The 57,671-nt window shown below is 62.6% G+C and carries 50 protein-coding genes and 1 tRNA gene (2 of these 51 cut by a window edge); 32 read left to right on the plus strand and 19 right to left on the minus strand.

The window, feature by feature from the left end; all coding sequences use genetic code 11:
- On the minus strand, positions 1–378 hold the 5' portion of the coding sequence (locus P3C39_RS24460) for a GNAT family protein (protein ID WP_063173791.1). The gene continues 309 nt to the left of window position 1, outside the view; 378 of the gene's 687 nt are visible here — the first part of the coding sequence; its start codon is at positions 376–378; its stop codon lies beyond the left edge, outside the window.
- Between the two features lie 83 nt (positions 379–461).
- Between P3C39_RS24460 and P3C39_RS24465 the strand changes: the two genes are divergently transcribed.
- Together P3C39_RS24465 and P3C39_RS24470 are read left to right on the plus strand one after the other, a co-directional pair.
- A complete protein-coding gene (locus P3C39_RS24465; RefSeq protein WP_024502719.1) occupies positions 462–1,646 on the plus strand; it encodes a pyridoxal phosphate-dependent aminotransferase in 1,185 nt (394 codons plus the stop codon).
- A gap of 152 nt (positions 1,647–1,798) precedes the next feature.
- Positions 1,799–2,173: a YciI family protein gene (locus P3C39_RS24470; RefSeq protein WP_013529744.1), complete on the plus strand. Its 375-nt coding sequence runs from the start codon at positions 1,799–1,801 to the stop codon at positions 2,171–2,173.
- Between the two features lie 101 nt (positions 2,174–2,274).
- Here P3C39_RS24470 and P3C39_RS24475 read toward each other — a convergent pair whose 3' ends face one another.
- The 3 genes from P3C39_RS24475 to P3C39_RS24485 form a co-directional block, all read right to left on the minus strand.
- Positions 2,275–3,030 (minus strand): SDR family oxidoreductase, encoded by a 756-nt coding sequence (locus P3C39_RS24475; protein ID WP_013529743.1) that lies wholly within the window; start codon positions 3,028–3,030, stop codon positions 2,275–2,277.
- 258 nt (positions 3,031–3,288) lie between these two features.
- Positions 3,289–4,026, minus strand: a complete 738-nt coding sequence (locus tag P3C39_RS24480; protein ID WP_275954463.1) for a tellurite resistance TerB family protein — start codon at positions 4,024–4,026, stop codon at positions 3,289–3,291.
- Between the two features lie 116 nt (positions 4,027–4,142).
- A complete protein-coding gene (locus tag P3C39_RS24485; RefSeq protein WP_013529741.1) occupies positions 4,143–5,063 on the minus strand; it encodes a rhodanese-related sulfurtransferase in 921 nt (306 codons plus the stop codon).
- Between the two features lie 246 nt (positions 5,064–5,309).
- On the opposite strand from P3C39_RS24485, the gene P3C39_RS24490 reads away from it, so the two are divergent.
- The gene (locus P3C39_RS24490; RefSeq protein ID WP_275954464.1) at positions 5,310–5,786 is read left to right on the plus strand and encodes a hypothetical protein; all 477 of its coding nucleotides are present in this window, start codon (positions 5,310–5,312) and stop codon (positions 5,784–5,786) included.
- Positions 5,783–6,553 (plus strand): DUF1828 domain-containing protein, encoded by a 771-nt coding sequence (locus P3C39_RS24495; RefSeq protein WP_275954465.1) that lies wholly within the window; start codon positions 5,783–5,785, stop codon positions 6,551–6,553. Before P3C39_RS24490 ends, P3C39_RS24495 begins: the two co-directional genes overlap by 4 nt.
- Before the next feature lie 171 nt (positions 6,554–6,724).
- Here P3C39_RS24495 and P3C39_RS24500 read toward each other — a convergent pair whose 3' ends face one another.
- Entirely contained in the window at positions 6,725–7,708 is a 984-nt protein-coding gene (locus tag P3C39_RS24500; protein WP_275954466.1) for an IS1595 family transposase, read from the minus strand.
- A gap of 248 nt (positions 7,709–7,956) precedes the next feature.
- On the opposite strand from P3C39_RS24500, the gene P3C39_RS24505 reads away from it, so the two are divergent.
- Positions 7,957–8,595 (plus strand): 2-dehydro-3-deoxy-phosphogluconate aldolase, encoded by a 639-nt coding sequence (locus P3C39_RS24505; protein WP_063173036.1) that lies wholly within the window; start codon positions 7,957–7,959, stop codon positions 8,593–8,595.
- Between the two features lie 86 nt (positions 8,596–8,681).
- Here the strand turns inward: P3C39_RS24505 and P3C39_RS24510 are convergent, their stop codons facing one another.
- From P3C39_RS24510 to P3C39_RS24520, 3 genes are all read right to left on the minus strand, one after another.
- Positions 8,682–8,873: a hypothetical protein gene (locus P3C39_RS24510; RefSeq protein WP_013529739.1), complete on the minus strand. Its 192-nt coding sequence runs from the start codon at positions 8,871–8,873 to the stop codon at positions 8,682–8,684.
- A gap of 175 nt (positions 8,874–9,048) precedes the next feature.
- Entirely contained in the window at positions 9,049–10,875 is a 1,827-nt protein-coding gene (locus tag P3C39_RS24515; RefSeq protein WP_024502725.1) for a DUF882 domain-containing protein, read from the minus strand.
- A gap of 409 nt (positions 10,876–11,284) precedes the next feature.
- The gene (locus P3C39_RS24520; RefSeq protein WP_013529737.1) at positions 11,285–12,820 is read right to left on the minus strand and encodes a sigma-54 dependent transcriptional regulator; all 1,536 of its coding nucleotides are present in this window, start codon (positions 12,818–12,820) and stop codon (positions 11,285–11,287) included.
- A 175-nt stretch (positions 12,821–12,995) separates the two neighbouring features.
- Between P3C39_RS24520 and P3C39_RS24525 the strand changes: the two genes are divergently transcribed.
- The 12 genes from P3C39_RS24525 to P3C39_RS24580 all read left to right on the plus strand — a co-directional run bounded on the left by P3C39_RS24525 (position 12,996) and on the right by P3C39_RS24580 (position 27,377).
- Positions 12,996–14,828: a M3 family oligoendopeptidase gene (locus tag P3C39_RS24525; RefSeq protein WP_064995625.1), complete on the plus strand. Its 1,833-nt coding sequence runs from the start codon at positions 12,996–12,998 to the stop codon at positions 14,826–14,828.
- 359 nt (positions 14,829–15,187) lie between these two features.
- The gene (locus tag P3C39_RS24530; RefSeq protein WP_275954467.1) at positions 15,188–15,913 is read left to right on the plus strand and encodes a proton-conducting membrane transporter; all 726 of its coding nucleotides are present in this window, start codon (positions 15,188–15,190) and stop codon (positions 15,911–15,913) included.
- Between the two features lie 182 nt (positions 15,914–16,095).
- Positions 16,096–17,241, plus strand: a complete 1,146-nt coding sequence (locus P3C39_RS24535) for an aminodeoxychorismate synthase component I (protein ID WP_275954468.1) — start codon at positions 16,096–16,098, stop codon at positions 17,239–17,241.
- A complete protein-coding gene (locus P3C39_RS24540) occupies positions 17,190–17,852 on the plus strand; it encodes an aminotransferase class IV family protein (protein WP_275954469.1) in 663 nt (220 codons plus the stop codon). The genes P3C39_RS24535 and P3C39_RS24540 overlap by 52 nt, the downstream gene beginning before the upstream one ends.
- Positions 17,853–17,855: 3 nt before the next feature.
- On the plus strand, positions 17,856–18,809 hold the full coding sequence (locus P3C39_RS24545) for a DUF3445 domain-containing protein (protein ID WP_275954470.1): 954 nt from the start codon (positions 17,856–17,858) through the stop codon (positions 18,807–18,809).
- Between the two features lie 130 nt (positions 18,810–18,939).
- Positions 18,940–20,385 (plus strand): homospermidine synthase, encoded by a 1,446-nt coding sequence (locus P3C39_RS24550; RefSeq protein ID WP_275954471.1) that lies wholly within the window; start codon positions 18,940–18,942, stop codon positions 20,383–20,385.
- A gap of 184 nt (positions 20,386–20,569) precedes the next feature.
- Positions 20,570–20,947 carry a hypothetical protein gene (locus P3C39_RS24555; RefSeq protein WP_013529730.1) on the plus strand — a complete coding sequence of 126 codons (378 nt, stop codon included), beginning with the start codon at positions 20,570–20,572 and terminating at the stop codon, positions 20,945–20,947.
- Positions 20,948–21,134: 187 nt separating this feature from the next.
- Complete coding sequence (locus P3C39_RS24560) at positions 21,135–23,165, plus strand: bifunctional UDP-sugar hydrolase/5'-nucleotidase (protein WP_224675583.1); 2,031 nt, start codon at positions 21,135–21,137, stop codon at positions 23,163–23,165.
- 234 nt (positions 23,166–23,399) lie between these two features.
- Positions 23,400–24,464 carry a ferrochelatase gene (gene hemH, locus P3C39_RS24565; protein ID WP_013529728.1) on the plus strand — a complete coding sequence of 355 codons (1,065 nt, stop codon included), beginning with the start codon at positions 23,400–23,402 and terminating at the stop codon, positions 24,462–24,464.
- A gap of 155 nt (positions 24,465–24,619) precedes the next feature.
- Positions 24,620–25,831 (plus strand): FAD-binding oxidoreductase, encoded by a 1,212-nt coding sequence (locus tag P3C39_RS24570; RefSeq protein ID WP_275954472.1) that lies wholly within the window; start codon positions 24,620–24,622, stop codon positions 25,829–25,831.
- A 119-nt stretch (positions 25,832–25,950) separates the two neighbouring features.
- A complete protein-coding gene (locus P3C39_RS24575) occupies positions 25,951–26,901 on the plus strand; it encodes an SPFH domain-containing protein (protein ID WP_013529726.1) in 951 nt (316 codons plus the stop codon).
- 11 nt (positions 26,902–26,912) lie between these two features.
- The gene (locus P3C39_RS24580; RefSeq protein WP_013529725.1) at positions 26,913–27,377 is read left to right on the plus strand and encodes an NfeD family protein; all 465 of its coding nucleotides are present in this window, start codon (positions 26,913–26,915) and stop codon (positions 27,375–27,377) included.
- A gap of 4 nt (positions 27,378–27,381) precedes the next feature.
- On the opposite strand, the gene P3C39_RS24585 is transcribed toward P3C39_RS24580, so the two are convergent.
- Positions 27,382–28,383 carry a KpsF/GutQ family sugar-phosphate isomerase gene (locus P3C39_RS24585; RefSeq protein ID WP_024502733.1) on the minus strand — a complete coding sequence of 334 codons (1,002 nt, stop codon included), beginning with the start codon at positions 28,381–28,383 and terminating at the stop codon, positions 27,382–27,384.
- 236 nt (positions 28,384–28,619) lie between these two features.
- Here P3C39_RS24585 and P3C39_RS24590 point away from each other — a divergent pair, with 236 nt between their 5' ends.
- Positions 28,620–30,410: an outer membrane beta-barrel protein gene (locus P3C39_RS24590; RefSeq protein ID WP_275954473.1), complete on the plus strand. Its 1,791-nt coding sequence runs from the start codon at positions 28,620–28,622 to the stop codon at positions 30,408–30,410.
- Between the two features lie 40 nt (positions 30,411–30,450).
- On the opposite strand, the gene galU is transcribed toward P3C39_RS24590, so the two are convergent.
- Positions 30,451–31,356, minus strand: a complete 906-nt coding sequence (gene galU, locus P3C39_RS24595; protein ID WP_013529722.1) for a UTP--glucose-1-phosphate uridylyltransferase GalU — start codon at positions 31,354–31,356, stop codon at positions 30,451–30,453.
- Positions 31,357–31,565: 209 nt separating this feature from the next.
- Here galU and P3C39_RS24600 point away from each other — a divergent pair, with 209 nt between their 5' ends.
- Both P3C39_RS24600 and P3C39_RS24605 read left to right on the plus strand, forming a co-directional pair.
- On the plus strand, positions 31,566–32,786 hold the full coding sequence (locus P3C39_RS24600) for a lytic murein transglycosylase (protein ID WP_013529721.1): 1,221 nt from the start codon (positions 31,566–31,568) through the stop codon (positions 32,784–32,786).
- Positions 32,787–32,914: 128 nt separating this feature from the next.
- Positions 32,915–34,129 carry a DUF459 domain-containing protein gene (locus tag P3C39_RS24605; RefSeq protein WP_013529720.1) on the plus strand — a complete coding sequence of 405 codons (1,215 nt, stop codon included), beginning with the start codon at positions 32,915–32,917 and terminating at the stop codon, positions 34,127–34,129.
- Positions 34,130–34,156: 27 nt separating this feature from the next.
- Here the strand turns inward: P3C39_RS24605 and P3C39_RS24610 are convergent, their stop codons facing one another.
- Both P3C39_RS24610 and gltB read right to left on the minus strand, forming a co-directional pair.
- Positions 34,157–35,611, minus strand: a complete 1,455-nt coding sequence (locus tag P3C39_RS24610) for a glutamate synthase subunit beta (protein ID WP_275954474.1) — start codon at positions 35,609–35,611, stop codon at positions 34,157–34,159.
- A gap of 141 nt (positions 35,612–35,752) precedes the next feature.
- Positions 35,753–40,489 carry a glutamate synthase large subunit gene (gene gltB / locus P3C39_RS24615; RefSeq protein ID WP_275954475.1) on the minus strand — a complete coding sequence of 1,579 codons (4,737 nt, stop codon included), beginning with the start codon at positions 40,487–40,489 and terminating at the stop codon, positions 35,753–35,755.
- A 491-nt stretch (positions 40,490–40,980) separates the two neighbouring features.
- Here gltB and P3C39_RS24620 point away from each other — a divergent pair, with 491 nt between their 5' ends.
- Positions 40,981–42,030, plus strand: coding sequence for a low specificity L-threonine aldolase (locus tag P3C39_RS24620; RefSeq protein WP_013529717.1), 1,050 nt, complete (start codon positions 40,981–40,983; stop codon positions 42,028–42,030).
- Between the two features lie 71 nt (positions 42,031–42,101).
- Here P3C39_RS24620 and P3C39_RS24625 read toward each other — a convergent pair whose 3' ends face one another.
- On the minus strand, positions 42,102–42,569 hold the full coding sequence (locus tag P3C39_RS24625; RefSeq protein WP_013529716.1) for an Hsp20 family protein: 468 nt from the start codon (positions 42,567–42,569) through the stop codon (positions 42,102–42,104).
- A 481-nt stretch (positions 42,570–43,050) separates the two neighbouring features.
- Here P3C39_RS24625 and P3C39_RS24630 point away from each other — a divergent pair, with 481 nt between their 5' ends.
- Positions 43,051–44,028 carry an alpha/beta hydrolase gene (locus P3C39_RS24630; protein WP_275954476.1) on the plus strand — a complete coding sequence of 326 codons (978 nt, stop codon included), beginning with the start codon at positions 43,051–43,053 and terminating at the stop codon, positions 44,026–44,028.
- 17 nt (positions 44,029–44,045) lie between these two features.
- On the opposite strand, the gene hisN is transcribed toward P3C39_RS24630, so the two are convergent.
- Both hisN and P3C39_RS24640 read right to left on the minus strand, forming a co-directional pair.
- Positions 44,046–44,819 (minus strand): histidinol-phosphatase, encoded by a 774-nt coding sequence (hisN, locus tag P3C39_RS24635; protein WP_024502739.1) that lies wholly within the window; start codon positions 44,817–44,819, stop codon positions 44,046–44,048.
- A gap of 301 nt (positions 44,820–45,120) precedes the next feature.
- Positions 45,121–46,062: an N-formylglutamate amidohydrolase gene (locus tag P3C39_RS24640; protein WP_275954477.1), complete on the minus strand. Its 942-nt coding sequence runs from the start codon at positions 46,060–46,062 to the stop codon at positions 45,121–45,123.
- Between the two features lie 163 nt (positions 46,063–46,225).
- Between P3C39_RS24640 and P3C39_RS24645 the strand changes: the two genes are divergently transcribed.
- Together P3C39_RS24645 and P3C39_RS24650 are read left to right on the plus strand one after the other, a co-directional pair.
- Positions 46,226–46,588, plus strand: a complete 363-nt coding sequence (locus tag P3C39_RS24645; protein ID WP_006199474.1) for a response regulator — start codon at positions 46,226–46,228, stop codon at positions 46,586–46,588.
- A gap of 116 nt (positions 46,589–46,704) precedes the next feature.
- A tRNA-Val gene (locus P3C39_RS24650) sits at positions 46,705–46,779 on the plus strand.
- Between the two features lie 274 nt (positions 46,780–47,053).
- On the opposite strand, the gene P3C39_RS24655 is transcribed toward P3C39_RS24650, so the two are convergent.
- Positions 47,054–47,260 carry a hypothetical protein gene (locus P3C39_RS24655; protein WP_013529712.1) on the minus strand — a complete coding sequence of 69 codons (207 nt, stop codon included), beginning with the start codon at positions 47,258–47,260 and terminating at the stop codon, positions 47,054–47,056.
- A 403-nt stretch (positions 47,261–47,663) separates the two neighbouring features.
- Between P3C39_RS24655 and P3C39_RS24660 the strand changes: the two genes are divergently transcribed.
- On the plus strand, positions 47,664–48,431 hold the full coding sequence (locus P3C39_RS24660) for a Stf0 family sulfotransferase (protein WP_224675313.1): 768 nt from the start codon (positions 47,664–47,666) through the stop codon (positions 48,429–48,431).
- Between the two features lie 451 nt (positions 48,432–48,882).
- Here the strand turns inward: P3C39_RS24660 and P3C39_RS24665 are convergent, their stop codons facing one another.
- The gene (locus P3C39_RS24665; RefSeq protein ID WP_013529710.1) at positions 48,883–49,278 is read right to left on the minus strand and encodes a hypothetical protein; all 396 of its coding nucleotides are present in this window, start codon (positions 49,276–49,278) and stop codon (positions 48,883–48,885) included.
- 14 nt (positions 49,279–49,292) lie between these two features.
- Entirely contained in the window at positions 49,293–49,652 is a 360-nt protein-coding gene (locus tag P3C39_RS24670) for a lysozyme inhibitor LprI family protein (RefSeq protein ID WP_224675312.1), read from the minus strand.
- Between the two features lie 175 nt (positions 49,653–49,827).
- On the opposite strand from P3C39_RS24670, the gene P3C39_RS24675 reads away from it, so the two are divergent.
- Both P3C39_RS24675 and P3C39_RS24680 read left to right on the plus strand, forming a co-directional pair.
- A complete protein-coding gene (locus tag P3C39_RS24675; RefSeq protein ID WP_145923782.1) occupies positions 49,828–50,118 on the plus strand; it encodes a hypothetical protein in 291 nt (96 codons plus the stop codon).
- Between the two features lie 228 nt (positions 50,119–50,346).
- Positions 50,347–52,515, plus strand: a complete 2,169-nt coding sequence (locus tag P3C39_RS24680) for an alginate lyase family protein (protein WP_224675311.1) — start codon at positions 50,347–50,349, stop codon at positions 52,513–52,515.
- A gap of 55 nt (positions 52,516–52,570) precedes the next feature.
- Here P3C39_RS24680 and P3C39_RS24685 read toward each other — a convergent pair whose 3' ends face one another.
- Positions 52,571–53,725 carry a dihydrodipicolinate synthase family protein gene (locus P3C39_RS24685; protein WP_275954479.1) on the minus strand — a complete coding sequence of 385 codons (1,155 nt, stop codon included), beginning with the start codon at positions 53,723–53,725 and terminating at the stop codon, positions 52,571–52,573.
- Positions 53,726–53,963: 238 nt separating this feature from the next.
- On the opposite strand from P3C39_RS24685, the gene P3C39_RS24690 reads away from it, so the two are divergent.
- The 5 genes in view from P3C39_RS24690 to P3C39_RS24710 are tightly spaced (at most 47 nt apart) and all read left to right on the plus strand, a layout consistent with a single transcriptional unit that may run on beyond the window.
- Positions 53,964–55,022, plus strand: coding sequence for a LacI family DNA-binding transcriptional regulator (locus P3C39_RS24690; RefSeq protein ID WP_224675309.1), 1,059 nt, complete (start codon positions 53,964–53,966; stop codon positions 55,020–55,022).
- A complete protein-coding gene (locus P3C39_RS24695) occupies positions 55,019–55,198 on the plus strand; it encodes a hypothetical protein (protein ID WP_224675308.1) in 180 nt (59 codons plus the stop codon). Before P3C39_RS24690 ends, P3C39_RS24695 begins: the two co-directional genes overlap by 4 nt.
- 47 nt (positions 55,199–55,245) lie before the next feature.
- On the plus strand, positions 55,246–56,796 hold the full coding sequence (locus tag P3C39_RS24700; RefSeq protein ID WP_275954586.1) for an acyl CoA:acetate/3-ketoacid CoA transferase: 1,551 nt from the start codon (positions 55,246–55,248) through the stop codon (positions 56,794–56,796).
- Positions 56,789–57,565 (plus strand): enoyl-CoA hydratase/isomerase family protein, encoded by a 777-nt coding sequence (locus P3C39_RS24705; RefSeq protein WP_275954480.1) that lies wholly within the window; start codon positions 56,789–56,791, stop codon positions 57,563–57,565. The genes P3C39_RS24700 and P3C39_RS24705 overlap by 8 nt, the downstream gene beginning before the upstream one ends.
- Positions 57,566–57,574: 9 nt before the next feature.
- Positions 57,575–57,671 carry the start of an aldehyde dehydrogenase family protein gene (locus P3C39_RS24710; protein WP_224675305.1) on the plus strand. 1,415 nt of this gene lie beyond the right edge of the window, so only the first 97 of its 1,512 coding nucleotides appear in the window; it begins with the start codon at positions 57,575–57,577; its stop codon lies beyond the right edge, outside the window.

Genomic DNA, 57,671 nt, shown 5'->3' on the forward strand with positions numbered 1-57,671 from the left:
TTCGGTTGCTCCCGGCTTGCGCGAGATGAGCGGTCCCCAATAGATGTTGCCGATCTCGATGACGCCGTAGGCCGGATCGATGCGCATCAGCGTCTGGCGTCCGGCGACCTTGCCGCTGGCCTTGTCGATGACGGTGAAGAACAGCGGATCCTCGCTGGCCTCGACCTTGTCCAGCCATGGCTGGAAGGCGGCGCGGGTCTCCGGCGGATAGTCGGGCAACCAGGCGAAGCGGTCGTCGATATCGGACACGGAGGACGCTTCATAGAGGCCGTCGCCGTGTTTTGCAGCGCTTAGCGGTTCAAGCCGGACGTATCGACCGTCGATGGTCTTGCGTTCGGGCCGCGGACGCGGTTGCCAACCCTTCAGATTTTCCGACACCGAATGCTCCAATCCGTTTGACTTTTGCGGGCTGAGGCTCACAAAAACGCGACCCAACAGCAAGAACCACACGGACGGGAAAAATGCTCCACACGATTTCGGCCTTCGACCGCCTTGGCGAGGAAAACGCCTTCGCCGTGCTTGCGAGGGCCACAGCACTTGCCCAACAAGGCCGCGACATCGTCAATCTCGGCATCGGCCAGCCCGACTTCAAGACGCCGCAGCACATCGTCGAGGCGGCGATCAAGGCGCTGCGTGACGGCCATCACGGCTACACGCCGGCCAATGGCCTGCTGGCGACGCGCGAGGCGGTGGTGCGCCGCACGCTGACCACCACCGGTGTCGAGATATCGCCCGAAACGGTGATGATCCTGCCCGGCGGCAAGCCGACCATGTTCGCCGCGATCCTGATGTTCGGCGAGCCCGGCGCCGAGATCCTCTACCCGGACCCCGGCTTTCCCATCTACCGCTCGATGATCGAGTTCACGGGTGCGGCACCCATTCCCGTGCCGATGCGCGAAGAAAACGGCTTTGCCTTCTCGGCCGAGGAGACGCTGGCGCTGATCACCTCGAAGACCAGGCTGCTGATCCTCAACTCGCCCGCCAATCCGACCGGCGGCGTCACGCCTCGCGCCGAGATCGAGAAACTGGTCAAGGGGCTGGAGGCGCATCCGCAGGTCGCCATCCTCTCCGACGAAATCTACGACGTCATGACCTATGATGGCGAGACGCATTGCTCGCTGCTCGGCTTTCCCGAAATCCGCGACCGGCTGATCGTGCTCAACGGCTGGTCGAAGACCTGGGCGATGACCGGCTGGCGCATGGGCTGGTCGATCTGGCCGAATGGCGACAAGGGCGCCCATCTCTACGACAAGGTGCGCAAGCTGGCGGTCAATTGCTGGTCCTGCGTCAACGCGCCGAGCCAGTTTGCCGGCATCGCCGCCATCGACGGCCCGCAGGATGACGTCGACGAGATGATGCGCGCCTTCGACCGCCGCCGGAAGATCGTCGTCGAGGGACTGAACGCCCTGCCCAACATATCCTGCATCACGCCCAAGGGCGCGTTCTACGCCTTCCCCAACGTCTCGAAGACCGGCTGGAAGGCCAAGAAGCTCGCCTCGGCACTGCTCGACGAGGCCGGCGTGGCGCTGATCGGCGGCCCCGATTTCGGCATTCTCGGCGAAGGCTATATCAGGCTCTCCTATGCCAATTCCGAGGAGAACATCCTGCGCGCGCTGGAGCGGATCGGAGCGTTTCTGGCGAAGTGAGGTTTGAAAGCGGGCCGGTGGCCTCTTTCCGGGTGGTTGCGGCTGGCGACAATGATGGTGTCATGATTGTCCGGACACGCACGGCCAAGGCTGGGCGGGCGTGTCGGGAACCGCTACGCTCCCTGGATCAGGATCGAAGCAGGTGACATAAAATGTTCTACGCAATCCTTGCCTATCACGTGGAAGATGCGATCAAGGCGCTGACGCCGCAGGAAGATGCAGCACTTATGGCCGACCTGCTGAAGATCAACACCCGGCTTCATGAGGAAGGCACGCTGGGGCCGTCCGCGCGTCTGGGCGCAACACAGGATGCCATCACCCTGCGCGGCCCGGGCGACGGTGTGATCATCGACGGTCCTTTCGCCGAAACCAAGGAACAGTTGCTCGGGCTCTATGTCGTCGACTGCGCCACGCGAGACGAGGCCATCGCGATCGCCCGCGACCTTCGCCGCGTCAATCCCACCGCCGTTTACGAGATCAGGCCCATTCTGCTGTTCAAGCCCGGCGTGCCGCTGGCCGGGAAATAAAACCATCCGGCTGGGTCCCCGCTGCTTCGCAGCGTCCCAGCGTTCGCCGGCCTTTCATCGTGCCACTGGCACGATGAATTCGCTTACGCGAACCGGGCTGCTCACCCACGCCCGACAAACGGCATCTTGGTTGCCATCACGGTCATGAACAGCACGTTGGCGTCGAGCGGCAGGCTGGCCATGTGGACGACGGCGTCGGCGACGCGCTGAACATCCATCACCGCTTCGGCTGCGATCGAGCCATTGGCCTGCGGCACACCGACCGTCATCGGCTGCGCCATGTCGGTCAGCGCATTGCCGATGTCGATCTGGCCGCAGGCGATGTCATAGGGCCGACCGTCGAGCGCCAGCGTCTTGGTCAGTCCGGTGATGGCATGCTTGGTCGCCGTGTAGGGCACCGAGCCTGGGCGCGGCGCATAGGCCGACACCGAACCGTTGTTGATGATGCGGCCACCCATCGGCTTCTGCTTGCGCATGGCGCCAAAGGCGGCACGGGCGCACAGGAACGAACCGGTGAGGTTGACGCCGACGATATCGTTCCACACTTCGACCGGTATCTCGTCGATCGGCGTCGATTTGTAGCCCATGCCGGCATTGTTGAAGAGCAGGTCGACACGGCCGAAGGCCGCCGCCACGGTCTCGAACAGATCGTCGACCTCGCCTGCCTTGCTGATATCGCAGGCAACCGCCAGGGCCTTGGCGCCGGTGGACCCGGCCTCAGCCACGGCTGCATCCAGCACGGATTTGCGGCGTCCGCAGAACACCGTGTTCCAGCCGGCCTTGAGCAGCGCCGTGGCGACGCTCTTGCCGATGCCCGTGCCGGCCCCGGTGACGATGGCGGTTCTTTGCTCGGTCATGGCTATTGTCCTCCGGCAGCGCTGCGCTTGCTCGACTGATTTTGGGGGGTTGGCTCGAAAAGGAAGGCATCGCAAATGACGGCGGCGATGGCAAGCGTGTCCATCCGGCCGGACCGACAAAAAGGGCGGCCATTGGCGACCGCCCCTGATCTGAACCGGGCTTGGGAGGAGGAAAAACCGATCCGACTGTGTTGAATGATGCGCTTGCTGGGTTAATGAGCGGTTAACCCGGAAAGAGCCCCCCTGTGCCGTTTTGGCCTACCAGCGCGGATTGGGTGACGTCCCGGCCTTGGCCGGCACCTTGGCCGCCGAAACTGTCGCCTCGACATGGTCGACCAGCGCGTCCGGCAGGCCGAGCCGACCGGCGAGCAGATCGAGATAACCGCGCTCGGCGCGTGTGTCGGGATCGATGGTCAGGCGCGACGCCGTGTAGAGTTCGAGCTTCTGCGCATCGGTCTTGGCGCCGGCCACCAGCGTGTCGAGGTCGAGCGGGCTTGCCAACTCCGCCATCAGGAACTTTTCGGCGTCGGAGCCTATGCCGGCCAGGCTGAGCTTGCCGGCGATCTTCTGGCGCTCTTCATCGTCGATATGGCCATCGGCCTTCGCCGCCGAGATCATCGCCCGCACCAGGGTCAGTGTGAATTCGTCCTCGCCTTGCGGCGCCTGCGACGGGTGGAAGGGGGTATCCTTGGGCGGCGGCAGCAATTCCGGTTCCCTGGCCGCCGGTGCTTCCGCGGGCGCGTTGCCGGCCTTGTAATTCTGGTAGGCCTTGTAGGCGAGGCCGCCGATTGCGGCCAATCCGCCAAGCTTCACCGCGGCGCCCGTCACGTTGCGGCCAGTACCGGTTCCGAGCAGCACCGCGGCCAGCGCACCGGCGGCCAGCGGATTGTCCTTGGCCATCTGCACGGCCTGCCCCGCCTTGTCGCGAACGGTGCCGCTGGTGCCGGGGATTTGCGAGCCGAGCAGATCGTCGAGAAGCTTCTTGGGATCGAACATTCAGTGCCTCCAGGATTTGCCCGGCCAACGGGCGGGTTTCGAACGTCGAAGACGTAGGTCCCGAAACTTGACATTGCAATGACAGGCAGCCGCTTTGCAGCAGCACGATGCCTGGATCAGGAGCCGATATGCGGACCCCTGCCCCGCGCCTGCGCAAGCTCGACCTGGCGCTGGCGCTCGGCATAACGCTGGCGGTCCTCGTCCGAACGCGCATCGAAGCAATGCGGGCACGAAATACCGGCAGCGAATTTGGGCGACGTCAGCTCGCCCGGCGTCAGCGGGTGGCGGCAGGCGCGGCACAGTTCCGCGTCACCCTCGGCAAGACCGTGCGACACCGAAACCCGCTCGTCGAAGACGAAGCACTCGCCTTGCCAGAGGCTCTGTTCGGCCGGAACCTCTTCGAGGTATTTGAGGATACCGCCCTTGAGATGGAAGACATCCTCGAAGCCGAGCGATTTGACATAGGCGGTCGCCTTTTCGCAGCGTATGCCGCCGGTGCAGAACATCGCAACCTTGCGGCCTTCGAGCTCCGCCCGGTGCGTTTCCACCCAGGCCGGGAACTCGCGAAAGCTTGCGGTGGCCGGGTCGATCGCACCCTTGAACGTGCCGATCGACACCTCATAGGCGTTGCGCGTGTCGATGATGACAGTGCCGGGCTGCGAAATCAGAGCGTTCCAGTCGGCCGGCGCAACATAGGTGCCGGCACTTTTCGAAGGATCGATGTCATCGACACCCATGGTGACGATCTCGCGCTTCAGCCGCACCTTCATGCGATGGAACGGCATGTCCGCGGCCGCGCTGTACTTGACCTCGAGTCCGGCAAGCCCTTCGATGGCTTCGAGATACGCGATCAGTTCGGCAATTGCCGTCTCGCTGCCGGCGACGGTGCCGTTGATGCCTTCATGCGCCAGCAGCAGCGTGCCCTTTATGCCGCGCCCGCAGCAGAATGCGGCGAGCGGCGCGCGCAGTTCTTCGAAAGCGTCGAGCCGGGCAAACCGGTAGAGCGCGGCGACGCGAAGGAGTGGAAGTGATGTCATCGCCGAAGCCACTAGACGCTCGAGCAAGCCGATTCAAGGCAAAGCAGGCATCCTGTTCGGCGGGTCACTGGCGCAAATCTGCACCATGGTGAATTTGTACCATAGCTGAGATCAGGGAGTCAAGAAAAAATTCCTAATTATATACTTGACGTACTAAGGACTAATTTCCTATACTGATTCGCGCGTGACAGGCCGGTTATTGGTCCGTTACATCGTCCTCACCAAAAAGCTGGGGGATGAGTGCGGATGCGTTTGGTTGATGTAATCAAAGCAAAAAAGTCGAACGTCTCAGTAGGAGCGTGGCAAGAAGGAAAAATCACACCATCTGCGTGGCCCCTTACAACTGGGAGCCTGCATCTTGGCCGAGGTTTTTCGTGGCGAGTGGTGAAATTCGACGCGTTAGGCAACAAGTTTCGGGTTCTTGTCGCGATCAGCCCTGAAAAGGAAACCTATCGAGCAGTATTGGCATTGGAGGAGTCCAAGCATCTCAAGGTGGTGTGCCACCACGAGCTTCATACCAGCCATTGGAACTGGCATTGCCATTTTTCCAATGGCCCTATTGACGAAATCTTTGCCGGCGTTTGGCGCGACAATGACACGTTTAAGCCGTGGCCCCGATTTAGAATTAAGGAATGTTCGGTAGCGTTTAACGTAACGAAGGAGAGTGCACTCTCGGTGGCCGCGAGACGCTACCGCTTCGAGGCGCAAGGAGAACTGGTATGAGCCTCGCCAAGGAAATCTGCGAGGTCGTTTGCGAAGGATTTAAGGTTCGCAAAGTCCCTGTAGGGTATTCGGTCCTTACGCCTTGGACATGGTTCTCGGGCGAGCCGTTGACGTTCTTTATCCGCGAGGAAAAAGGACAGGCTAGGCTTGAAGATAGCGGATTGCTCGTGGCGGACTTGCAGGGGATGGGCTTAGACCTAACCTCAGAGAACAGGCGCGAACTGTTGGCAGCTCTGCTTTCCGAACATCGCGCCTTCCTTGATGACGATGACTCCCAGTTCGCTACTGAATGGACGACGATGGATCAGGTAGCTTCTCGCATACCTGAGTTTTTGTCGTTCCTTCTCAGAGTACAGGATCTCTTGTTCCTCAACCGAGATAGGGTTCGCAGCACGTTCAAGGAAGACCTTGCGTCTGCCATGCAAGACCGCTTCGATGGAGAGGCACAAATCTTCCTCAGCCAAGCTCCCATTCCTCGCATGCCGCAATACATCGTGGACGTCCTGGTGGAACATAAAAGCGGTGCAAACATCGCTATTTTTGCTGGCGTGAGCGATGTGTCGGTCCTTCAGGCGGTCCTTTTCCAGAAGGAACTTCAGATAAAGGGCATTGATGGGTACACCGTGTTCCTTATCTTTGAGGACATGAGCGGCGCGAGAGTTTCGCAACGAAATAGGTCAATCGCAGTCAACTCTGATTTAGAAATCGGGGACTGGGGCGGCGGTCGATTCGAGGTCGTAGAAAAGGTGTACCGACATGTCCACTGAGGACGGGCCTATCGAGAGGAAAGGCGACGAGGTATTGCGCCGCCTACTGAATACGCCACCCAAACCCCATGAGACTGGGAAGGCTGACAAGAACAAGACTGACAAGAAGAAGCCAGTTAAGGCTTCTTCTGGCCGCGCTTCCTCAAAGTGATAAGCCTTCGCGCCTTCTGCTTAGGCGTGATCGGCTTCACCAATCCGCCGATAGGTCAGGCGTTTGTCGCGGGCCATGCGCAGCAAGTCTTCTGCGCGTTCTGCATCCGAGACTTTCAACGCCGTGCGGCGATTGTAGCGGAAATCGAACTCGGCAAGGTAGCGGTGCAAGTGTGCTTCGCCGCAATGCTGATAGACGCCAACCATGCCGCGCTTGAAGACAGAGAACACGTTCTCAATCGTGTTTGAATGAACCACATAGTCGCCTTCGCGACGGGCATATTCGTTTGCCGAATGCTTGACGGTGCGATGCGAAGCGAACTCCTCGCCAGTGCGCGTGTAGAGATTGCTTTCGTCGGTGTTAAGGTGCGAAGCGCGATCAACGTTGCGGACAAGCACATCGCGGACAGTGGCCCTAGTGGCGTCGTTAAGATGGAACATGCGAGCCTTGCCGCCACGCTCCACCAGACCGACGACAATGCGCTTCTCGCGACCGCCGCCCTTGCCCTTCTTGGTGAAGGGGCGGCCTTTGCGCTGCGCTGAAATTCGGGGTGTCTCGCGCTTGCCGATGTAGGTTTCGTCAGCTTCTACGGTCTTGCCTTCACCACCAAGAGGACCGGCAGACTTAACGTCTTCCTTCATGGCTTCGCGAATACGGTGCGCCATAAACCAAGCGGTCTTGTAGGTGACGCCAAGCATGCGGTGCAGCTGGTGCGCGGACATGCCTTTCTTGGATGATGCGTAGAGATGCGAAGCCAGCACCCACTTGTGCAGGCCGATCTTGGAACGCTCAAAGACCGTGCCGACCGTGACAGAGAACGGCAGGCGGCATTCGTTGCACTTGTAGACGCCGGGGCGAGTGGACTTGCCCGCCAGCTTGGTAATGCGCTCCGGGTTTGCATTGCCGCAATGCGGGCAGAACGGGCCATGGGGCCAATGGATAGCCTCCAAATGCTCGCGGGCCTTGTCGGCGTCGTGGTAAATGGCGTTGGTCAGATCGAACATTGCGGTAACTCCTTGGATTGGTTATCGCAAATTGGGTCTGGTACGTCAAGTATATAATTAGGAAAAAATTCCTATCCTGAAAAGCCACCCGGACAAAAGCTGTCGGCACCATCGAGCCGGCAGCCACCCTTGTCAACTTGGGCTTGGCGAGTATGGGCGACGCGTGACATCGCGACACGGCCGGTTTCGTGGACAGGAAAACGGCCTTCTGCTAATCGGTTGAATTGTCCCACGCCACGGAGAGACACATGCCCAGCAAGACCGAAAAACTTCTGTCGCTCCTCAACGGCCAGCCCGTCATCCCGGTGCTGAAGATCTCCGATGTCGCCAATGCCGTGCCGCTGGCCCGCGCTCTGGCGCGCGGCGGCCTGCCTGCGATCGAGATCACGCTGAGGACCGCCGACGCGCTGGAAGCGATCCGGCGGGTCGCTGGTGAAGTCGAGGAAGCCATCGTCGGCGCCGGCACCATTCTCGATGCCAGGCAGTTCGAAGAGGCTGCCGCCGCGGGCTCGCGCTTCATCGTCAGCCCCGGCATCACCCGCGAGCTTCTGTCGGCAGCCGCCGCCAGCGATGTTCCGCTGCTGCCCGGTGCGATCACCCCCGGCGAGATCATGGCCGCGCGCGAAGCCGGCTTGCGCTTCCTGAAATTCTTCCCGGCCGAGCAGTCGGGCGGCATCGCTTCGCTGAAGGCCTTCGCCTCGCCGCTCGCCGATGTGAAATTCTGCCCGACCGGCGGCATCTCGGCCAAGAACGCAGCTGACTATCTCAGCCTGCCCAACGTGGTCTGCGTCGGCGGCTCCTGGGTGGCGCCCGACGACCTCGTCAAGGCCGGCAAATGGGACGAGATCGAAGCCTTGGCGCGCGCGGCGAGCAAGCTCACAAAATAAGGCTTTCATGGCGGCATGGAAAAACCCGGCCGACTTGCGTCGACCGGGTTTCCGCCGGATGTTTTTCCAGGCCTGCCTTGGCTGGATCAGTTGCAGACCCTGACTTCCCTGACCACCCTATGATGATGCTTCCAGGTCGTGACAACCTTGGTCCGGCAGTGCTTCTTCATGTGCATGTGATCGTGGGTCTTGACGACAATGGTTTCGGCCTGCGTAGGGGCGATGGCCGCCGAAGCGGTTGCCAACGCGATGACCGATGCCAGTAGAATCTTCTTCATGGGTATCCCCGGGTTTGAACGAACGAGGGAGAAACCGTTGACGGCCCGAGGCGTTCCACGATCACGGCAATGTCAGGCCGGTGTGATCGGAAGCCGGCGGGCCGCGCGACCGGATCCGGCCACGCAGCAAAAAGCCGCGCTGGTTGCCCGGCGCGGCTTTGTCGATTGGTTGCCGTCATTTGGTCTGGAAGCGGGCTACCGACATGAACTTGACGGCGTTGCCGGTGAAGCGATTGGCATCGGCCACCTGGCTGCTCGGCTGGAAGCCAGCGGTGTAGACCTCGCTCGGCGGCGTGTGCACGATGCTGTAGGCGTAACCCGGCGCCGTCGTCGCGCTTGAAACGGTGGCGACCTGCTCGCCGCTGGTCAAGGCCCAACGGGCGGCCTGCGGTGCGGCTGCAACCACCATGGCCTTGGGGCCTGGCTTCAGGTCGCGGGCGGTGGCTCTCGATTCCTTGCGCGTCGTCTTGACGCCGGCGCCGATCGCGGCGGCCGGATCGGAACCGACTGGGCGGGCCACGACAGCATCGCGCGGCGATGCGGTGTTAGTGCCCGGATCGTTGAACGCCGAACGCGGCTCGGACCCGGACAAGGAAGCAAGCTGGTAATCGGCCGCACCGACCTGGGCATTGGCCTCGTCGAGCACGGCCTTGACCGCGTCCGGCCTGGCCATCTCGGGCCGCGCCGTCGGCAGCACCGAGAACGCATCGGTCGCGGTCTTGCCTTGGTCGGCCGTCTCGGCCAGCGCCATCAGCACATCCTTGCTGGGCGGCGCAGCCAGAGCGGCCGGCAGCGAATTGTCGGGACGCCATGTCGGCAACGGTATGTTGTTGACCGCGACCTGGGTCGCATCAGCCGAAGCCGTTGCATCGGCCATGCCGAAAGGAACGCTCGCCGGCGCATGCGCGGTCGCCACGGCCTGCTCGGTGGTGGCTGTCGCCTCCGCCATCGCGAAGGGAACATTCTCAGGCTGCTGCGCGCCGACATCGGCTTTCGGCCGCGGTGCGAAATCCGGCAGCGGAATGCTTCGGGCCGGCAATGCCGCGATGATCGTCTCCGGCGTGTCCTGTTCAGGCTCCGGAGCCTGCTGTTCGGTCACCTGCGGAATCTCGGCGCGCCGCGCATTCTCCGGCGCCACGATGGCGATGCCCGGGAGGTTGCTGGTCTTGGCCGCCGCTGCCGGCTTCAGGTTTCTCGCCTTGGGCGGGGGGGCGGCCGAAGCGGTCTCGACATCGGCGCTGTCGTCGGCCTCGTCGTCGCCGCCGCCACCGAAGAAAGCCGACAGGAATCCACCTGATTTCTTGCTGCTGCCGCCGGCACTGGCCATCTCGATGGCCGGCGAGCCCGATCCCTTGCGGGCCTTGTAGGAGGCGAGCGCCTGCTCAAAACCGGGCAGCGGCCTGCCGTCGCTCGGCACATGCAGCGTCTTGCCATTGGGGAACAGGGAGACCAGTTCCTGGCGGCTGATACCGGGCCAATGGCGCACATTGCCGACATCCATGTGGACAAACGGCGAACCCGATGACGGATAGTAGCCGACGCCACCGCCCTGCATCTTGAGGCCGATGTTGCGCAGCTTCTTCAGCGGCACGCCGGGAATATAGAAATCCATCGCCTTGCCGAGCATGTGCTGGCTCTTCTCGGCCACGCCCCTGCTGCGGCTGCGCAGCATCGAGTTCGTCGACGGCGAGCGATAGCCGCAGACGACCTGGATGTAGTCCGTGGCACCTGCTTCCCGATACGCCTCCCAGACGAGATCCAGCAGGCGCGGATCCATCTTGGTCGGCTCGTTGCGACGCCAGTCGCGCAAAATGATGTTGATCTTGCGGAGACCTTCGGGGACGTAGCGGCCGTTGCGCTTGTAGACGATCTCGGCCTTCTCATGGGTGTGGAGATGATACAGCTTCAGCGACCGTGTTTCGGCGCTGGCTCCGCTCGCAGCCGCGGCAACAAAACCAAAAGCGACAACCAACACTGCCAGCCACTTCGGCCAGACGCTCAAATGATGGTGCCGCCTGTTTGTGTGTCGTTCGATTCTGTTCAAATCAAAAGGCCTTGCAGGCTGCCGTTTGTCCCCGGATTTGTCCAAACGGATGTGGCATTAGCACACCCGAATATCGATCCTAATGGTTAATCATCGCTTATTGAAGCCGAAATGCGGTAACACCGTGGCGATATCCCGTCAAAAATTGTTCACAAGGTTTCTTGGTAAACCGCTGGTTTAGATCGGATTTTCGCCTTCGCCCCGAACACGATCTGTTACCGCTAGCCTTAATGCGTGAACAGAGCTGTCCACGGGACAGCCACAATGCCGCTGAAACGGCGATACAAGGCCCGTTGTGGCATTGCAAGCTGGCGCCGGCCTTGTGGCAAAGCCGGAAGCCGGGCCAAAGCTCAGCCCGGCATCGCCCTTAGGAGGCTAGTCGATCGACGCGGCCTGTCTCCGGATCGATGCCGTGTTCCTTGAGCTTGCGATAGAGCGTCGAGCGGCCGATGCCGAGTCGGCGGGCGACTTCGCTCATCTGTCCGTTGTAGTGATCGATGGCAAGCTTGATCATCTCGAGTTCGACATCGGCAAGTGCCCGCACATTGCCGCGCTCGTCGAGCGCCCGCAACGTGCCGAAGCGAGGCTGCAGCCTTGCCGGCGGATCGAACGCGATTGCCGGGCCGCCCTCGCCGGGCAAGGCTTCGTCATCGCGCGCCTGCAAAGGCAAGGACGGCGACGGCGCGTCGCCATCCATATCGAGGTTGACGGTGCCTTCCACTTGCGCCCGGATCTGCGGGAAGTCCTCCGCGGTTAACATATCGCCTTCGCAAAGCACCGAGGCGCGAAAGACGGCGTTTTCGAGCTGCCGGATGTTTCCGGGCCAGTCATAGGCCTGCAGCACGGCGAGCGCTGCCGCCGAAATACCTTGCAGGCGACGGTGCGGGTCGGCCGGCGCGACCTTCTCCATGAAATGGGTGACCAGATATGGGATGTCGTCGCGGCGGTCGCGCAGCGGCGGCACGAAGATCGGATAGACGTTCAGCCGGTAGAACAGATCCTCGCGGAACTTGCCGTCCTTGACCTGCTGCAGGAGGTTGCGGTGCGTCGCCGAAATCAGCCTGATGTCGACCCTGACGGTCGAGCGCCCACCGACCGGGTCGACCTCGCCGTCCTGGACCGCACGCAACAGCTTGACCTGCACGTCGAGCGGCAGGTCGCCGATCTCGTCGAGAAACAGCGTGCCCGAATGCGCTTCGACGAACTTGCCGGTGTGCTTGTCGGTGGCCCCGGTGAACGAGCCCTTCTCGTGACCGAACAGGATCGATTCGACCAGATTGTCTGGAATGGCGCCGCAATTGACGGTGACGAAGGGCTTCGTGCGGCGGTCGCCACTGCCCTGGATGGCGCGCGCCACCAGTTCCTTGCCGACGCCGGACTCGCCCTCGATCAGGATCGGAATGTTGGATGCCGCCGCTTTCTGGCCAAGACGGATCACCCTGTCCATGGCCGGGCTGTGCGTGATCATGTCCTTGAAGGTCAGGAGGCCGCCCCGCCGGCGCGATGTGCGCTTGACCTCGCCCTCGACGGCCTCGACCTTGAGCGCATTGCCGATCGACGCCTGCAGCCTGTCGGGAGACGCCGGCTTGACGACGAAATCGAAGGCGCCATGACGCATCGCCGAAACCACGGTCTCGATTCCGCCCTGCGCGGTTTGCACGATCGCCGGCACGTTGATGTCGCGCTCGCGCATCGCCTTCAGCACGCCGATACCGTCGAGACCGGGCATGACCAGATCGAGGATGACCACCGACACCTCGCGGGCGCCGGGTCCATCGAGGATGTCGAGAGCGGCCGCGCCGCCGTCGACCACGATTGCGCTGTAGCCGAACCGCGTCACCGCCGCTTCGAGCAGCCGGCGTTGCACCGGATCGTCATCGACTATGAGTATGGAACCTGTCATGACTGGTGTGACTGCCCGCCCGAGGAATTCTGCCCTGTGGACCATCTTGGCACAGGGTTCTAAATAAGGTTTCAAAAAACCCGGTGAATGAATTCCTTAGGATTTGACCGGCTTCTCGTTTCTCCTTGAACCTTGGCCACGGAAGGTGTCGGCAATGCATAGGGATTCTGGGCACATGGTTTCCGCACGGCGGCTGGCGGCGCCGGCGTCGGGTCAAGGCGCGGCCGAGCTGGGCGACTTGCCGGAATGGAACCTTGCCGACCTCTATGCCGGCATGGACGCGCCGGAGCTGAAGCGCGACATTGCCAAGGCCGCCACCGATGCGACCAGTTTCGAGAGCCGCTGGAAGGGTACGCTGGCCGCCGAAGCCGAGCGCGGCGGCGCCGGCAGGCTGGGCGAGGCGCTTGTCGCCTACGAGGCGCTGGAGGAACTGATCGGCCGCATCGTCTCCTATGCGGGACTGGTTTATGCCGGAAACACCGCCGATCCCCAGCGCGCCAAGCTCTATGGCGACATCCAGGAGAAGATGACCGACGCCAGCGCGCACCTTCTGTTCTTCGCGCTCGAACTCAACCTGATCGACGATGCGTCGATCGAAGGCGCGCTCGCCGGCGATCCCGCCTTCGGCCACTATCGGCCATGGGTGCTCGATCTGCGCAAGGACAAGCCTTACCAGCTCGAGGACCGCGTCGAGCAGCTCTTCCACGAAAAGTCGATCACCGGACGCGGCGCCTGGAACCGCCTGTTCGACGAAACGATGACCGACCTTCGCTTCCACATCGACGGCGAGGAACTGACGTTGGAGCCGGCGCTGAATCGTCTGCAGGACGCCGACGGCGAGGTGCGCCGCCGGGCGTCCGAGGCGCTGGCCACGACCTTCCGCAAGAACTTGCGCACCTTCACGCTGATCACCAACACGCTGGCCAAGGACAAGGAGATATCCGACCGCTGGCGTGGCTTCGAGGACATCGCCGATTCACGCCATCTGGCCAACCGCGTCGAGCGCAGTGTGGTGGACGCCTTGGCTTCCGCCGTTCGCGATGCCTATCCGCGCCTCTCGCACCGCTACTACGCGATGAAGGCACGCTGGCTGGGCATGGAGGTGATGAACCATTGGGACCGCAACGCGCCGTTGCCGGATACGCCCCAGGCGATCATCGGCTGGGACGAGGCCAGGAACACCGTGCTGTCCGCCTATCAGCGCTTTTCGCCCGACATGGCCGAGATCGCGCGAACCTTCTTCGACCGCAACTGGATCGACGCGCCGGTGCGGCCCGGCAAGTCGCCTGGCGCCTTCGCGCATCCGACCGTACCGTCGGCGCATCCCTATGTCCTGCTCAACTACATGGGCAAGCCGCGCGATGTGATGACGTTGGCGCACGAGCTTGGCCATGGCGTGCATCAGGTGCTGGCCGGCGGCCAGGGTGCGCTGATGGCCTCGACGCCGCTGACGCTGGCCGAGACGGCATCGGTCTTCGGCGAGATGCTGACCTTCCGCTCGCTGCTCGACCAGACCACCGACCGGCGCGAGCGCAAGGCCATGCTCGCCCAGAAGGTCGAGGACATGATCAACACGGTCGTGCGCCAGATCGCCTTCTATGAATTCGAGCGCAAGGTGCATGCCGAACGCAAGAACGGCGAACTGACCTCCGACAGGCTGGGTCAGTTCTGGCTCGAAGTGCAGGCCGAAAGTCTGGGTCCCGCCATCAAGCTGCGCGAAGGCTATGAGGTGTTCTGGACCTACATCCCGCACTTCATCCATTCGCCCTTTTATGTCTATGCCTATGCTTTCGGCGACTGCCTGGTGAACTCGCTCTACGCGGTCTACCAGAACGCCGAGCGCGGCTTTCAGGACAAGTATTTCGAAATGCTGCGCGCCGGCGGCACCAAACATCATTCCGAGCTTCTGGCGCCCTTCGGGCTCGACGCCACCGATCCCGCCTTCTGGCAGATCGGACTTGGCGTCATCAGTGGCCTGATCGACGAGCTGGAAGCGCTCGACACTTGAAATGCGCCCCCAGGCGTCGCTCTAACAGTTTAGCCGGAATGCATGTTGGGACAGCTCTACTATCGCCCTAAATATCTGTTCTTGAAGTACTCTCCACCGAAGTTTTCCGATAGCTTTCCACAAGCTCTATGATAGCCTTCGCTCCAAGCTCAGCCGGAGCGCATGCGGATCGGCGAGGAGAAATCTCAGCCGGCCGTGGCGCTCAGGCGAACGCGACAACGGCCGTTGGCATGGGCAACAAAGCCGATCGCCGACAGCTCGAACCGAAGCCGGCTGTTCTGCTTACCGCGGAACCACCAAGAGTAGTCCTTCGCCGAAGATCATGACCCACGGCAGACGGATCTGACTGGAGAGAGACAATGGGCACTTTTTTCTACGTGGTCCTGGCGTTCCTGATAGGCGTATTGGTCGGCTGGTTCCTTTGGGGGCGCCTGCGCGGTGAACTCGACAGCTTGCGCGGCGATCTCGACCGTACACGCAGCGAACGCGACAGGCTGCGCACCGACAGCGACCGCCTGACCGGCGAACTCGATGCATGCGGCAAGACCCGCGCCGACCTTGAGCGCCGGCTGCGCGAAGCGTCGGCCGCACCTGCCGCCGGAAGCAGCGCGGCAAAACCGGCAAGCCAGGCGCCGGCGGCCCTGATGTCGACCCCCGCGACGGCCAAATCCGCCACCACAAAGCCCGCGACGGCCAAACCGGCCGCTGCGAAAGCGGTCCCTGCCAAGCCGGCGGCGAAACCCGCCGCCACCAAAACCTCGGCTCCAGCCAAATCCGCAACGAGCAAGCCTGCAACAGTCAAGCCTGCAACAGCCAAGCCAGCATCCGGAAAGCCCGACAATCTGCGTCGGCTGATCGGTATCGGTCCGGTCAATGAGAAACTGCTCAAGGCACAAGGCGTCACCAGCTTCGCCCAGATCGCGTCCTGGACAGCGGCCGATATCAAACGGATCGAGGACGTCATGAATTTCGATGGCCGCATCGCGCGCGAACGCTGGATCGAGCAGGCCAAGCTGCTCGCCGCCGGCAACGAGAAGGAATTCGCCAAGCAGTTTCCAACAGCCGGAACCTCCAGCAACAGCTGATCGCCAGGCACGACCTGAAGATTGCAAGCGGCGGCGCCATATCGGCGTCGCCGTTTGCTCTTGGTTCCTGAGTTGGCCCAAAGGTCGGCTTTAAGAGGCAGCGTGCCGTTCCCTCGATTGCGCGCGGGCGGCACCCCATATAGAGCGGTTGATGGCTTCATTGACCGCAGCATTCGGTGCCCATGTCCCTGCCCGCCGCAATTTTTCGCAATGACAAAAGCGCGCGCCAGCTCGTTTTCGACCGGCCGGCCGATATCATCGTGGCGCACGACGCAGGCGATTTCGGGCCGGCTCTGGAAGCAGCACAAGCCGCGCATGATGCAGGCAAATGGCTTGCCGGCTATTTCTCGTATGATGCGGGCTACTTGCTCGAACCCAAGCTCGTTCCCCTGCTGCCGAATGGACGCCGCGCCCCACTCGTGTGCCTTGGGGTTTTCGATGCCCCGGTCGAAGAGGCGGTGCCGCCGCGCAATACGGCGGCGACCAATGGCCCGATCTTCGACGCCCGTGCGACGTGGTCGCCCGAGGATTATGAAAAACGCTTCTCGCGGCTGCACCAGCACATCCGGCAAGGTGATTGCTACCAGGGCAATCTGACCTTTCCCGTGCACGCGCAATGGTCAGGCGAGCCGCTGGCCGCGTTCGATGCGTTGACTGAACGTCAGCCGGTGAAATATGGCGCGCTGATCGCGCTCGGTGAACCCATCGTGCTGTCGCGCTCGCCTGAACTGTTCTTCGAGATCGACGCCGAGGGCATGATCGAGACGCATCCGATGAAGGGAACGGCGCCGCGCGGCGCCACCAAAGCCGAAGACGAACGGCAGAAGATCTTCCTGCGCAATGACGAGAAAAACCAGGCCGAAAACCGGATGATCGTCGATCTCCTGCGCAACGATATCTCGCTGATCAGCGAGGTGGGCACGCTGGACGTGCCGGCGCTGTTCCGCATCGAGACTTACCCGACCGTGCATCAGATGGTGAGCGACGTCAGGGCCAAATTGCTGCCGGGTCTCTCTATCCGCCAGATCTTTGCGGCGCTGTTTCCTTGCGGTTCGATCACCGGCGCGCCTAAGATCCGTGCCATGGAGATCCTGCGCGACCTGGAAGGCACGCCCCGCGATGCCTATTGCGGCGCCATAGGCTGGATCGCGCCCGGCGGCCCGATGCGCTTTTCCGTGGCGATCCGCACCATCTCGCTCTTTTCGGGCGGCGAGGCCGTCTACAATGTCGGAGGCGGCGTCGTCTTCGATTCGACGGCGCAGGAGGAGTATCAGGAGTGTCTGCTGAAAGCGCGCTTCGCGACGGGAACACCGCCGACTTTCAGTTGATCGAGACCATGCGCTGGGAACCCGGCCCGGGCTTCCTGCGCTTCGATCGTCATCTTGCGCGCCTCTATGGCTCGGCGGCGGAACTCGGCTTCCGCTGCGATCCAGGCACGGTCGGCGAGGCGCTGAGCAGCGCGGTCGGCGGTTCCGGCGTTGCCATGCGCACGCGCCTCGTCCTGTCGCACGATGGCGAGGTGACGGCCTCGGCGCAGCCTTATGAACCGCTCGCCGCCGACAAGGTCTGGATGCTGCGGCTGGCGCGGACGAGGCTCGATTCGAACGACACGCTGCTGCGCCACAAGACCAGCCGGCGACAGCTTTACACGCGTGCCCGTGCCGGACACCTCATCACGCAGGCCGACGAGGTGCTTATGGCCAACGAGCGTGGCGAGATCTGTGAAGGCACGATCACCAATGTCTTTGCCGATCTCGGCGACGGCGTGCTGGCGACGCCCCGGCTCGATTGCGGCCTGCTGCCTGGCGTATTGCGCGCGCAGCTTCTGGATGAAGGCCGCGCCCGCGAAGCGATCTACAGCTTGGACGATCTGAAATCCGCCAAGTCCCTGTTCGTCGGCAATTCGCTGCGCGGACTGATCCCCGCAAGACTGACCTGAGACATGACGTCCGTGCCCACTCACACACCCCCAAAACATACGCTGCCCACCCACACGCCCTATGACGGCTCGTCGAAACTGTTCAGCATCGGGCTGAAGCCGCTCGACCCGGCGGCCTGGATCGAGGTCGACGGCCATCTGCTGCCGTATCTCGCCGAAAAGCACCGGCTCTATGCCGAAATCCCAGAGCGCATTTTCGTCGAGGAGGACGGCACGCGCGACGCCCAGCAGGAAGTGCTCGACTTGCTCGCTGCGCATCTCCTGGAGAGGTTCCCCGAAACCCATCGGCTCGGCGGATCAGGCGTCGAGGTGGCGGGCGCGGCGAGCCGTCTGCCTGCTTCCCTCGCCGATGCGCCGCTGGCCAAAGCCTCACTGCTCGTCCAGGAAGACCTGATCCTGATGCGCAGCAGTGACAGCGGCTGGCGGCTGGTCGCCGGCTCGCTCTGCTTTCCCTCCTCCTGGTCGCTCCTGGAAAAGTTCGGCAAGCCGCTGCAGGACATCCACGCGCCGGTGCCGGGTTTCGGCCCTGGCACGCGTCCGGCGGAACTCATCAACCGGATGTTCGATGGCCTCCAGGGGCAGGCCGTCGAACGCTACAACTGGTCGATCCAGTCCGACAACGCGCTCTACCATCCGCTCTCCGACCTGCAGCGCATCGACCGCGCCACCAACCGGCCGTCGCGCTTTCCCGATGGCGACATCGACGCCCATGCCTTCATTCGCGTCGAGCGGCAAACCCTGCGCAAACTGCCTGTTTCACGCGATATCCTGTTCACCATCCGCATCCATCTCGATCCGCTCGCCGTGCTGGCCAGGCACCCTGATCGGGCGAAGCTCGCGGTGTCTTTCGCCGCCCAGCTCGAAGCACTCGATCTCGCCCAGCTCGACTACAAGGGCCTGACATCGGACCGTGATCGGCTGATGACGGTCCTTAACCACATGGCCAATGACGACTGATCGCTGGTTGGCGCTTTTCGCTGGTTTGTGACAATGATCTGTGATGTAGCGCATGGCCGCCGGGCAAAGATGCCCGGTTTTGTGTGTGCGTTTTCCCAGTTTCCTGGGCTTTGAAGGAGTGCTCGATAAAATGGCGAATGAAAACTGGCCCGTTTACGGTGAGATCAGCGGCCCTGTCGTGGTGATCGGCTTCGGCTCGATCGGCCGGGGAACGCTGCCGCTGATCGAACGCCATTTCAAGTTCGACAAGTCGCGCATGACGGTTATCGATCCGCGCGACACCGACCGCAAGCTGCTCGACGAGCGCGGCATCACCTTCGTCCAGGAAGCGGTGACCGAGAAGAACTACAAGAAGCTCCTGACCCCGCTTCTGACCAATGGCGGCGGCCAGGGCTTTTGCATCAACCTGTCGGTCGATACCGGCTCGGTGGACCTGATGCGGCTCTGCCGCAAGCTCGGCGTGCTCTACATCGACACCGTCGTCGAGCCGTGGCTCGGCTTCTATTTCGACGCCAAGGCCGATAACGCCAGCCGCACCAATTACGCGCTGCGCGAGTCGCTGCTCAAGGAAAAGCACGACAAGCCCGGCGGCGCCACGGCGGTCTCCACCTGCGGCGCCAATCCAGGCATGGTCTCGTGGTTCGTCAAGCAGGCGTTGGTCAATCTCGCCACCGATCTTGGCCTGGAGTTCTCGGAGCCCGCGCAGGACGACCGCGAGGGCTGGGCCAAGCTGATGAAGAAGGCCGGCGTCAAGGGCATCCACATCGCCGAACGCGACACCCAGCGCACCAAGAAGCCGAAACCGATGGATGTGTTCTGGAACACATGGTCGGTCGAAGGCTTCATCTCCGAGGGCCTGCAGCCCGCGGAACTTGGCTGGGGCACACACGAGACATGGATGCCGAAGAACGCCAAGAAGCACAAGCACGGCTCGAAGGCAGCCATCTACCTGGAGCAGCCGGGCGCCAACACGCGCGTGCGCTCGTGGTGCCCGACGCCCGGCGCGCAATACGGCCTGCTGGTGACGCATAACGAGGCGATCTCTATCGCCGATTTCTTCACCGTGCGTTCGAAGAAGGGCAAGGTGCATTACCGCCCGACCTGCCACTATGCCTATCATCCCTGCAACGACGCGATGCTGTCGCTTGACGAGATGTTCGGCGCCGCCGGCAAGCCTCAGCCGGTGCATCATGTGCTCGACGAGAACGAGTTGATCGACGGCGTCGACGAACTCGGCGTGCTGCTCTACGGCCACGACAAGAATGCCTACTGGTACGGCTCGCAGCTGTCGCTCGCCGAGGCGCGCAAGCTGGCCCCCTACCAGAATGCCACCGGCATGCAGGTCACCTCGGCGGTGCTCTCGGGTATGGTCTGGGCGCTGGAGAATCCCGAGGCCGGCATCGTCGAAGCCGACGAGATGGACTACAGGCGGTGCCTGGAAGTGCAGTCCCAGTATCTCGGACCGGTCAAGGGCTACTACACCGACTGGACGCCGCTCGATAACCGTCCCGGCCTGTTCCCGGAAGACCTCGACCGGAACGACCCGTGGCAGTTCCGCAACATCCTTGTGCGATAGCAGCACCGCCCACCTGCCTCACTGCCTTGCAATCGCCCGGAAATCGGGCGATTGAAGGGATGCGGACCATAGCGATACGTATTCATCTGGACGCACGTCGCTCTGGAAACTTGGATGCACGCCTCGTGCTTGTCGAAAATCGATTTCCGATTTTTGGGCCGATGCGAGAGGAGAGGATTTTCACATGATCATTGCGCGCAAAATTCTTTCGATGAGCGTGGCGGGTGCCATTGCGGCGATGCTCGCCGCCTGTGCGACCAGCGGCCCCGATCAACCGCCGATGGCAGCGGCGCCGAAAGGCGTCGAGGGCTCGTGGATCGACGCCAAGGGCACCGGCCTGTCGACCTTCACCGGCGGCACCTTCACGACGGTAGCCACCGACACCGGCCAGAAGCTTGCCGACGGCAGCTACACGATGACCGGCGCCACATCGGTGCAGATCAACGGCACCTCGCTGATCCGCCAGACCGCGGTCAGCTTCAACTGCCTGATGGTGTCGACAAGCCAGCTCAACTGCACGAGCTCCAGCGGTCAGAATTTCGTGCTGACAAGGCGCGTCTGAACCCACGACCATTCGTTTTCCAAGGACGGCGGCCGGTTGGCCGCCGTCCTTTTTTGTGCCGGCAAAGGGTCCCGGATTCCGCTTGCGTCATCCGGAACGCGATGGGAACATGGCCAAAGCGCCGGCTGTTATGTTCCAGTCAAGCAAGAGCGCTAATGGCCTCTGATCAGCTTTCCGGGAGACGAAGATGAAGAAGCTTGCCGCCATTGCAGCCCTGTCAGCCTCAACCCTCGGCCTGTCGGCCGGCGCGTCCTTTGCCGACTACACGCTGAACATCCTGCATATCAACGACTGGCACAGCCGCATCGAAGGCAACAACAAATATGAATCGACCTGCTCGGCGGACGAGGAGACCAAGGGCGAGTGCATCGGCGGCGCGGGCCGGCTGATCACCGCGATCGCCCAGGAACGCAAGAAGCTGGAAGGCCAGAACGTGCTGCTGCTCAGCGCCGGCGACAATTTCCAGGGCTCGCTGTTCTACACAACCTATAAGGGCAAGGTCGAAGGCGAATTCCTCAACGACATGAAGTTCGATGCCATGGCCCTCGGCAACCATGAATTCGACGACGGCGAGGCCGCCTTGGCGCCGTTCCTCGACATGATCAAGTTCCCCGTGCTCGGCGCCAATGTGAAGGCCAACGCGCAATCCAAGCTCGGCGACCGCGTCAAGCCATCTGTTGTCGTCGAGGTCGGCAGCCAGAAGATCGGCATCATCGGCGCGATCACCAACGACACGCCGGACCTCGCTTCGCCGGGTCCCAACGTCGCCATCGAGGACGACGTCAAGTCGATCACTGCCGAAGTCGAGAAGCTCAAAGGCGAAGGCGTCAACAAGATCATCGCCGTGACCCATATCGGCTACAAGCGCGAACGCGACGTCATCGCCAAGATCCCGGGCGTCGATGTCGTCGTCGGCGGCCACAGCCATTCCCTGCTGTCGAACACCGACCCGAAGGCGGAAGGCCCCTACCCGACGATGGTCGACAATCCGGACGGCTACAAGGTGCCGGTGGTGCAGGCGGCCTCCTATTCGAAATATCTCGGCGAGTTCAAGGTGGTGTTCGACGACAATGGCGTCGTCAAATCGGCCAGCGGCGACCCGATCTATCTCGACAAGTCGATCACCCCCGACCCGGCCGTGCTCGCCCGCATCAAGGAGCTTGGGGCGCCGATCGAGGCGTTGAAGAACAAGGAAGTGGCCGAAACCACCGACGTCATCGACGGCAGTCGCGAGAGCTGCCGCACCCGCGAATGCGCGATGGGCAATCTCGTCTCCGACGCCATCCTCGACCGCGTCAAGGGACAGGGCGTCGAGATCGTCATCTCCAATGGCGGCGGCCTGCGCGCCTCGATCGACAAGGGCACCGTCACCATGGGCGAGGTGCTGACCGTGCTGCCCTTCCAGAACACGCTGGCGACCTTCCAGATTTCGGGCAAGGATCTGGTGGCCGGCCTCGAGGGCGGTCTCAGTCAGGTCGAGGACGGCGCCGGGCGCTTCCCCCAGGTCGCCGGCCTGAAATATTCCTTCGACAAATCCGTTGCGCCCAATGCCGGCCGGGTCAAATCGGTGGAGGTCATGGAAGGCGGTGCCTGGACGCCGATCAAGCCGGAGAAGGACTATCTGGTCGCCACCAACAACTATGTTCGCCAGGGCGGCGACGGCTACAAGGTCTTTGCCGACAAGGCCAGGAATGCCTACGACTACGGCCCCGGCCTCGAACAGGTGGTTGCCGACTATCTCGGCGCCCACCGGCCCTACACGCCGAAGCTCGACGGCCGCATCACCGAAATAGCCGCGACCGTCGCCGCGGCGCCTGCGGCCCCGGCAACCGATCCGGCCAAGCCAGCCGAAGCGGCACCGGCCACCCCGGCGCCCGCACCGGCTGAAGCCGCCAAGCCTGCCGAAGCGGCACCGGCAATGCCTGAATTGCCGGCCAACTCGGGCGATATCGCCAACACACCACCGGCCATATCGACGGAAGGAGCACCTCCCCCGCCAGCGCCACCAGCCGCGCTGGCACCGGCCGAGCCGGCAAAACCTGCTGAGGCCGCGCCAGCGGAAGCCAGCCATGTCATCGTTGCCGGCGACACCTATTGGGATCTGGCCAAGAAGGCCTATGGCGACGGCGCCATGTGGAAGGTCATATCGGGCGCCAACAAGGGCTACGAACCCCGCCGGCTTCCTGTCGGCGCAACGCTGACCATCCCGCCGAAATAGCTCGCTTATATGCCTGAATGACACCGCCCGTCCGAAAACCGGACGGGCGTCCTGTTTTCGGGCTAATGCATGTCGCCCAAAAGTGACCTCGGTTTTGGGAGAACGACATGCATAAAACAGAGACTTAAAGCGGGTCGTCTGAATCCATTCGGACAATCCGCTGTAAGGTGCGGCCAGACGCTGCATTGAATGCGCGCGCAAGATGGTTAGGTTCGCGTCTCCCGGAGAACCCTTATGACGCTTCCCACCCCCGCCGATCCCAAGGTTGCAAAAGCGCTCGGCCCGTTGCCCGCTGGGCATCCGCCGGTCAAGGCGGGCAAGATCGGCGTCATGCTGGTCAATCTGGGCACGCCCGATGGCACCGATTTCAAGCCGATGTGGCGGTATCTGCGTGAATTCCTGTCCGATCCGCGCGTCATCGAGCTCAACAGGGCGATCTGGTATCCGATCCTCTATGGACTTGTGCTCACCACGCGCCCCAAGAAGTCGGGCGCCAATTACGCCCGGATCTGGAACCGGGAAAAGAACGAGTCGCCGCTGCGCACCTACACCCGTGCCCAGGCCGAAAAGCTGGCCGAAGCGCTGCGCGACCTGCCTGATGTCGTCGTCGACTGGGCGATGCGCTATGGCAATCCTTCGACCGCCAGCATTGCCCAGCGTCTGGCCGACCAGGGCTGCGACCGCATTCTTTCGTTTCCGCTCTATCCGCAATATTCGGCGACGACCACGGCAACAGCCAACGACCAGCTGTTTCGCGCGCTGATGAAGATGCGCCGCGCGCCGGCCGTCCGCAGCGTGCCGCCCTACTATGACGAGCCGGTCTATATCGAGGCGCTGGCGCGTTCGATCGAACGGCATCTGGCGACGCTGGATTTCGAGCCGGAGGTGGTCATCACCTCCTATCACGGCATTCCAAAACCCTATTTCGAGAAGGGCGATCCCTATCATTGCCACTGCCAGAAGACGACGCGGCTGTTGCGCGAACGGCTCGGCTGGGATGACAGGAAACTGATCATCACCTTCCAGTCGCGCTTCGGCGCGCAGGAATGGCTGCAACCCTATACCGACAAGACGGTGGAGAAACTCGCACAGGACGGCGTCAAGTCGATCGCCGTCGTCAATCCCGGCTTTTCCGTCGACTGCATCGAGACGCTGGATGAGATCGGCCGCGAGGCGGCCGAAACCTTCCACCATGCCGGCGGCAAGAATTTCGCCCATATCCCTTGCCTCAACGACAGCGCGGAGGGGATGGCGGTGATCGAGGCGATGGTGCGGCGCGAACTGTCTGGCTGGGTCTAGGAGAAATTCCAGGAAAAGTGTGAAACGGTTTTCCCGGGAAAAGCGAATAGCGCTTTCCCTTGGGAATTTCGTCAACCGGAGTTAGAGCGGCTCGCCGCTCTAACTCCGGAACAACACAAGCTCCGGGGCGTTAAGGCGCGCCGCCGGAGAATGCGATGTCCCGCAAACTCGACCTCAGAACTGGCCAGCCCGTCTGGTCAGCCTATCGCGCGCCTGCGGTGCCGACGGACGGCTTGATCCGGGACGTCAAGGCAGATGTGCTGGTCGTCGGCATGGGCATCAGCGGCGCCATGATGGCCGAGGCGCTGACGGCCGATGGCCATCGGGTGATCTGTATCGACCGGCGCGGTCCGCTGAAGGGCTCGACGGCCGCAACCACCGCACTGGTGGCATTCGAAATAGACCAGCCTCTCTCCACGCTTTCGAAGATGATCGGCAGAGCCTCGGCGCAGCAGGCCTGGCGGCGCTCGCGGCTCGCCGTCTCCAATCTCGCCGGACGCATCGCCGAACTCGGCATCAACTGTGGCCTGAGCCGGGCGCCGTCGCTCTATCTGTCTGGCACGATACTTGGTCCGTCGGAACTGCGCGACGAGGCCAAGGCACGGCGGCTAGCCGGCATCGCCGCGACCTATCTGACGCCGGCGCCGCTGGCGGAGACATTCGGCATCGACCGCGAAGGCGCCATTCTCAGCCACGGCAACATCGCGCTCGACCCGCGTAAGCTGACGGCTGGGCTGCTGCTGAAATCCCTTCAGCGCAAGGCTCGCTTCTACGCCCCCGTCGAAGCGACAGTGATTGAGGATAGCGCCGAAGCTGTTGTCGTCGCGACCAGGGATGGCCCGACCATAACCGCGCGACATGTTGTTCTGGCCACCGGCTACGAACTTGTGGAGATCGTGCCGGCCGCGGCCCACCGGATCATCTCGACATGGGCGATCGCAACATGCCCGCAACCGCGAAAGCTCTGGCCGGACGCAGCGTTCATCTGGGAAGCGTCGGAGCCATATCTGTATATGCGCACGACGATCGACGGCCGGGTCATTTGCGGGGGCGAGGACGAGGATTTTGTCGACGAAGCGCGGCGCGACGAGCTGATCGCCGACAAGAGCACACGCATCGCCGAGAAGCTCGGCCTGGTATTTCCGCATCTCGACACCAGGCCCGATTTTGCCTGGACCGGTTCGTTCGGCACCACAACCACCGGCCTGCCCTATATCGGCGCCATTCCCCGCCACCCGCGCATCCATGCAGTGATGGGCTACGGCGGCAACGGCATCACCTTCTCGCAGATCGCTTCCGAGATTGTCCCGGCTTCGATCAACGGGCTGGAGGACACGGATGCAAGTTTGTTTGCCTTCAACCGCTGATCGCACCCGCAAACAATCCGTCATCACCTGATTGTAACGCATCTGAAACACACTTAAGTCTTTGGTGAAGTCGGCCGCGCGAGAATGGCTTGTGCGGCCTTCGTCTGAGGGAGAGCCAAATGGATTTCAGTGGTTTCGATATTGCGGTTGGTGCACTTGCCCTTCTGGTATTGGTGCTGCTGATCAAAGGCATCAGGACAATCCCGCAAGGCTACAACTATACGGTGGAGCGCTTTGGCCGTTACACCAAGACACTGAGCCCGGGTCTCAATTTCATTTACCCGTTCATCGACCGCATCGGCGCCAAGATGAACATGATGGAGCAGGTGCTCGACGTTCCAAGCCAGGAAATCATCACCCGCGACAACGCCATCGTCGGTGTCGACGGCATCGCCTTTTTCCAGATCCTCAACGCCGCTCAGGCCGCCTACCAGGTTTCCGGCCTGCAGAACGCCATCCTCAATTTGACGATGACCAACATCCGTACCGTCATGGGTTCGATGGATCTCGATGAACTCCTGTCGAACCGCGACGCCATCAACGAGCGCCTGCTGCGCGTCGTCGATGAAGCGGCCCACCCGTGGGGCATCAAGATCACCCGCGTCGAGATCAAGGACATCAACCCGCCGGCTAACCTCATCGAATCGATGGGCCGGCAGATGACCGCGGAACGCAACAAGCGCGCCCAGATCCTTGCCGCCGAAGGCCTCAAGCAGTCGCAGATCCTCGAGGCCGAAGGCCGCAAGGAAGCCGCCTTCCGCGATGCCGAGGCGCGCGAACGTTCGGCCGAGGCGGAGGCCCGCGCCACCCAGGTGGTGTCGGAAGCGATCTCCAAAGGCGATGTGCAGGCGCTGAACTACTTCGTCGCCCAGAAATACACCGAAGCGTTGGGCAAGATCGGCACCGCGACCAACAGCAAGATCGTGCTGATGCCCTTCGAGGCATCGTCGCTGATCGGTTCGCTCGGCGGCATTGGCGAGATCGCCAAGGAAGTCTTCCGCAGCGAAGGCACGACCGGCTCGCAGAGGCAGGCCGCGCGCCCGCCGGTCGTTCGCCCAACCGACAACTGAGGTCGAAACCAATGATCGACCGCATCGTTTCCGAACTCGGCCCGTGGAACTGGATGGTTCTCGGTTTCGTCCTGCTGGTGATGGAAATCATCGCGCCGGGTATCTTCATGCTGTGGATCGGCATCGCCGCGCTGATCATCGGCGCTGTGTCGCTGCTGATCTGGGACACCGGCTTCTGGACATGGCAGGTCCAGGTCCTCGCCTTCCTGGCGCTGTCGCTGGTCTCGGCCTATGTCGGCAAGAAGCTGGTCGGCAGCCGCAACGACCCGACCGATCAGCCGCTGCTCAACCGGCGCGGCGCGCAAATGGTCGGCAGGATGGCGACACTTGCCGAACCGATCCGTGACGGGCGCGGCCGCATCAAGCTGGGCGACACACTGTGGCGTGTCTCCGGCCCTGACCTGCCGGCCGGCACGCAAGTGCGCGTGACGGGTGCGGCCGATACGGATCTGGAACTGACCGTCGAAGCGGTCTGAACGTTCAGGCCGCGCCGATACGCAGCAGATCGTGCAGGTGGATGAGGCCGACTGGTTTCCGGCCCTCCACCACCATCAGGCTGGTGATGGCTGAATTGTTGATCGTCTGCAGCGCCGTTGCCACCAGCGTGTCCGGCGTCGCGGTCTTCGGACCTCTTGTCATCACCTGATCCACCGTCATCGCCAGCAGATTGCTGCCGATGTGACGGCGGATGTCCCCATCGGTGATGATGCCGACCAGCGCACCGTCGACATCGGTGATCGCGACGCAGCCAAACCCTTTGCGCGACAGTTCCAGGATCGCGTCCTGCATGCCGGTGCCCGCAACCACCAGCGGCAGCCTGTCGCCGACATGCATGATCTCGCGGATCTGCGTCAGGTTGGCGCCGAGCTGGCCGCCCGGGTGAAAGGTGCGGAAATGGTCCGGCGTGAAGCCGCGTGCTTCGAGCAGCGCGATCGCCAGCGCGTCGCCCATCACCAGTTGCAGCAGCGTCGATGTCGTTGGCGCCAGGCCATGCGGACAGGCCTCCGGAGCGCGCGGCAAAAGCAGCACCACGTCCGCCGCCCGCGCCAGCGCCGATGTCTCTCCGGCGGTGATGGCGATCAGCGGAATGGAAAAGCGCCTGGAATAGGCGACGATGCCCATCAGTTCCTTGCTTTCGCCCGACCACGACATGGCGATGATGGCGTCGTCCCTGGCGATCATGCCGAGATCGCCGTGGTTGGCTTCGGCGGGATGGACAAAGAAAGCCGGCGTGCCGGTCGAGGCCAGCGTCGCGGCGATCTTCGAACCGATATGGCCGCTTTTGCCGACGCCGGTGACGATGAGCCGGCCTTCAATCCCCGAGATCATCTCGACCGCCTGGGCGAAAGGCGCGGCCAGCCCATTCTCCAGCGCCTCGGCGAGGGCTGCGACACCAGCCTGTTCTGTCGCCACCGTCCTCAGCGCCGAAGCGATCGAGGCTTGCCTGTCCAAAGGCTTCTTATCCAGGGATCCCGCATGCATGGCTGATGCGATTAGCGCTTTGCCGGCGCGCTGTCCAACGGAAATGGCCCAGGCATATCGCCCGAACGTGTGCGGTGGTTTAGACGACGGCAGGCGAGAAAACGCACGCAGTATGAATCCCTTTGGAAATCAGCGCTTCAGGCAGCTGACGGGCCGCTGCCTCAACCCTCCGTTAACCATCCCCATTTACGGTTCGGTAAGTATGGCGCGCGTGCGCCGCGCAAGCAGTGGTGGCGATGTCCGGGGTCCAGCCAGAAAATTCGACGCGACGTGGGGGCAAGGCGGTCTGCGCCTTGCTGCTGGCAACCAGCATGTTTGCCTTGCTGCGCCCAACGGCGCTCCATGCCCAGGAAACCGAACTGCGCGGCGAAGTTTCGGAATCGGCGATCCTGTCCGACCAGCAGCGCAAGGCGAGACAGCTGGCCTTGGCAGCGCAGGGTCAACAGCCGGCCAACGCCGCGCAGGACAATGCGCCGGCCCGCACCTATCGGCCGGCCAGCGCCGGTGCCGTGCCTGACGACGCCGACACTGGCGACGCCACCGCGACCGGCAGCCTCTTTGACCCGCCGGCAGCCACTGACGACACGTCCGCCGACACGGCGGCGCCGCCCAAGCCTCGCCGCCGCTCATCGAGCGCCAGGCAGAATGCGGCTGACCAGGCCAAGGACAGGGCTGCCGACAAGTCGAAAAAGAAGAAGAAATCGACGGCCGACACCTCCGACATCACCGCTTCCACGACCGCCTCCACGCCGGACGCCACCGATGCTGCAGAGACCGATGCGGACACGGCCAACCGCCGCGCACTCACCATCGACAGCGCCGACAGGCAGAAGCTCGACCCAGGAGCGGAGCGTACGGACGCCATCGAAGGCCAGAAGAAGAAGCTGGAGGATGATCCGTTTGCCGCCACCGGCGTCAAATGGGGCTCCTTCGTCATCCGGCCGACGATCGAACAGGGCCTGACCGCCACCTCGAACGGCGATTCGAGCAGTGCAGGCAAGTCGGCGCTGCTGTCCGAGACCGCGCTGCGCTTTTCCGCCGCCTCCGACTGGCGCGAGAACTCCGCTACGATCGACGGCTATGGCCTTTTTCGTGAGACCGTCTCGGGTTACCCGGTTCACGACGAGCAAGGCCGCATCGAAGGCCAGCTCAATGTCGATCTCGACAATGAACTGCGCGCCATCGCCAAGCTCGGCTACGAGGCCGTGCCGGAATCGGCATCATCGCCTGATGCCATTGCCGGCGTCAGCAAGCAGCCGCTGCGGCAGACCATCGATGGCAGCCTGGCCGTCGAAAAGCATCTCGGCAAGATGCAGTACACGTTGACCGGCGCGGTCTCGCACGACTTCTACGGCGACGCCAAGCTCTCGGACGGCACCTCGCTATCGCAGAAGGATCAGGACTCGACGCTCTACACGGCGACGTTGCGCACCGGCTACGAGATCTCCCCTGCCCTGACCCCCTTCACCGAAATCGAGGTCGGCCGCCGGACCTATGATCAACGCATCGACAATGAAGGCTTCGAGCGCTCGTCGACGCGACTCGGCGCCCGCGCCGGCCTTGCACTCGACATGGGTGAGAAGCTGTCGGGCGAATTCTCGGCCGGCTGGCTCAGGGAAGCGATCGACGACAAAAACCTTGATGCGATCTCGGGTGCCACCGTCAACGCCGACCTCAAATGGTCACCCGAGCGCGGCACCATAATCGGCCTGACCGGGCGGACCACCGTCGAGCCCACGACCACATCGGGCGAGAGCGGCGACATCCTCTATTCCGGTCGCCTGACAGGCGAACGCCAGATTCGCGCCAACCTCACCGCCAACGCGGCTCTGGGTCTCGACTGGCGTGATTACATCGGCATCGACGGCCATGACAGGGTGTTGAGCGCCGAGGCCGGCCTGACCTGGTGGCTGAACCGCTACGCCGGCCTGACCACAAGAGTGAGGAGCGAGAAACTGACCAGCAACCTGCCGGGCCGGGACTACACCGCCAACAGCATCTTCCTCGGCGTCAAGGTGCAGCGCTGAACGGCCGCACCAACGACATCCGGCCGCTCGCTAGGATGTTTTAAAACGCAGCGCCACGGCGCTCTGACGGCTTCAGCTCGTCGAGAAGCGTGCGGATGACGCCCGCCATGTTCTCGTTCATGTCGCTGCGCCACAGCGCGAAGGCGACATTGGCCTCGACAAAACCCTCCGGCGATCCGCAGTCGAACGTGCGGCCTCGATAGTGGTAGCCGTAGAAAGGCTGCTGCTTTTCCAGCTTCAGCATGGCGTCGGTGAGCTGGATCTCGTTGCCGGCGCCTTTTTCCTGACCTTCTAGGATCTTGAAGATCTCCGGCTGCAGGATGTAGCGGCCGTTGATGTAGAGGTTGGACGGCGCGGTGCCGGCCTTCGGCTTTTCCACCATCTCGGTGATACGGAAGCCGTGATGCGTGTCCTCGCCGCGGCCGACGATGCCGTATTTGTGGGTTTCGGCGGGATCGCATTCCTGCACCGCGATGATGTTGTTGCCCGTCTCCTCGTAGAGCTCGACCATTGCCTTCGTGCAGCTCTTCTCCGACTGCATGATCATGTCGGGCAACAAAAGCGCGAAGGGCTCGTCGCCGACGAGCTCGCGGGCGCACCAGACGGCGTGGCCAAGTCCCATCGGCACCTGCTGGCGTGTGAAACTGGTCTGCCCCGGCGCCGGCTGCAGCCGCTGCAGGCGGGCGAGCTGGTCGTCCTTGCCGCGCTGGGCCAGCGTGTCATAGAGTTCGAACTGGATGTCGAAATGGTCCTCGATGACGGCCTTGTTGCGACCGGTGACGAAGATGAAATGCTCGATGCCGGCCTCGCGCGCCTCATCCACCACATACTGGATCACCGGCCGGTCGACGACGGTCAGCATTTCCTTGGGGACAGCCTTGGTGGCCGGAAGAAACCGTGTGCCGAGACCGGCGACCGGGAAGACTGCCTTGCGAACTCTCTTCATGCTTTCAATTATCCGTTTGAGGGCCAGCTCCGCAATCCCCGTTTCAAGACATTTTCACGCCGGAATTGGGGATTACTGGGAAACTGAGGGGAACGTCCACCGGTAAAGCTTCGAAGCGTCTTTTCGTTCCCGGTGGCACCTATGGTAAACTAATTCCTAACCTGGTTCGGCGATGAATGGTCTTTCCTGAGACAGAGAAGGAGGAAAAGATGTCCGTTCGCAATGCCGCAAAAATTTTTACCAGCGTCATGGCGGCAGCCAGCCTATCGCTCGCTCTGCTGATGCCTGGCCCCGCTTTCGCCGATGCCGGTTTCCGGCAATGGGTCGCCGGCTTCCGCGCCACCGCCGTGCAGAGCGGCGTTTCCGGCGCCCTCTACGACCAGGCCTTCAGGAACATCAGGGATATCGATCCCGTGGTGCTGGAAAAGGCGCGCACGCAGCCTGAATTCACGGCCCCTGCCTGGGACTATTTCGACAACCGCGTCCATGATCAGTCCGTCGCCGTCGGCCAGCAGATGGCCAGGAAATGGAAGCCGTGGCTGGATCGGATCGAGGCCAGGTTCGGCGTCGACCGTTACATCCTGCTGGCCATCTGGTCGATGGAATCGAATTATGGCGAGATCCTCAAGCGCGACGACATCATGCGCAACGTCGTGCGCTCGCTGGCGACCTTGGCCTACGCCGATCCGAAGCGGGCGAAATTCGCCCGCACACAGCTGATCGCCGCGCTGAAGATCCTGCAGACCGGCGACATCGACGAAAGCCATCTGAGCGGATCCTGGGCCGGCGCCATGGGCCACACCCAGTTCATCCCGACCAGCTATCTGCATTATGCCGTGGACATGGACGGCAATGGCAAGCGAGACATCTGGAATTCGATCCCCGATGCGCTGGCGACATCAGCCAATTTGTTGAAGAAGAATGGCTGGCAGGCCGGCAAGACCTGGGGCTATGAGGTCGCCTTGCCAGCCGGAAAACTTCCCGGCGGTTCCAAGACGCTGTCGCAGTGGCAGGCGCTCGGCGTCGCCAGGGCCAACGGCAAGCCGTTCAAGAACGGCTCCGACAAGGCGACGCTGAAGGTGCCGGACGGCCGCAGCGGGCCGGCCTTCCTGATGATCAAGAATTTCACGGTCATCAAGGCCTACAACAACGCCGACAAATATGCGCTGGCCGTCGGCCTTCTTGCCGACGAAATCGCCGGCTCGAGCGGTCTGGTGCAGGACTGGAAGCGGCCTTTCACCAAGCTTACTTTCGAGGAAAGACAGGAGCTGCAGAAGCGGCTTTCCCAGCATGGCCTTTACGACGGCAAGTTCGACGGCAAGATCGGCGACGGCTCGAAGACTGCCATCATGGCCTTCCAGGCCAAGGCCGGCTTGACCCAGGACGGCTATCCGAGCATGGAAGTGCTGAAGTGGCTCCGGCAGAAATAGAGCCGCCTGCGGTGCCGCGCGGCCTTCCAGGCGCGCAAAGGACACTGTAGCAATCTGGTTGGCGCGGCATTTGCCGAGAAACCGATGCGGTTTTTCGGCAGGACTGCGCCAAGGGACGGAGGAAACGATTGGCTTCGGCTGCGCGCATCGCAGGGCTTGTTCGTCGCATGCCGGTGCTCGTCCTGGCCGTGGTCGTGCTTGCCGTCGGCGTGGCTGGCGCCTTTCATGCGCCGGCCATGGCGCAGGAGCAGCAAAACCGCGGCTGGTCGTTGCGCGACCTTTTGTTTCCGCGCCGCAGCGAGCGCATTGAGCCGCCCCTGGATATCCAGAAGCCGAGGCCCAGGCCCAAGGCGAAAAAACCCCGCGCCCCGCGCCCGCCCGCGGAACCGGAAATCCCGGTGGTCGACAAGGCGCCGGACGCCCGCACCGTCCTGGTGGTCGGCGACTTCATGGCGGCCGGCCTCGCCGAAGGCCTCGACACCGCTTTCGCAGAGAATGCCGGCGTCAGGATCGTCGTTCGCAGCAATGGCTCGTCCGGCTTCGTGCGCGATGATTTCTACAACTGGCCCGAACAGATCAAATCGCTGATCGAGACCGAAAAACCCGCCGCCGTGATCGTCATGCTGGGCTCCAACGACCGCCAGTCGATGAAGGTGGGCGACGTGCGCGAACAGCCACGCTCCGAGAACTGGACCAAGGAATATGAACGCAGAACCGACGCGCTGGGCAAAGCCATCGCCGCGGCCAAGGTCCCCTTCCTTTGGGTCGGCATGCCGGCGTTCCGGGTGCCGAAGATGACCTCGGATATGCTTGCCTTCAACGACATCTACCATCAGGCCGCAGAAAGCCATGGCGGCGAATTCGTCGATATCTGGGACGGCTTTGTCGACGAGAACGGCGCCTTCGTCACCAGCGGCCCCGACATCAACGGCCAGCCGGTGCGGCTGCGCGCCGATGACGGCATCAATATCTCGAAGGCGGGCAAGCGCAAGCTCGCCTTCTACACCGAAAAACCGCTGCTGAAGATCCTCGGCCTGACCGCGCCGGGAAGCATGATTACACCGTCCGCTCCGGCGGGCGCCCCTGTCGAGACGCCGGCGCCGGCCGCGCCCCCCATCGTCATCGACCGCACCGCGCCGATGCTGCTCAGCGATCCGGCACTCGACGGCGGCTCGGAGCTGCTTGGCGCGGCACCGCCGGCAAAGGCCAATCCGGACCTGCCCGGTGAAAAGCTTGTGGTCGAGGGCAAGGCACCGATTGCATCGCCCGGCCGCGCCGACGATTTCTCCTGGCCGCCGAAGGCCGCAGCCGCGACCGACACCACGACCGCGATCAATCGTTAGTGTCGCAGCGCGGCTCCGAGGCCGGGCTCAGCGCGGGAGAACGCTCGACCCCATCAACGCCTCGTCGATCGAACGCGCCGCCTGGCGGCCTTCGCGGATCGCCCAGACGACCAGCGACTGGCCACGACGCACGTCGCCGGCCGCATAGAGCCTGTCGACGCTGGTCTTGTAGTCGCGGTCATTGGCCTCGACATTGCGCGAGCGGCGGCTGTCGGTGGAGATCTTCATCTCACCCTCCAATTCCTTCGCCACACCGGCCGCGGCCGGCCCGGCAAAGCCGATGGCGATGAAAGCGAGATCGGCACGAATGACGAATTCGGTACCGGCGATCGGCTTGCGCTTGTCGTCGACCTCGCAGCACTTGACGCCGGTCAGCTGGCCTTCCTCGCCGATGAATTCGAGCGTCGCCACCTGGAATTCGCGCTCGGCGCCTTCGGCCTGCGAGGACGAGGTGCGCATCTTCGTCGCCCAGTAGGGCCAGACCGAAAGCTTGTCTTCCTTCTCCGGCGGCTGTGGGCGGATGTCGAGCTGTGTGACGCGCACCGCGCCCTGGCGGAAGGCCGTGCCGACGCAGTCGGACGCGGTATCGCCGCCGCCGACGACGACGACATGCTGGCCGCCGGCGATGATGGGATGCGACGGCCACGCCACCGACTGGATCGGTTCGCCGCCGACCCGCCTGTTCTGCTGCACCAGATAGGGCATCGCGTCATGCACGCCGCCGAGATCGTCGCCGGGAATACCGGCCGCGCGCGGCGTTTCGGAACCGCCGCAATAGAGCACGGCATCATGTTCGGCGAGCAGTTCGGCGACCGGCTTGTCGACCCCGACATTGACGCCGCAATGGAAGGTCACGCCCTCGCCCTGCATCTGCTCGATGCGCCGGTCGATATAGTGCTTCTCGATCTTGAAGTCGGGAATACCGTAGCGCATCAGCCCGCCGGGCCGGCTTTCGCGCTCGTAGACATGGACGTCGTGACCGGCGCGGCCAAGCTGCTGGGCAGCCGCCATGCCGGCCGGGCCGGAGCCGATGACGGCGACCCGCTTGCCGGTCTTCTTCTCCGGCGGATAGGGCCTGATATGGCCGGTTTCATAGGCCTTGTCGGCGATCGCCTGCTCGACCGTCTTGATGGCGACGGGAATGTCCTCGAGGTTCAGCGTGCAGGCTTCCTCGCAAGGCGCCGGGCAGATGCGGCCGGTGAACTCCGGGAAATTGTTGGTCGAATGCAGGTTGCGGATCGCGTTGTCCCAGTCGCCATTGTAGACGAGGTCGTTCCAGTCTGGAATCTGGTTGTGGATCGGGCAGCCGGTCGGCCCGTGGCAGAACGGAATGCCGCAATCCATGCAGCGCGCGGCCTGTTTCTCGACCTCCTTGTCAGACATCGGCAGCGTGAACTCGCGGAAATGCCGGATGCGGTCGGAGGCCGGCTGGTACTTGTGCACCTGCCGGTCGATTTCGAGAAAGCCTGTTACCTTGCCCATAGTCCAGTTCCTGCTGTCCAGATGGTGCGGTTTTCGCCGCACCCGTTAACCCCTTGAGGCAGCCATGGCAACCTTGCGCCGGAGGTCAAACTGTCGATGAAGATGGGCCGGGAAGCCTGGGCTCCCCGGCCATTGCAAAGCCTATTCCGCCGCAACGCCCATGCGCATGCGTTCCATCTCGATCAGGGCGCGGCGGTATTCGACCGGCATGATCTTGCGGAACTTCGGCCGGAACGTCGCCCAGTCGTCGAGAATCTCGCGACCACGTACCGACCCGGTGTAATGCACATGGTTCGAGATCAGCTGGTAGAGCCGCTCCTCGTCATGGCTGGTCATGTCGCCGGAGACGTCGACGCGGCCCTTGTGGTCGAGGTCGCCGCCATGGTGCAGCAGCCTTTCCATCAGATCGTCTTCTTCCGGAACCGGCTCCAGCTCGACCATCGCCATGTTGCAGCGCTCGGCGAAATCGCCCGCCTCGTCGAGCACGTAGGCGACGCCGCCAGACATGCCGGCGGCGAAGTTGCGGCCGGTCTTGCCGATGACGACGACGATGCCGCCAGTCATGTACTCGCAGCCATGATCGCCCACGCCTTCGACGACGGCGGCGACGCCCGAATTGCGCACGGCGAAACGCTCGCCGGCGACGCCGGCGAAATAGGCTTCGCCCTCGGTTGCGCCATAGAGCACCGTGTTGCCGACGATGATGGATTCAGCCGCGACGATCTTGGCCTCTTCCGGCGGCCGAATGACGATGCGGCCGCCCGACAGGCCCTTGCCGACATAGTCGTTGCCGGCGCCGACAAGCTCGAATGAGATGCCGCGCGCCAGGAAGGCGCCAAAGGACTGGCCGGCAGTGCCGGTCAGCTTCACCTGGATCGTATCCTCGCGCAGGCCCTTGTGCTTGAAGCGCTTGGCCACTTCGCCCGACAGCATGGCGCCCGCGGAGCGGTCGACATTGCGGATATCGACCTCGATCTTGACCGGCAGCTTGCTCTCGAGCGCCGGCTTGGCCAGTTCGATCAGCTTGCGGTCGAGCACGTCGTCGATCGGGTGCTTCTGCCGCTCGGTCCAGTGCACCGCTTCATGCGGCGCATCCGGCTTGAAGAACATCTTCGAGAAATCGAGCCCGCGCGCCTTCCAGTGCACGATCAGGTCGCGCTTTTCCAGAAGATCGGTGTCGCCGATGATCTGGTCGAGATGGGTGTAGCCCATCTCGGCGAGCAGCTCCCTCACCTCTTCCGCGACGTAGAAGAAGAAGTTGATGACATGCTCGGGCGTGCCCTTGAAGCGCTTGCGCAGCACCGGATCCTGCGTCGCGACGCCGACCGGACAGGTGTTGAGATGGCATTTGCGCATCATGATGCAGCCGGCCGCGATCAGCGGTGCGGTCGAGAAGCCGAACTCGTCGGCGCCGAGCAGCGCGCCGATGATGACGTCGCGCCCTGTGCGCAAGCCACCATCGACCTGCAGCGCAACGCGCGACCGCAAGCCGTTCAGCACCAGCGTCTGGTGTGTCTCGGCAAGGCCCATTTCCCACGGGCTGCCGGCATGCTTGAGCGACGTCAGCGGCGAGGCACCGGTGCCGCCGTCATAGCCAGAGATGGTGATGTGGTCGGCGCGTGCCTTGGCGACGCCCGCCGCAACCGTGCCGACGCCGACTTCCGACACCAGCTTGACCGACACGTCGGCTGCCGGATTGACGTTCTTCAGGTCGTAGATCAGCTGTGCCAGATCCTCGATCGAATAGATGTCGTGATGCGGCGGCGGCGAGATCAGGCCGACGCCCGGCGTCGAATGCCGGACCTTGGCGATGGTGGCGTCGACCTTGTGGCCGGGCAGCTGACCGCCCTCGCCGGGCTTGGCACCCTGCGCCACCTTGATCTGCATCATGTCGGAGTTGACGAGGTATTCGGCCGTGACGCCGAAACGTCCCGAGGCGATCTGCTTGATCGCCGAGCGTTCCGGGTTCTTGCCGCCGCCCGGCAGCGGCAGATAGCGGTCGGCCTCTTCGCCGCCCTCGCCGGTGTTCGACTTGCCGCCGATCTGGTTCATCGCGCGCGCCAGCGTCGTGTGCGCTTCGCGCGAGATCGAGCCGAACGACATCGCCCCGGTCGAGAACCGCTTGACGATGTCGGCCGCCGGCATGACGTCGTCGAGCGCCACCTTCTTGCGGCCGGTTTCCCCGGCCAGCTTGAGCTTGAACAGGCCGCGAATGGTCTGGGCGCGGGCCGTCTCGCTGTCGATCTGGGCGGAATAGTCCTTGAAGGTTTCCCACGATCCCTGGCGCACGGCGTGCTGCAAGGTGGCGACAGCATCGGGCGACCAGATATGCGCCTCGCCGCGCATGCGGAACATGTATTCGCCGCCGACCTCGAGGCTGTTGCGCAGCACGGGGTCGTTGCCGAAACCGTCATTGTGGCGGCTGAGCGTCTCGGCCGCGATCTCGTCCAGGCCGACGCCTTCGATCAGCGTCGCGGTGCCGGTGAAGTATTGCTGCACGAAATCGGTCTTCAGGCCGATGGCGTCGAAAATCTGCGCGCCGCAATAGGACTGGTAGGTCGAGATGCCCATCTTGGACATCACCTTGAGGATGCCCTTGCCGATCGACTTGATGTAGCGCGAGACGACTTCGTAGGCGTCCACTTCCTTCGGCAGTTCGCCGCGCTTGTGCATGTCGAGCAGCGTGTCGAAGGCGAGGTAGGGATTGATCGCCTCGGCGCCATAGCCGGCGAGGCAGCAGAAATGATGCACTTCGCGCGGCTCGCCGGATTCGACGACGAGGCCGACCGAGGTGCGCAGCCCCTTGCGGATCAGGTGATGATGGACCGCCGCCGTCGCCAGCAGCGCCGGGATGGCGATGCGGTCGGGCCCGACCTGGCGGTCGGACAGGATGATGATGTTGTAGCCGCCGGCAACCGCCGCCTCCGCCCGCTCGCACAACCGATCGATGGCGCCCTGCATGCCCGCGGCGCCTTCGGCGGAGCCATAGGTGATGTCGATCGTCTTGGTGTCGAAACGGTCCTCGGTGTGGCCGATGGAGCGGATCTTCTCGAGATCGCCATTGGTCAGGATCGGCTGGCGCACTTCGAGCCGCTTGCGGCGCGAATTGCCGACAAGGTCGAAGATGTTGGGCCGCGGCCCGATGAAGGACACCAGGCTCATCACCAGCTCCTCGCGGATCGGGTCGATCGGCGGGTTGGTGACCTGGGCGAAGTTCTGCTTGAAATAGGTGTAGAGCAGCTTCGACTTGTCCGACATCGCCGAGATCGGCGTGTCGGTGCCCATCGAGCCCACCGCTTCCTGGCCTGTCGTCGCCATAGGCGACATCAACAGCTTGGTGTCCTCCTGGCTGTAGCCGAATGCCTGCTGACGATCGAGCAGGCTGACATCCTTGCGCAACGCGCGCGGTTCGACCGGCTTCAGATCTTCGAGGATCAGCTGCGTGTTGGCGAGCCAGGTCTTGTAGGGATGCTTGGTCGCGATCTCCGACTTGAGCTCCTCGTCGGAGACGATGCGCCCCTTCTCCAGGTCGATCAGCAGCATGCGGCCAGGCTGCAGCCGCCACTTCTTGACGATCTTCTCCTCCGGCACAGGCAGCACGCCGGCTTCCGAGGCCATGATGACGCGGTCATCGTCGGTGACGATGTAGCGTGCCGGGCGCAAGCCATTGCGGTCGAGCGTGGCGCCGATCTGGCGGCCATCGGTGAAGACCACCGCCGCCGGTCCGTCCCACGGCTCCATCAATGCCGCATGGTATTCGTAGAAGGCCTTGCGATCGGCATCCATGAGCTTGTTGCCGGCCCAGGCTTCCGGAATCAGCATCATCATGGCATGGCTGAGCCTGTACCCGCCCTGGAACAGGAACTCGAGCGCATTGTCGAAGCAGGCGGTGTCGGATTGGCCGTCATAGGAAATCGGCCACAGCTTCGAGATGTTGTTGCCGAACAGTTCGGAATCGACCGACGCCTGGCGCGCAGCCATCCAGTTGTTGTTGCCGCGCACGGTGTTGATCTCGCCATTGTGGGCGACCATGCGGTAGGGATGCGCCAGCTTCCATGACGGGAACGTGTTGGTCGAGAAGCGCTGGTGGACGAGGATCAGCGCGGTTTCGAAGCGCGGGTCCTTGAGGTCCTTGTAGTAGGCCCCGACCTGATAAGCCAGGAACATGCCCTTGTAGACGATGGTGCGCGCCGACAGCGACACGCAATAGGCGCCGATGTCCTTGTTGTCGTTCTCGGCATAGATGCGGCCCGAGATGACCTTGCGCAGCAGATAGAGCCTGGCCTCGTATTCCTCGTCATCGGTAATGTCTGGCGTGCGGCCGATGAAGATCTGCCGATGGAACGGCTCGGATGCCACGATGTCGGGCGCCTTCGACAGCGACGAATTGTCGACGGGCACGTCACGGAAACCGATGAGCGGAAGTCCCTCGGATTGCGCCGATTCGGCAATGATGTCCTCGATATGGGCGCGAAGGGCCGCGTCCTGCGGCATGAACCAGTGTCCGACGCCGTACTGGCCCGCCGGCGGCAGCTCGATGCCCTGGGCTGCCATCTCGTCACGGAAGAACTGGTCGGGAAGCTGCACCAGCACGCCGGCGCCATCGCCGACCAGCGGATCGGCGCCGACGGCGCCGCGATGCGTCAGGTTTTCGAGCACAGCAAGCCCGTCCTCGACGATCTGATGCGACTTCACGCCCTTCATGTTGACGATGAAACCGACGCCGCAGGCGTCATGCTCGTTGCGTGGATCGTAGAGGCCCTGGGCGGAAAATCCGTTGGCGCTTCGGCCAATATTGGATCGCAAGGTGGTTTTGACGGTTGCCGCTTTCGTCTGCGCGGCCTGGCCGTTCGTCGCAGAGTGCGTCATGTCCGTCATCTCCTGTCCTCCTTCCCAGCCATTCAGGCGCTGGTTTGCCTCGGCAAGCGCTTGGCTCACCCTGATCCTTGTGGCACGTCTTGCGAAATCCTGTCGAACCAGGCGGCTTTCCGCATGGATCGCATCTGGTAATCGTACAGGCCAGAGTCTGGCTGTCCACCTGTCGCTCGCGGCAACAGCCGGAGAGGCCCAAATGATACGCCAATCCAGCTCGTTTTGTGCGACAAAATAAGACAGCACTACTGTCCTAAATTTTTATGGCAGAAATCCCGGACGCACACAAGACCGATTTGCAAAAAACTTGGGGCATTCGCGACAGAAAATGTCGTGAAGCTGAGGAAAAACGTAAGCTTCAGTCGTCGGCCTGGGCTTTGCCCGTTGGCTGGCTTTACTGTTTTTCCGGCGCCTGGCCCTTGCGATCAGCACGCGAAACCGGTCAACTTCAGTCTGATTTCCCCAACCCCCCGTTCTCCCAAGACATAGGCAGATGCATGTTCTTCGCTTCCGACAATTGGGCAGGCGCCCACCCCAACATTGCCGCCGGCCTGTCGGCCAATGCCGGCGGCTTTTCGACCGCCTACGGCGACGGAGCGCTCGACCAGGCAGTCTACCAGCGCTTCAGCGAGATTTTCGAACGCGAGGTCGCGGTGTTCTTCGTCGCCACCGGCACGGCCGCCAACTCGCTGGCGCTGACCGCTTACAACAAGCCGGGCGGCATTTCCTTTGCTCATCGCGAATCGCATGTCATCGAGGACGAATGCGGCGCGCCGGTGTATTTTTCCGGCGGCTCACGCCTGCATGAGATCGATGGCGCGCTGGGCAAGATCGATCCGCACAATCTGGAAAGGACCATCGGCCGTTTCGCACCGGAAATCGTCCATTGGGGACGGCCGATGGCCGTTTCGATCACCCAGTCGACCGAGGTCGGCACTATCTACGGCCTGGATGAGATCGAGACGATCGCGGCGATCGCCAAACGATATTCGGTGCCCTTGCACATGGACGGCGCCCGCTTTGCCAATGCGCTGGTCGCGCTCGACACGTCGCCAGCCGAAATGACCTGGAAACGCGGCGTCGACATCCTGTCCTTCGGCGGCACCAAGAATGGCTGCTGGTGCGCCGAAGCGATCGTGCTGTTCGATCTTGATCGTGCCAGGGAATTGGCGTTCCTGCGCAAGCGCGCCGCCCAGCTGTTTTCGAAATCGCGCTTCGTCGCGGCGCAGTTCGAGGCCTATTTCAAAGACGGATTGTGGCTGGACACCGCCCGCCACGCCAACGCCATGGCCGCACGCCTTGCCGCTGCGATCGAGGATTCGGCCACGGCCAAGCTGGCATGGCTGCCGCAGGCAAACGAGGTTTTCGCAGTGATCAAGAAAGCCGAAGCTGAAAAGCTGCAGGCAGCGGGTGCGGCGTTCTATGATTGGCACAAGCCGCACGGCTTTGACGGCCACATCAGCGAGGACGAGTTGCTGTATCGCTTCGTCACCAGCTTCGCGACGACGGCCGATGAGGTCGACCGTTTTGGCCAGCTGATCGCCTGATACCGAAATCCCCGATAACAAAAAAGCGGCGCCTTTCGGCGCCGCTTCCGTCTCGGGAGGAGACTTGTACTTTAGGCAGCGGTCTTGGCCTCGATCTGCTTGGCCTTGGCCGAAGATGCCGTAATCGCGATCTTGCGCGGCTTCAGCTCCTCGGGGATGTTGCGCTTGAGGTCGACGAACAGCAGGCCGTTCTTCAGCGAAGCACCGACAACTTCGACGTGGTCGGCAAGCTGGAAGCGGCGTTCGAAGGCTCTCGAGGCAATGCCGCGATAGAGCAGTTCAGAGCCTTCGCCGGTGCCCTCGTCCTTGCGCTCACCCTTCACGGTCAGCACGTTGCGATGGGCTTCGATCGAGATTTCCTCGTCAGAGAAGCCGGCAACCGCCATCGAGATCCGGTAGGAATCCTCACCGGTGCGCTCGATGTTGTAGGGCGGGTAGGTCTGCGCGCCATCCGGCTGCGCAAGCGAATCGAGCATCGTGAACAGACGATCGAAGCCGACGGTCGAGCGATAAAGCGGGGAAAAATCAACGTGACGCATGAGGTGTTCTCCTGTTGAGCAACATGGTTTGCGTATGGCCGGTGCGAAACCCTTGAGCGGCGTTTCGGGTGGGCCAGCGGCCCCTACATTGGCGACCGCACGAGACATTTGGGGAGCGCTGGAAAGCATTTCAAGATTTCACCTGGCGGCAAAAGCCACGGCGGCCGGACCCTTGATGAACGGCAGATGAACCGGCACTTCGGCGCGCGTTCAGGCAGCCGGCGCTAAAGTCCATTCCAGGATCAAGGACTGGCGGCGCCGATTGCACAACAGGCACCGCAACGAGGCCGACCGGGTGTAACGTCCCTTCCTCCCGGATCGACAGAGGCCGGAAGCACGCTTTCAAGCGGCTTCCGGCCTTCCCTGTTGCAGCCCAGTCAGTCACCGGGAATTCCTTGGCTTTTGGCGCATGGGCGTCTATCACCTTAGCGGAGCCGGCCAGCGCAGGCGGGCATGCGAGACGCCGAGCACGAAGCGCCGAATGACGGATCTTTTCACCGAAAACTCCCTTTTTCACGAAATCGAGGGCAATCCGCGGCCGGAAAACGCCACCGGCGGCTTCTTCACCACGCGTGACCGCAAGAATATCCGCTACGGCCTGTTCGGCGCGGTCGCTCGCCCGATGAAGGGCACCGTGGTCCTGCTCACCGGCCGCAACGAGTGCATCGAGAAATATTTCGAAACCATCCGCAACCTTGCCGATCGTGGCTTTGGCGTCGCCACGCTCGACTGGCGCGGCCAGGGCGATTCAGACCGGCTGATCCGCGATCGCCAGCGCGGCTACGTCAGCAGCTTCCGCGACTACACCGCCGACCTCGAACAGTTCTTCGAGGAGATCGTGCTGCCCGATTGCCGCGGACCCTACTACATCCTGGCCCATTCGGCAGGCGCATTGATCACCCTGCTGGCCGCGCCGTCGATGGTGAACCGCGTCCGGCGCATGGTGCTGATCGCGCCTTTCCTGACGCTGCCCGACCTGCCGGTCTCGATCTCGACGGTTCGCCGCGTCTGTTCCCTGTTCTGCGCTCTCGGCCTCGGCCGGCTCTATGCCGCCTGGGGTCCGCGGCCGAGGGTAACGGCCCCTTTCGAGACCAACAAGCTGACATCGGACCCGGAACGCTATCGGCGCAACACACGGATCTATGAAGAATACCCGCAACTGGCGCTTGGCGGGCCGACGATCCGTTGGCTGCGGGCAGCCGCGAAAGCTTCGGAAGCCGTCAGCGACCCCGACTTCATGGCCCGGATCCAAGTCCCGCTGCTGATCATCGCCGCCGGCGCCGACCAGGTCGTCTCGACCAGGGCTGTCGAAGCCTACGCCAGGCGTCTGCGGCTCGGTTCATTGCTGATGATAGACGGCTCCCGCCACGAAATCCTGCAGGAAGCAGATCTGTACCGCGAGCAGTTGCTCGCCGCCTTCGACGCTTTCATTCCCGGCAGCGACGACCCCACGGCCTGACGGCCGCCGGTCGCTGGTCAGCCGCGCAAGGCAGCCATGGCAGCTGCGTGGAGTTCCGGCGTTGCAGCCGCCAGGACATCGCCGCCCTTCTCCGCCGGCCCGCCATCGAATGTGGTGACCACACCGCCTGCCTTCTCGATGATCGGGATCAGCGCCACGATGTCGTATGGCTTCAGACCGGGATCGGCGACGATATCGACGCTTCCCGAAGCGATCATGGCGAAGGCATAGCAATCGGCGCCATAGCGGGCGAGTTGGATCTGTCTTTCGAATGCATCGTAACGGTTGCGCGCTTCGCCTTTGAATAGCGCCGGCGTGGTGGTGAACAGCGTCGCCTGGTCCAACTTCGTCGTCTTGCGGGTCGTCAGTTTTCGCGGCCCGCCCGGCCCCTCATAGTGCGAACCTGAGGCGTTGGCGTAGAACAGCTCGCCGGTGAAGGGTTGCGCCATCATGCCGGCAACGGCGTCACCGTCGACCGTCAGCCCGACCAGCGTGCCCCACACCGGCAGGCCGGAAATAAAGGCGCGCGTGCCGTCGATCGGGTCGATCACCCAGACATGCCGGCTCGAAATGTTCTCGCTGCCATGCTCCTCGCCAAGAATGCCATGGTCGGGATACTCGGCAGAGATCAACGCCCGGATAGCGCGCTCGGCCTCGCGATCGGCCTCGGTGACCGGATCGAAACTGCCCTGTTCCTTGTTGGCGACCGCGCCTTGGGCACGAAAGCGCGGCAAGGTTTCCGCCGCCGCCACCTGCGCGATGCGGCGCATGAAATCGACACTGATGTCCAACTGATTCTCCCGCACTGCAGCATGTCCGAGCCGTGCTCTGCCGCCAATTTCGTACCAAAACAAGTGTGTTCGACGACTTCTCCGCGACGGCATCTGTTGCCCGGATGTCACATAAGCGTCGTCGAAACGCAATTTCCACATCAGAGTGAATTAAAAAAGCCTGAAGGTCGCTTGACATTTGTGCAACGCACAATACCCTTGACCTCGGACAGGGTTTCCTGTCCATGCCCTCCTTGGGCGTTTCCTCCCTAGACTTCGACCGTATCGTGCAAACGATGCGGTCTTTTTTTACGCCGCGATTTCACTCCGCGGCCAGCGGCAGGTCGATGAAATGATGGTCGGGCATCGACATCAGGTCGGCTGAGAACCGCGTCAGATCTTCGGCCAGCGCATCGAAGCCGGCGGCCTTCTCGAATGTCCGTTCGTTCATGTAGAGCCCGCGATTGACCTCGATCTGCAGCGCATGCAGATGGCGCGCCGGGCGGCCGTAGTGTTCGGTGATGAAACCGCCGGCATAGGGTTTGTTGTGGGCAACCGAATAGCCCATGGCGCTGAGCAGGCCGATCGCGGTCTCGGTCAGGGCGGCGGTTGCCGAGATGCCGAAACGGTCGCCGATGATGAAGTCGGGCCGCAGCCCGCTGTCGCCGACACGGATGCTCGCCGGCATCGAATGACAGTCGATCAGCACGGCAAAACCGAACCGCGCATGGGTCCGGGTCAAAAGCCGCTTCAGCGTCTCGTGATAGGGCTTGTACACGGTTTCGATCCGGGCAACGGCTTCCGACAGCGGCAGGCGGCCGGAATAGATGTCGAGCCCCTCGCCGACCAGCTTCGGCACCGTGCCAAGCCCACCCGCCACCCGCGCCGAGCGGATGTTGCAGAAGGACGGCACTGGCTCGGCGAACATGCGAGGATCGAGCTCCCACGGCTCGCGATTGACGTCGAGATAGGCCCTCGGAAAATTCGCCGCCAGCAGCGGCGCGCCGAGCGCCACGGCACCGCCGAACAGCTCATCGACGTAACAGTCTTCCGACCGGCGGATGGCGTTGCGGTCCAGCCTTGCCATGGCCAGGAACCGTTCGGGATAGTAGCGGCCGCTATGCGGCGAGTTGAAGAGGAAGGGGACGCGCTGCTCGGCGCCCGACCGGATTTCGAAGGGTGGAAAGACCGAAAAATCCTCGGCTGCCGTCTTCAATTTGAACGAACCCGAAAACACCAGTGCATCATGATGTGAAAGTGCCACCTTGCAGGCCGCGTGTCCAGCATTTCTGCGGCGGCACACCCCCGGCAAATATGGATCATCGCCGTCCGCGTTCACTTGATGTTTACCCTCACCTCCTCATATACAGGATGGTTAACGGGCTTGCCCAACGGCAATCTCGGGCGGGTGATTCGGACAGGATATCATGGCACGCATTCTTCTGGCGGAAGACGACGACGATATGCGTCGGTTCCTCGTCAAGGCGCTGGAGCGCGCCGGTTACCAGGTCAGCGATTTCGACAATGGCGCCAGCGCCTATGAGCGGCTGCGCGAAGAGCCGTTCTCGCTGCTGCTGACCGACATCGTCATGCCGGAGATGGACGGCATCGAGCTGGCGCGCCGCGCCACCGAGATCGATCCCGATCTGAAAGTCATGTTCATCACCGGTTTCGCCGCCGTTGCGTTGAACCCGGATTCCAAGGCGCCGAAAGACGCCAAGGTGCTGTCGAAGCCATTCCATCTGCGCGACCTCGTCAACGAGGTGGAGAAGATGCTGCAGGCGGCCTGAGCCGTTTTCTAGGCGAGGCGCCGCACCTCTTCGCCACTGCGGCGAGACGACGCCTTCTTTCCTTTTTCCTGCTATTGACGCGCTGGATCAAAAATGGTGTATGCGCGGCTTCGGATGGGCGTGTAGCTCAGCGGGAGAGCACTGCATTGACATTGCAGGGGTCACAGGTTCAATCCCTGTCACGCCCACCATCCAACCAGACAAATCAGACCTGGATCGACATGCTGGCCGGCTCGCCAGACAAGGCGCGTGGGCATGACGCGCGGGATGAGCAGCGTCGAGGTGGTGGCGGAAGAACGCCTCACTTGGGATAAGCTGGGCACAGCGTGGCACAGGGCCGTCCAGGGCGCGCGTCACACAGAGGTGGACGATTTCGGTGCCTCAAGGGGAGGCTGGACGTTGGCGAGCTTTCGAGCGCAACGCGCCCGTCCCAGCGCTGACCGGAACGGGCGACACGCAATCAGATCATTGCGGCGCTGGATCAGGCGTATTTCCCGGCCTGTCGCCGCCGCCCTTGCCTTCGCGGCAAGGCTCGCCGATGCCGCAGCATTTGCCGTTATAGGTGACGCCAGGCTTCAGCTTGTCGCATTCCCTGGGAGCGGTTGTCTTGCAGCCGGCCAGCACCGAAACGGCGATGGCGGCCAAAAAGACGTTTCTCGAGACAGTAAACATAAGACGTTCTCCTTGATGAACCATGTTTGGACACATCACTTGGTCGCGCCTCGGGTGAATTGGTTCACAAAAATAGTGATGGCGGCGAAAACAACCCTCACGGTTGTTCGACAGAGGACACTCCTGGGCAGGCGCAGCAATCGCGTGGCGACGTGTCGGCGACGGCGAACACGCCCACGATGACGATGGCGGCCGATGCGGCGGCCTAGATGAATTGCGTGGTCATCTGGTCTGGAATCCAGCCAAAACCCTGGTGATGCCGACAAGATGGCAACGAAGATCACGGCGGCAATAAGCTGAACACGGTGTTCCTGGACATGGGGCGGGAACGCAGCGCTGATTTGGATTGAAGGTAAGCGGGCCTTGCGGCATGCGTTGCGGGACAAGGTGAAGTGAGGATTTTATGCGGGGCGTTGCGATTCTTACAGAGGGAAGAAGCGGTTCGAACTGGCTGGGAAGCCTGACGAACGCAACTGGCCTGATGGGACGGTCGGAGGAATGGCTTGATCCGGCCTATCTACGTTTCGATCCCCGCACCTATGATGATCTTGAAAAAGCGGCCATCGAGAAAGCGTCGACCGACAACGGGCGGTTTGCGATCAAGTTGTTTCCGCGCCATCTGGCCTGGTGTAAGGAGAAATTCGGAAAGGATTTTCTATTCGAGATTCGAAGAAAACACGGCTTGGAATTCATTTTGTTGGAACGTCGCGACCGAATTCAGCAAGCTATTTCGTTCTACCGAGCTAGGATGTCTGGAGTGTGGACGAGCCGGCACGAAGGGAAAGTCAATCCGCGCGCTGTTCCTTATAGCTTCGCCGACATCAGCCAAGCATATTTCCAGGTTGATCGAAGCTATGCGTTCTGGAGGTCCTACCTACAACTTGCGGGGCTGGATTGTCGTCAATTCGTCTACGAAGATTTGCAGCAAGACCCACGGCCCTATCTGGAAGCTGTGGCGGATTATATGGGCGTCCAGGTCCCGGAAGACACCGCCAATTCGAGATTCACTGTTCAACGGGACAGCCTCACGGAAGAATGGATAGTGCGCTTTCGTGAGGATGCAGCGGCCAAGGGCGCCATTGAGGGCATCGGGGAGATGGCGGTGCCAAGAACGCTCGACAATATCGCCCGCTTTGCCCTGAAACGGCCCCTGATCCGAAAGCGCTTCTAGAGGCAGGTACTTTCTTCGGGGAAATTCGATGATCGTTGCAGCTGGCTCGGTTCAGCGCTCAATGCCCCGGCTCTTCCTCCAGAACACCTGGAGTAAATCGCGCTGGTCAACCTTCTGCCCGCAGTAATGCTCTCTTCCGGGATGTCCTGGCCGCCGTGCAGCTTGCTGGGAACGGCGGGGCAGGGTCAGATAGTTTCGTCATGTCGCTCGAACCTGCCATTGCGGCAAAAAGTTCCGGAACCATCCTTCAAGCTGATGGAATCGCGGATCGCGTGTGCAGGATCGGCATTTCCCGGCTGTTCGCCAGAGGTAGAGCGGTTCGCATTTGGATTGACTTCTAGCCTGCACCTGGCGCAACGCCGCATGTAGTGCTTGAAGTTGGCGAAGGGTTTCTCGATTGGGTTGAGGTCCGGACTATAGGGGGCAGGAAGGAGAGCCTCGCGGAGCCAGCCTACTGGTCATCGTCATCGTTATTATCTGGATTGTCGACCAAACATCCCGCGCCGTGACACCCTTGGTAATTGCCTTGAGTGTCGAAATTCGGATTGCCGTCCTTGTCGTAACTCGGCCTTGGATCGATGTAGCTGTCGTCCTTTCGACGCGCTTCCTTGCGATCCTTGTCTCTCTGTTCTTGCGCGGCCATGCGATCCAATGAGCGCTGCTCATCTTCTGAACGTTGTGAGGTCTGTTGCATCATGCAGTCGGCAAACCTGTTGGTTCCTGGCCTGTAGCCGTAAGACGCGCACTGTTGCTGATCCATTGCGCGCTGATCCTCAGCGCTGACGCAACCGGCAACCGCCAACGGCACAAGCGCGATCAGCACATATCTCATCTTGAAATTCGGCATTTTGTCACTCCAGATTATTCTGATGGCACCGGGCAAGAGAGGTCACCCTCCTGGCAGTTCAGGTAGGCCTTCAACTGCCTGGTGCGGGCCTTGGTCAGGTCAGCCTGACAAGTAGCGGCAACCATCGGCGCCGCGGAGCCACCATCGTCACCGCTGGATTGAAACGTGCATTCGGCGTTGCGGAACGCAATCCACGCTCTCTGCGCTTTCACGAACCGTGCCTTGCCGTCGGAATCATCCGTAAGCCGCTTCTGGATTTGCTTGAAGGTCTGGTTCAATGCCTGATCGGCTCTTTTGAAGTCCGAAGCTGGATCGGCCAGAGCCGCGGTGGCGGCGAACGACAGCATGGCGACCGCAGCAAGTAGAAAACGCATGATTGTATCCCCCTCATGAAAACAACCACAAGTAAGCACGCATAGGAGCAGCCGGCAAGGCCTGGAAAACCATATAGTAAGCAAAGGGTTGTCGGGTTCAACAATGCAGGACGGACGAGGCTAGGGCCGTGAGGTGATATGCGGGGAGTGGCAGATAACTCATGCATTCGATGCAATGGCGGTCGAATGCGGCCGCCACAAGCTGACCATGTTTGGACACATCGCTTGGTCGCGCGCCGGGAGGATTGGTTCCAAGAAAATTGCGATCACCGGCGCATCTTTTGCGAGCTTGCCTTTGCGTGAAGGCGAATCGCCGATGCCGGGGCATTTGCCATGCTATGTGGTTTTCGGATTTGATTTATCGCATTGTCCTGTCGGCGTTGCCTGGCAACCTGCCGTCACTTATGCAGCAGAACATAACAGGACATTCGCAACGTTACATGCGAGAGACGTTTTCCATGATTGATCGTGTCGGACAATTCAGGGCTTGGTCGCCTCACGCTCAAAAATGGTCCGGAATCGAAGTCGGAATGATTGGCGAAACCGCGCGCATCCCCGAGGCGGTGATCGGGATCCGGTCTCCCTGCGTGCCGTCATGAGTTCGCAGTCCGGTAGGACAAAACCGTCGTCCTGGCCGAAGATATATCGCGAACTGAACCGTGTGCGCACGCAATTGCGGTCGCCGTGGTCGACATTGGGCAACGCGCTCATTTCCGCAAAGCAGAACGCTGAATACCGGCGCGGACTCCGCAAGCGGATCGAGGCCGCCCGCGAGACTTACACGGCGTCGCCGATCTCGCAGATCGCCGACAGCTTCATGCTCGTCCGGATCATCGGCAATGATCTGGAACCCCGACACCGCAAGGGCCAGTCATTCGACAACGTGCTGTTCATTCTGGACAACGAACCGGTCTTCGACGCCTGCGAAAAATTCTGGATCGTCAATCGAATAGTCGACACCGACGAGGAAGCCCGGATCATCGGCCTGCTCGAAAGCCGCCGCCAGAATTTTCATACAATCCCCTTCGAACTCGATCAGTACCGGAAGATATCCTGGGACGTCGACCAGCTTGTTGCCGGCGACCTCCGATTCTCAGAGAAGGGCCGGGCGAGCGGACAGTCCGCGCGTTACGAAACGCACATCCGCCGCAGCAAGAACCTCTATGTGATGAACAACAATGGGGCTCGCAACGCCGCGCTCGCGATTGCCCGCGACAGGGCAAAATGGCTGATGCCCTGGGACGGGAACTGCTACCTGACAGACTCTGCGTTCCAGCGGATACGGTCCGCGATCGAGAAAAACCCGCACCTTCCCTACGCTGTGGTGCCCATGGCGCGCATTGTCGACAATGCGCTTCTGCTGGACCAGAGCTTCCAGCCGCCGGCCGAGGAAGAGCCGCAGATCATATTTCGAGCCGATACCACGCAACTGTTCGACGAAAACTATGGTTACGGAAGGCGGCCAAAAATCGAGATGCTGTGGCGGTTGGCAGTTCCCGGCCCCTGGGACCGCTACCGCGACGATGCCTGGGATTTTCCACGCCCGGTCCGGGCAGCGGATGCCGGGCTGCTCCAGAAAGCGGGCTGGGTGGCGCGCCTGGATTCAGGGCGTTCGCATCTGGAGATCGGCAAGGCCGGCTTCGTCGCGCGTCTGGTCAGCCGCGATCAGGCGATCGTCGATATGGTCGATCAATGTGACGCCAAGGCAGTCGCCGCTCGGCTTGATGCCTCCCGCCTGGCCTTTTATGACGAAGACGCCCTGGCCCACGCGGTGAAGGACGGGCCCATCCTGCACCATCTCGAAACCGCGGCCGGACAGGCACTCGCCCGCGGTCCGTTCAGCGTGCTCGACAAGACTGGCCTAGCCCCCAGCGGGGATCCCCAGGACTATTTTCACCCCGCGCCTTACTGGTGGCCCGACCCCGACAGACCCGACGGCCTGCCCTATATCCGGCGCGATGGCGAACGCGTGCCCGGCACGGCATTGTATGCAGCAGGAAGCGAAACCTACGATCGCACACGCTTGCAGCGCGTCTTCGACGACACAACCGTGCTTGCGCTCGCCGCAACCGTGCTTGATGGGCATCATTATGCCGTCCACGCCGCCAGGCTCATTCGCGCATGGTTTATCGATCCCAGGACAAGAATGAACCCGCATTTGCGCTATGCGCAGGTGCGGTCGGGCCACGACAACAATGAAGGGTCCGGCCACGGCATCATCGAGCTGAAGGATTTCTATTTCTTCCTGGATGCCGTACGCCTGCTCGAGCGAACAGGAGTACTGGGCGACGAGGATCGCGAGGCGTTCAGAGCCTGGCTCGGTTCCTACTGCGAATGGCTGGACACCGCGCCGGCAGCCGCGACGGCCTTCTGCAGCAGCAGCAACCAAGGAACATATTACGATTTGCAGCGGGCATCGATCGCCACGTTTCTTGGCGACAGCGCCACCCTGGCCAAGATCAGCCTCTATGCTCGGGAGAGACTAGCAACCCAGATCGCAGCCGATGGCTCCTTGCCCAGGGAACTGTCCCGCACGCGCCCCAGGCACTACGCCATGTTTACCTTGCAAGGCTGGACGTCGCTGGCCCGTGTCCTGTCTTCGGTCGGTGACAATCTCTGGCAACACAAGACAGCCGAGGGACTGGGACTGGTCCAGGCGCTGCACTGGCTTGTTGCGCACGAGAACAAGCCACACACCATGTCGGCCGAAACTGTCGATCCGGATCGGCTTGGGCCGCTGCTTCTCGACCTGACGCACCATGATCCCGCAGGAATGCCACCTGCCGATCTGGGAAGGGCGACCAAGCCCATTTTTCATCCAGACGAGGCAATCGCGCCTTTTTGGCTGTGGCGGAGACGTTAGCGACGCCCGGCATTCCTGGCCTGTTACGTCGATGATGAGAACCACTTTGCGCGCTTCAAACGCCCGCGACGGTGCAAAGGCTCTTCATCCTGGTCACCGCCAGTTCCGGATCGGCCAGCAATCCGGCCTGGTCGGCAAGGCGGAACACGTCGGCATAGTGACGGATGCCGCGCGCCGACTGCATACCGCCGACCATCGCAAAATGATCCTGATGGCCGTTCAGCCAGGCCATGAGGACGATGCCGGCCTTGTAATACTCGGTCGGCGCCTCGAAGATCTTTCGCGACAGCGGCACGGTCGGCGCCATCAACGCGTCAAAGCCGGCGCGGTCGCCTTCCGCCAGTTTCGCCAGCGCCGCGTTGGCGACCGGCGCGATCGCGTCGAAAATACCCAGCAATGCGTGCGAGTGCCTTTTCTCGTCGCCGGCGATCAGTTCGGGATAATTGAAATCGTCGCCGGTGAACATGACGACGCCGTCCGGCAGACGGTTTCTCAGCGCGACCTCCTTGCCGGCATCGAGCAGTGAGATTTTTATCCCCTCCACCTTGCCGACGTGGCATTCGATGATGGCAACGACTGTATCGAGAGCGACCTCGAAATTCTCGCTGCCCCAATAGCCCCTGAGCGCCGGATCGAACATGTCGCCCAGCCAGTGCAGGATGACCTTGCCGGAGGACTGTGACAGGATGCGGTCGTAGACGCTGACATAGTCGTCCGGCCCTTTGGCAACTGCCGCCAACGCCCGGCTGGCCATCATGATCGCCTTGCCGCCGAGCCCTTCGATAAAAGCGAACTGCTCTTCATAGGCCTTGATGACGTCATCGATTGTTTTGGCGGCGGCGGGCGCCAGATGGTCGGTGCCGGCGCCCGAGGCGAGATCGGCGCCATCGACCGTGCGCGCCTCGGCGATCGAGCGGCGGATCAATTCCTGCGCGTTTGCCCAGTCGAAACCCATGCCGCGCTGCGACGTGTCCATCGCTTCGGCGATGCGGAAGCCCAGCCGCCACAGATGGTGACGGAACGCCATCGTCCTCTCCCAGTCGACCACCGGTCTGGACCACGGATCGGTCATGGCGAGCGGATCGGCAACGACGTGCGCGGCGGCATAGGCGATACGCGAAAATCGCGCGCCGATGTCAGGCTGCACGGGCTCGCCGACCAGCGTGTACCGGGTGCTGCCGACACCCTCACCAGGCAAGGAAATGTCCATCCATCGCTCCCTTCGCAACGTACTAAATGGAACGTTCCAATAAATCAAGGGCCTTTAAAATTCGAACTCCCTGCAGGATGAAATGCTGCATTGCAACAAGAAAGCCTTATGGAGCATGCCATTTGAGTACACACAATCGATGTTCGAGGCGCGGGAAAAATCCCGATTGACTCACGAGCGGAGCAGAGATTAGAACGTTCCAATAGTTTTGGGCCTGCAGTCGGGAGGATGCATCTGGATGGCCAGCCGGGCCAAGGCGACGATATTCGACATCGCCCGCGAAGCGGGCGTGTCCAAATCGACGGTATCGCTCGTGCTCCAGGGCAGCGGACTGATCCGGCCCGAAACAGCGAGCAAGGTGCGCAAGGCGATCGAGGATGTCGGTTACGTCTACAACCGCGGCGCCGCCAATCTGCGCAAGGCGCACTCCAACGTCATCGGCATGGTCATCAACGATCTCACCAATCCTTTCTTCGCAGAGCTGGCGGTCGGCATGGAGCGGGTCTTCCAGTCGGCCGGCATCGTGCCGTTCATCGCCAACACGGCGGAAAATCCGGTGCGCCAGGAAGAAGTGCTGAAGTCGCTGATGGAGCAAGGCGTCGCCGGCCTCATCGTGTCGCCGGCTCGCGGCACGACGCCGGGCGCCTTCAGGCGGATCGAGACGGCAGGTCTGCCGGTGGTCTTCGCCATGCGCCGGCTTCCCGAGAGCCGCATTCCGGTCATCGCGCCCGACAATCATCGCGGCGCCTATCTCGCCACCGCTCATCTGATCGGCAAGGGACATCGCCGGCTGGTCTTCTTCGGCGGCTCGTCCGATCTCGTCGTCTATCACGAGCGGCTTGGCGGATTTCGCGAAGCCTGCGAGACGCAGGGCATCTCCGACCGCGACACTCTGGTCGTCGAGGGAGAGACCAGCCGCAGAGGTGGTATCGCATGCCTCGAAACCGCTCTCGCAATGGCTGAACCGCCGACTGCGGCACTCTGCTTCAACGACGCCGTCGCCTTTGGCGCCATGCTGGCGCTGCGCAAGCGCGCGCTTGAGCCCGGAGTTGATTTCGCCATCGTCGGCTTCGACGATGTGGCCGAGGCCGAGCATTACATGCCGGCTCTGACCAGCGTCGCGGTGGACTCGGCGGGTCTTGGCGAACGTGCCGCCCATGTCATGCTGAAAATGATCCAGTCGCGCACCACACGGGCCGAAGACCATATCGGCGCGGTCAATCTGGTGGTCAGGGAAAGCTGCGGCCCGGATCGCCGCATTCGAAACAGGGCGGCCGGTTCGGGAGGCGCTGCATGAGCGTCAAATGGAGCTTGATCGGCGCCAGCACGATCGTCAGGCAGTTCATGATCAACGCCATCCGCGCGCAAGGCGAGGACAGCATCTGGTCATCGGCGCCAATCGAAGCAGCATTGCAAACCGCGAAATCAGGCAAGGCGGTCGCAATCGACCCTGAACTCGGGAGTATGAATTGAGCAAGGTGGTCTCCGCAGCGCAGGCAGCCGGCCTAGTCAAGGACGGCATGGTCGTGTCGGTGTCCTCGTCGAGCGGCCTCGGCTGCCCCGATGCGGTGCTCGCCGCGATCGGCGAACGCTTCGACGCAGTAGGCCATCCTAAGAACATCACCACGCTGCACCCGATCGCAGCCGGCGACATGTATGGCATCAAAGGCATCGACCATCTGGCCAAGCCGGGACTGCTGAAGCGTACTTTGTGCGGCTCCTACCCGTCCGGCCCCTCCTCTTCCGAACCGCCGCAGATCTGGAAGATGATCGGCGACAATTCGGTCGCCGCCTACAACGTGCCGTCCGGCATCCTGTTCGATATGCACCGCGAAGCCGCGGCCAAGCGGCCGGGCGTGCTGACCAAAGTCGGTCTCGACACCTTCGCCGACCCGCGCCACCAGGGCTGCGCCATGAACGCCGCCGCCAGCGAGCCGATCGTTTCGGTGCAGCAGTTCGACGGCGAGGAATGGCTCTATTTCCGCTCTATCGTGCCGCAGGTGTCGATCATCCGCGCCACGTCGGCCGACGAGCGCGGCAACCTCACCTACGAGCATGAGGGCGCCTATCTCGGCGGACTGGAACAGGCGCTCGCCGCCCGCAACAATGGCGGCATCGTCATCGCGCAGGTCAAGCGCGTCGTCGAGAACGGCACGCTGAAACCGCATGACGTGCGCGTGCCGGGCGTCCTGGTCGACCATATCGTCGTCGCGCCCGACCAGTTGCAGACGACGCTGACACCTTACGACCCGGCGATCTCGGGAGAAATCTTCCGGCCGCTGTCGAGCTTCCGCACGCCGGAGATGAACGTGCAGAAGGTGATCGCGCGCCGCGTCGCCATGGAGTTGCGCGACGGCATGGCCGTCAATATCGGGTTCGGCATTTCCGCCAATGTGCCGCGCATCCTTCTCGAGGAAGGCCAGCACGGCAAAATTACCTGGGTGATCGAACAGGGCGCGGTCGGCGGTGTGCCGCTGCTCGACTTCAAATTCGGCTGCTCATCGAACGCCGACGCCTTCATGCCCTCGCCGCACCAGTTCATCTATTTCCAGGCCGGCGGCTTCGACGCCTCGCTGCTGTCCTTCCTGCAGATCGATCGACACGGCTCTGTGAATGTTTCGAAGCTTTCGGCGCGGCCGCATGTCACCGCCGGCGCCGGCGGCTTTGTCGACATCACCGCACGGGCGAAGAAGATCGTCTTCTCCGGCTTCTTCAATGCCGGCGCCAAGCTGTCTCTGGCCGATGGCGGCATCCGCATCGACCACGAGGGCAAGGTCAAGAAGGTGGTCAACGAAGTCGAGCACATCTCGTTTTCGGGCAAGCGCGCGGTGGCGCAGGGACAGGACATCACCTATGTCACCGAACGCTGCGTGATGAAGCTGACGCCGGAGGGCTTGGTCGTCACAGAACTCGCACCCGGCATCGATCTGCAGCGGGATGTGCTGGCCCAGTCGGAAATTCCGTTGGCCGTTGCCAGGGACCTCAAGACGACACCGGCAGCCCTCTATCAGGAGCAACCGATAGGCCTGTCGCTGAATGGCGGCGCCTCGCTCGGAGGCGCGCGTGGCTGAGCCTCTCGTCACCTTCGAGCAGGATGGCGCCATCGGTACCATCACGCTGCGCCGGCCGGAGAAATTCAACGCACTGGACATTCCGATGCTGCGGGCGCTAGAGACGGCGCTCGACGAGGCCGAGATGGCCGAGGGCGTCCGCGTCGTGCTGCTGCGCGGCGAAGGCAAGGGCTTTTGCGCCGGTGGCGATGTCGAAGCCTGGGCGCAGATGAGTGCCGCCCATTTCCAGGTGCAGTGGGTGCGCTACGGCCACCGCGTCTTCGACCGCTTGGCGCGGCTGCGGCAGCCGACAATCGCCGTCCTGTCCGGCCATGCGCTGGGCGGCGGCCTGGAACTGGCTGCGGCTTGCGACTTGCGCGTGGCGGAAACACAAGTGAAATTAGGCTTCCCGGAAACCTCGATTGGCGTCGTGCCCGGCTGGTCCGGTACGCAGCGCGCCGTGCGCCGCTTCGGCGCGCAGACGGTGCGCCGCATGGCGCTGGGCGGCGAGATCCTTCTCGCCCCCGAGGCACTCGCCCTGGGCATCGTCGACCGGGTGGTCGCAACTGGCAACGCACACGAAGAAGCAAAGGCGTGGGCGGAAAAGATCGCCGAGCGCGGCCCGCTGGCGACGGAAGCCGCCAAGCTGATGATCGCGGTCGCCGAAGGCGAGGAAAGTGCCGCCGCCACCGAAGCGCTGGCCAGCGGCTTCATCGCCCTGACCGGCGATCTGAAGGCCGGCGTCGATGCCTTCAAGGCCAAGCAGAAGCCGGCCTTTTCGAGATCCTAGAGCAAACATATGAACGCACCCCTGAAGATCGCCATGCCGGCCGAGGCGGCCGAAGCCCCGAAAGGCTACAAGCTGCTGATCGACGGCAAGCATGTCGATGCCCGCG

The sequence above is a fragment of the Mesorhizobium sp. XAP4 genome (assembly GCF_029269325.1).
Classification (GTDB): domain Bacteria; phylum Pseudomonadota; class Alphaproteobacteria; order Rhizobiales; family Rhizobiaceae; genus Mesorhizobium; species Mesorhizobium ciceri.

Coding starts and splice junctions, on each gene's coding strand:
- P3C39_RS24560 (WP_224675583.1), top strand. CDS start 21,135: ATGAAGAAGCTTGCCGCCATTGCAGCCCTGTCAGCCTCAACCCTCGGC.
- P3C39_RS24675 (WP_145923782.1), top strand. CDS start 49,828: ATGGCGGTCGAATGCGGCCGCCACAAGCTGACCATGTTTGGACACATC.
- P3C39_RS24660 (WP_224675313.1), top strand. CDS start 47,664: ATGCGGGGCGTTGCGATTCTTACAGAGGGAAGAAGCGGTTCGAACTGG.
- P3C39_RS24630 (WP_275954476.1), top strand. CDS start 43,051: ATGACGGATCTTTTCACCGAAAACTCCCTTTTTCACGAAATCGAGGGC.
- P3C39_RS24530 (WP_275954467.1), top strand. CDS start 15,188: ATGGGCACTTTTTTCTACGTGGTCCTGGCGTTCCTGATAGGCGTATTG.
- P3C39_RS24580 (WP_013529725.1), top strand. CDS start 26,913: ATGATCGACCGCATCGTTTCCGAACTCGGCCCGTGGAACTGGATGGTT.
- P3C39_RS24465 (WP_024502719.1), top strand. CDS start 462: ATGCTCCACACGATTTCGGCCTTCGACCGCCTTGGCGAGGAAAACGCC.
- P3C39_RS24555 (WP_013529730.1), top strand. CDS start 20,570: ATGATCATTGCGCGCAAAATTCTTTCGATGAGCGTGGCGGGTGCCATT.
- P3C39_RS24585 (WP_024502733.1), bottom strand. CDS start 28,383: ATGCATGCGGGATCCCTGGATAAGAAGCCTTTGGACAGGCAAGCCTCG.
- P3C39_RS24620 (WP_013529717.1), top strand. CDS start 40,981: ATGTTCTTCGCTTCCGACAATTGGGCAGGCGCCCACCCCAACATTGCC.
- P3C39_RS24665 (WP_013529710.1), bottom strand. CDS start 49,278: ATGCCGAATTTCAAGATGAGATATGTGCTGATCGCGCTTGTGCCGTTG.
- P3C39_RS24510 (WP_013529739.1), bottom strand. CDS start 8,873: ATGAAGAAGATTCTACTGGCATCGGTCATCGCGTTGGCAACCGCTTCG.
- hemH (WP_013529728.1), top strand. CDS start 23,400: ATGACGCTTCCCACCCCCGCCGATCCCAAGGTTGCAAAAGCGCTCGGC.
- P3C39_RS24505 (WP_063173036.1), top strand. CDS start 7,957: ATGCCCAGCAAGACCGAAAAACTTCTGTCGCTCCTCAACGGCCAGCCC.
- P3C39_RS24490 (WP_275954464.1), top strand. CDS start 5,310: ATGCGTTTGGTTGATGTAATCAAAGCAAAAAAGTCGAACGTCTCAGTA.
- P3C39_RS24480 (WP_275954463.1), bottom strand. CDS start 4,026: ATGTTCGATCCCAAGAAGCTTCTCGACGATCTGCTCGGCTCGCAAATC.
- P3C39_RS24575 (WP_013529726.1), top strand. CDS start 25,951: ATGGATTTCAGTGGTTTCGATATTGCGGTTGGTGCACTTGCCCTTCTG.
- P3C39_RS24645 (WP_006199474.1), top strand. CDS start 46,226: ATGGCACGCATTCTTCTGGCGGAAGACGACGACGATATGCGTCGGTTC.
- P3C39_RS24625 (WP_013529716.1), bottom strand. CDS start 42,569: ATGCGTCACGTTGATTTTTCCCCGCTTTATCGCTCGACCGTCGGCTTC.
- P3C39_RS24600 (WP_013529721.1), top strand. CDS start 31,566: ATGTCCGTTCGCAATGCCGCAAAAATTTTTACCAGCGTCATGGCGGCA.
- P3C39_RS24610 (WP_275954474.1), bottom strand. CDS start 35,611: ATGGGCAAGGTAACAGGCTTTCTCGAAATCGACCGGCAGGTGCACAAG.
- P3C39_RS24550 (WP_275954471.1), top strand. CDS start 18,940: ATGGCGAATGAAAACTGGCCCGTTTACGGTGAGATCAGCGGCCCTGTC.
- P3C39_RS24500 (WP_275954466.1), bottom strand. CDS start 7,708: ATGTTCGATCTGACCAACGCCATTTACCACGACGCCGACAAGGCCCGC.
- P3C39_RS24470 (WP_013529744.1), top strand. CDS start 1,799: ATGTTCTACGCAATCCTTGCCTATCACGTGGAAGATGCGATCAAGGCG.
- P3C39_RS24525 (WP_064995625.1), top strand. CDS start 12,996: ATGGTTTCCGCACGGCGGCTGGCGGCGCCGGCGTCGGGTCAAGGCGCG.
- P3C39_RS24685 (WP_275954479.1), bottom strand. CDS start 53,725: ATGGACATTTCCTTGCCTGGTGAGGGTGTCGGCAGCACCCGGTACACG.
- galU (WP_013529722.1), bottom strand. CDS start 31,356: ATGAAGAGAGTTCGCAAGGCAGTCTTCCCGGTCGCCGGTCTCGGCACA.
- P3C39_RS24495 (WP_275954465.1), top strand. CDS start 5,783: ATGAGCCTCGCCAAGGAAATCTGCGAGGTCGTTTGCGAAGGATTTAAG.
- P3C39_RS24590 (WP_275954473.1), top strand. CDS start 28,620: ATGTCCGGGGTCCAGCCAGAAAATTCGACGCGACGTGGGGGCAAGGCG.
- P3C39_RS24695 (WP_224675308.1), top strand. CDS start 55,019: ATGAGCGTCAAATGGAGCTTGATCGGCGCCAGCACGATCGTCAGGCAG.
- P3C39_RS24485 (WP_013529741.1), bottom strand. CDS start 5,063: ATGACATCACTTCCACTCCTTCGCGTCGCCGCGCTCTACCGGTTTGCC.
- P3C39_RS24545 (WP_275954470.1), top strand. CDS start 17,856: ATGACGTCCGTGCCCACTCACACACCCCCAAAACATACGCTGCCCACC.
- P3C39_RS24690 (WP_224675309.1), top strand. CDS start 53,964: ATGGCCAGCCGGGCCAAGGCGACGATATTCGACATCGCCCGCGAAGCG.
- P3C39_RS24655 (WP_013529712.1), bottom strand. CDS start 47,260: ATGTTTACTGTCTCGAGAAACGTCTTTTTGGCCGCCATCGCCGTTTCG.
- P3C39_RS24670 (WP_224675312.1), bottom strand. CDS start 49,652: ATGCGTTTTCTACTTGCTGCGGTCGCCATGCTGTCGTTCGCCGCCACC.
- P3C39_RS24700 (WP_275954586.1), top strand. CDS start 55,246: ATGGTCGTGTCGGTGTCCTCGTCGAGCGGCCTCGGCTGCCCCGATGCG.
- P3C39_RS24475 (WP_013529743.1), bottom strand. CDS start 3,030: ATGACCGAGCAAAGAACCGCCATCGTCACCGGGGCCGGCACGGGCATC.
- P3C39_RS24570 (WP_275954472.1), top strand. CDS start 24,620: ATGTCCCGCAAACTCGACCTCAGAACTGGCCAGCCCGTCTGGTCAGCC.
- P3C39_RS24520 (WP_013529737.1), bottom strand. CDS start 12,820: ATGACAGGTTCCATACTCATAGTCGATGACGATCCGGTGCAACGCCGG.
- gltB (WP_275954475.1), bottom strand. CDS start 40,489: ATGACGGACATGACGCACTCTGCGACGAACGGCCAGGCCGCGCAGACG.
- P3C39_RS24535 (WP_275954468.1), top strand. CDS start 16,096: ATGTCCCTGCCCGCCGCAATTTTTCGCAATGACAAAAGCGCGCGCCAG.